Here is a 57671-nt window from a genome sequence, read left to right on the forward strand (position 1 = left end):
TTGGGGGTCAAATTATTGTTAACCAGTTATAGGTGTGCTTCAATAATTGGGCGATGCTTTTTTTACTTCCAACTTCCAAATGTAATATTGTAAAATCTAATTTATAGTAGATCCCCGTTCTATTAAGGTGGGCTCCAAAACCCTTGTGATGTAGGTTTCCTCCTCCAACTCACTTTCGACTTTTTCAATGAGCATTTCCGCCGCTATTTCTCCCATATGTTCGCCATGTTGGGCCACAGCTGTTAAACCGGGTGAGGCGTATTTGGACAAAAGGCCATCCGTAAAACCAATAAAGGAGATATCTTCAGGTATTTTCAAGCCTTTGCTTTGCACCAACCGCATACTGTGAATGGCAAAAATTTCATTCACACTCAATACGGCGTCTACTTTTTCGCGATTAAAAAAATCTTCGATCACATTTTCGTCAATCGTCATGGAAGGAAATTTCAGGATCAAATCTTCGTTATAGGCAATGCCATTATCGGACAAGGCCTCCCGATACCCTGCAGCTCTCTCCCTACTAACACTAAAATAGTCCTCTGTAGTGATCAAGGCTATTCTTTTTCTGCCGTCTTTTATAAATTTGGTTACTGCGTTGTAGGCGCCTTTTTTATCATTTATAATTACCTTGTCACATTTTATATCTTCCGTGACACGGTCAAATAAGACCAATGGAATTCCCTGTTCGGTAACTTCCTTTAAATGGTTATAGTCGTTCTTTAATTGTGTGCCTGCAGAGAGGGCCATTATAAATCCGTCTATGCTTCCATTGGCCAACAATTCCATATTGATGACTTCCCTGTCGAAAGATTCGTCGGAGACACATACAATGACATTATAACCTTTGGCATTGGCGTATTTTTCGATACCTCTAAACACCGTAGTAAAAAAGTGATGGACGATATCCGGAATAATTACCCCAATATTTTTGGTGCGCTTGTTCTTTAAGCTGATGGCAATATTGTTGGGCTTGTAATTATATAATTTTGCAAAAGCCTGGACTTTCTCCTTGGTGTCCGATCCAATTTCCTCACTATTTTTTAATGCTTTGGAAACCGTAGAAATGGAAACCCCTAATTCCCGTGCAATGTGTTTGAGGGTTATTTTCTTTTTCAAAGGTGAATTTTTTTCAAGGTGAATATACTACTAAAAATCCAAATGCATTTGGACCTTTTTGGCTCAAATATGAATTATTAAAATTAAAAGTGTAAAAATAATACAATGATTTTAGGAGTAAGGCCAAATACAGATAAAAGTTAAAATAGTATTGAATTTAGTCAAAATACCATTATATTTAAAAAAGATGTATATTCGTACAAAGTTTGGCAATTGCGATAATGAAAAAATTGAAAGCTACTAAAACGTTTTCGGTATTATTTCGGCGTTAAAAACAGGAATATAACAAAATATTGGAATTAGAACATTTATCTTCGAAACAGGAACTTTAAACTCAATTTATTAACTAACTCAATTAAATCTATTAATTTATGAAGCTTAAATTACTCAAAAGCCTTTTGCTTTTTGGAACATTTTTATGTTTTGGGATTGCATCGGCGCAAGAGGTGTCAGGTACGGTATCTGATGCTACTGGGCCCTTACCGGGAGCCAGTGTAGTGGTTAAAGGAACCACAAACGGAGCACAAACAGATTTTGATGGCAATTTCACTATTAGTGATGTGGCCGCAGGCTCAACCCTAGTATTTAGCTATATTGGCTATAAAACACAAGAGGTGGCGGTAAGTAACCAAACCACTCTTAATATTATAATGGAGGAAGATGCTCAGGCATTGGCCGAAGTTGTGATTATTGGTTATGGTACTACGACTATAAAGGATGCTACAGGTGCTGTTTCAGCAGTAACCTCAGAAGACTTTAACGGAGGCGTTATTTCCTCCCCCGAACAATTAATTCAAGGTAAAACGGCCGGTGTTCAGATTTCCCAAGGTAGTGGGGAACCAGGTTCAGGAGTTTCTATCAGGATTAGGGGTACATCCTCTGTTAGGTCCAACAACGATCCATTATTTGTGGTTGATGGAGTCCCACTTCCTTCGGGAGGTAGTTCCTCTGAAGGAACCGACATAGGCGTAGGTTCTAGTTCTGCTAGAAACCCACTTAGCTTTTTGAATCCAAATGATATAGAAAGCATGAGTATCCTAAAGGATGCTTCCTCAACGGCCATTTATGGTTCTAGAGGTGCCAATGGAGTAGTTATCATTACTACCAAGAGTGGTAAGGGTGGTGCTCAGGGAGGTACTTGGGAGTTTTCTTCAGATCTAAGTTTTTCATCACCGTCCAATGAATTTGATTTATTGAATAGGAGCGAATTCCTATCTGCTGTTTCTGCCTTTGGTGGATCTGCCACAGATTTAGGGAATGATACGGATTGGCAATCATTGGTCACCAGAAATTCATCTTCGACCAATAATAACCTTGCCTATTCCCAGAATTATGGTTCAGGTAACGTACGGGCAACTTTTAACTACGGTAAGCAGTTTGGGATAGTACCAAAATCCTCTCAGGAGAGGGTCACTGGTAGAATTAATCTTACCCAAAGATTGTTTGATGATAAGTTAAGGTTGGATTTGCAAAGTACCATTTCCCGTGTAAATGACGAGGCACCACCTTTAAGTGGTAGTGCAGGGTCTACTGGGGATATGTTGGGTTCTGCCTACTCCGCCAACCCTACTTGGCCAGCTAATAGCACATTCAACCCGGGAGATAGAATCAACCCTTTGAATTTGCTGCAAAACTGGCAAAGTTTAACTTACACCGATCGATTTCTGATCAATTTTTCGGCCTCCTACGATATTGTGGAAGACTTAACGGCTAAGGTTACCGTGGGGTATGATAAATCCGAATCAACACGTGAGGCTGAATTGGGGAGTAAATCCTTTAATGTGGGCCGTGGTGCTGGTGGTAATGGTAGAGGTGCACTTAACGATCTTAACCTAGAGAATAGGTTACTGGAACTAACCTTGAACTACAAAAAAGACTTTGGTAATTCAGTATTGGAGGCATTAGGTGGTTTTTCTTACCAAGATTTTAATACCCAAGGTAGAAATGTCGAAGGTTGGGGTTATGGAACTTCAAATTTGAACAATATGGCCAGGGACTTAACAAACGCGGCCAGTAAGTTGGAATCTATGATTACAGGCTCCTACCAGCAGTATGGGTATTCTTCTGGAGGTGATGCCGATCTTTTTGTAAACAGACTTTTCCCAACACCGGTTTCAGATCGTCTTGGAGAAGTAAGTATTCCAGTAAAATCTGTTTTCACCAATACTTTTGATAATACAGATGAACTGCAATCCTTTTTTGCCCGTGCCAATTACAGCATAGCAAGTAAGTATCTATTTACTGCAACAGTTAGGGCCGATGGTTCGTCCCGTTTTGGTGAAAATAACCGTTATGGTATTTTCCCTTCTGCAGCTTTTGCATGGAAAATCAATGAGGAAGATTTCATGGGCGATGCCATGTCTACCCTAAAGCTTAGGTTAAGCTACGGTATTACTGGTAACCAGGATGGTTTAGGTTATGGTAGGTTTGCGAGAAGGGAGCGATATTCCACAACTACAAATGGAGACCCAAACATTGGTGATGGTGGGGCAGTAAGTGTGCCTGGAATTACGACAGTGGAATTTGCGAATCCCGATTTAAAATGGGAAGAAACTACACAGTATAATGCAGGTCTGGATTTTGGATTTGGCAATGATCGCTTTAGTGGGTCAATTGATGTATACCGAAAGGAAACGCGGGATTTGTTGCTGAATATAGAAGCAGCACAACCTTCGCCACAGCCTACTTTTTTCCAAAATTTGGATGCAGTAGTATTAAACCAAGGAGCTGAATTTTCCCTTAACTATGATATTTTACAGGGTGATGATTTTGGTTGGAATGCTGGTTTTAATGTTTCCTACAACAAAAACGAAATCACCGATTTTGATGGGGAGATTGCCGCGGGAACTATTCGAGGTGCGGGATTGTCCAACGCCTTTGCGCAGCGCTTGGCTTCGGGACAACCTTTGTATTCCTTTTACTTAAGGAAGTTTACGGGCTTCGATGCTAACGGGAACCCTGTTCATGAAGGTGGTGTTGATAATCAACAGTTTGTGGGTAAGAGTGCCCTTCCGGATATCACAGGTGGTTTCTCTACTTCTGCCAATTATAAAAATTGGTCTGCATCAATGTACTTCAATGGTCAGTTTGGAAACTATATATACAACAATACTGCCAACGCCTTTTTTACTGGAGGTGCTATTGGTAGTGGAAATAACGTAACACAGAATGTTGTGGAATTGGCGGGACAGGAAGGTAGATTTGCTGAAGCCTCGGTTTCAACAAGATTCTTGGAAAAAGGAGATTTTGTAAGATTGCAGACTGCATCCATTTCCTATGACGTTCCATTAAAGGAAGGTTTGTTCAAGTCTATGAGACTAAGTCTTACAGGTCAGAACCTTTTCGTGATTACCGATTATAGTGGTCTTGACCCAGAAGTTAGTGTTGCGCCAGCAAGTGCAGCCCTGCTCAATGGTTTGCCTATTGCCGGGATCGACTATAGCGCATTTCCAAGACCAAGAACATATACATTAGGATTTAACGTAACTTTTTAATCATAGCATTATGAACATACAAAAATATATGAAACCCGTTTTCGGCTCCATATTTGTATTGGTAGGCCTTGTAGCCTGTACCAATTTGGAGATAGAAGAAACGGATTCGATCATAACTAAGGCAACCAGTGGTGGTTTTACACCAGTGGCCGATCCGGCATCTTCGCTGGGTGACCTTTATAACAAAGTTGGCAGCGATTTTCAAAACCAGGAAAATATGTACGCCATGTCTGAAGTAACTACGGATGAGTTATTAATTCCAACTCGGGGAACCGACTGGGGTGATAACGGAATTTGGCGGCAGTTGCATACCCATACCTGGACTCCTGCACATTTATTTATTAAGAATGCATGGAACAATTTAAATCAGAATGTTTTTCGCGCCTCGGAAATTATTGAAAGTAATCCTAGTGCAGCCGTATTGGCAGAGGCTAAATTTCTCAGAGCATTCAATATGTTTTTTCTAGTGGACTTTTTTGGTTCCGTACCTTTTAGGGAAGTCGATGAAGGACCTGAAATTAATCCAAAGGTATTGTCCAGAAGCGAGGCATTTAGTTTGGTAGAGAGCGATTTGTTGGCTGCATTACCAGGCCTACCGGACGGTAGTCCGGGAACGGCCAATACTGGAACAGCAACAAAGGCAGCCGTAAATTTTCTTTTGGCTAAATTATATCTAAACGCCCATATCTATAATGGTGGCACCGTGGATAACGCAAATATGCAAAAGGTTATCGATGCCGTAGATGCTATTGCAGCTCAAGGTTTTGCCATAGAAACGGGTTATTTTCAAATATTCGAATCCTCGGATGATAACGAGACCATTCTCTATTTAAAGAGTGAAGTTGCGGCCAGAATTTGGAATAGTCTGCATTACAATATGAACTCTCCCGATAACACCGGTGGAGGATGGAACGGATTTTCCACATTGGCCGAATTCTATGACTCTTTTGAGGGTGCCGCCAACTCCAATTATGTGGGAGATGGCCAAGAAGAGCGTAGAGGATGGGTTCCAGATGCGTCAAATGCCAACAATATTAATTTGGGACTTGGTTATGGTTTTTTAATTAACCAACAGTACAACGAAGATGGTACTAAATTGAAAAACAGACAGGGCGGTGACCTAATATTAACCAAGGAATTAACCTCTATGGTAGGTAATGGTGAAGCCGCTGGTATGCGAATTCTTAAATACCATCCAAATGACGGAGGAGAAATAAACTCCTTTAGAAAGCACCAGATTCTTTTTAGATATTCGGATGCCCATTTAATGAAGGCCGAGGCAATGATGCGTATGGGTGAAAACGTTACCACAATGGTGAATGAATTGCGCCAGGCTAGGACCAATACTCCAGATTTGCCCAGTGTAACCGAGGATGTATTACTGGCAGAAAGAGGAAGAGAGTTGTTTATAGAATTTTGGAGAAGGAACGATTTGGTAAGATTTGATAAATTCACCGCACCTTGGAGCTTAAAGGAGGTAAGTGGAGATCCGAATTTAAATCTTTTCCCAATTCCAGAAACTGCATTGCTTTCCAATCCCAATTTGGTTCAGAACCCAGGTTACTAAGAATTTTGGTTTAAGTATATTATATATTGTAAAAGAGGGCTGTTCATTTGAACAGCCCTCTTTTTATTGTGATCGGTTACCTAATGTTGTGTCGACTTCAATAAATAGTTTTCTTTATGTTAAAGTCGATACTAAAGGATAAGTAGGTATCAAAATTGTGCTATAACTACCTCGAATTGATTCCCAATCTTTTATTTCGCGAAATAGATATAGATTCCAATTACAATAACACATACGGCGATTCCAACTTGATTTACATATCTATAGGGTTCAATGGAAACTTGCTTGGTATATTCCAATTCAAATGCTTCTTTTCTAGGGTAAAACTTTCCAATGACAATCATGATCGCCGCATTTAATAAAAATAGAATGGCGTTTACATGTAAAAAGTGAGGGTAGGCATCTGCCTCTATTATTTTTAATGCGGCTGGGTCCGTAATCCCAGATGCTTTGGCTGCTTCCAAGGCCTTTTCCACAAACTGTCCCTTTAGAAAAAATTGACTTATAATATATAAAATAGAGCCGGAAAAAATGGCTATTTTGGCGGCAATGGCGGGCACCCTTTTTGTAAAATAACCTACTACTATAATGGTAAAAATAGGAATGCTGTATATGCCGTTTATTTCTTGTAAATAATTAAACAAACTTCCGGCATTTGCAATCATCGGTGCTATAAACATGGCGCCCAAGGCTAAACAAATGCCGAAAATCTTACCGTATTTAACCACTGTTTTTTCAGGGGCCTCTTTATTAATATGCTGCTTGTAGATATCTATACCGAATAAGGTCACCGAACTGTTTAGAACACTATTAAAGGAACTTAAAATAGCCCCAAAAAGTACAGCGGCAAAAAATCCGACCAAGGGTTTGGGTAAAACGGCCCGTACCAGTTCTGGGTAGGCAAGGTCGCTAGACGCCAGTCCGCCATCAAAATAATGATAGGCAATCATTCCTGGCAATACCAAAATTAAGGGTCCCAGAATCTTTAAAAAAGAGGCCAATAGCAAACCTTTTTGCCCCTCTGCCAAATTCTTGGCTCCCAAAGCCCTTTGAATGATCTGTTGGTTGGTACCCCAATAAAAAAGTTGAACCAGCATCATACCAGTAAAAATTGTGGAAAACGGCACTTCCTGTCCCGTTTCACCGGTTGAGTCGAATCTTGCGGCATCCGAGGTAATTAGATTATCAAGACCAGTAAACACATTCCCGTCCCCGATAGCCATCAATCCAAAAATAGGGATAAGGATTCCACCAACGATAAGACCAACAGCATTGATACTATCTGAAACAGCTACTGCTTTTAATCCTCCAAAAACCGCATAAATAGAACCTATGATTCCGATTCCCCAAATACAAAGTACCAAGGCCGTAGTTTCAGAAACACCCAAAAGTTCAGGAACATTGAACATGCCACTGATCGCCACGGATCCGGAATATAGGATTACCGGCAAAAGTACCACCACATATCCTGTAAGAAACAGCCCTGAGGTAATGGTTTTTGTGGTAACATCAAATCTCTTTGCTAGAAATTGGGGAATTGTGGTTAGTCCTCCTTTTAAATACCTGGGCAATAAAAAAACGGCAGTTACTACCATGGCAATTGCCGCCAATGTTTCCCATGCCATAACAGATAAACCATCGGTATAGGCACTTCCGTTAAGACCAACTATTTGTTCTGTGGAAAGGTTGGTAAGTAATAATGAACCCGCAATTACTCCTGCAGTGAGACTTCTGCCTCCCAAAAAATAACCGTCAGAGGAACTTTCATCAGTTTTTCGGGTAGCTAGATAGGCAATAAGGGCAACCAAAAGGGTAAAGCCCACAAAAGAAAAAATTCCTAACATTATGAGTAAAGTTTAATTGATTGGTCTAAATATATTGGATTATTTATAATATCCGGCAAGCTTAATAAATTTATCACAAAATCACCGATTCTAAAATATCAATTTAATATCAGTAAAACGCAAATAAATATCATTTATTAACAGTGCTTACAATGTAATTTATTGAACTTTAGTTATCTTGGTCTCAAATTTAAAAAGTTGATTTCCCACACTTTAAATACCAGTATGTTTAACCATTTTAAATCTTATAAATTGTGGTCAATAATGGAGATTTTTATGTAAAAACTTCTATCCATTGTTGGTAGTAGATAAAAATTGTAGGGAAATAAAATAATTCTTTAAAATGGTGAAAAGGCATGGAATACCGTTATGGTAAATTAAGGCTGTCTTAAAAAAAAATCACGAATATATCTATGGGAAAACTAAATATAAGGGTAAGCCTTATTTTATTGATATTGATAGTGCTTTCGTTGGGTTCTTGTTCCCCAAAAAAAGAAGTTGATAAATCGTCAGTGCTTCAAGAGGAAACCTTATTCTCCTTATTGGCTTCTGAAAATACGGGAATCGACTTTGTAAACAAGGTGGTAAATCAGAAAAATTTCAACATTTTTAAATACAGAAATTTCTACAATGGAGGTGGGGTTGCTATTGGAGATATCAATAACGATGGTCTGCCTGACATATATCTTACCGGAAATATGGTCCCCAATAAGTTGTACTTGAACAAAGGGGGATTAAAATTCGAGGATATTACGGAAGCAGCTGGAGTACAGGGTAATAAGCCTTGGTCTACCGGGGTGACCATGGTTGATATTAATAATGACGGTTTATTGGACCTATATGTAAGTAATGCCGGAAATATGGAGGGCAATAACCATGACAATGACCTATATATAAACAATGGGGATCTTACTTTTATCGAAAAGGCAGCCGAATACAATTTGGCAAAGACCGGATTTTCAACTCATGCCTCATTCTTTGATTACGATAAGGATGGCGACCTGGATGCCTATATATTAAATAACAGCAATGTGCCGGTCAGTAGTTTGGGCTATGCGGAACAACGCGAGGTAAGGGCTCAGGATTGGGCCGGGGTTCCCGATATATTTAAGGGTGTGGGGGATATGCTCCTAAGAAATGACGACGGCAAATTTGTGGATGTAAGCGAAAAAGCCGGTATTTTTGGCAGTTTAATTGGTTTTGGACTAGGGGTAATGGTGAGTGATATCAATGGAGATCTTTATCCGGACATCTATGTTTCAAATGATTTTTACGAAAGGGATTACCTCTACATTAATCAAAAAAATGGCACCTTCAAGGAAGAAATAGAACAATGGACCTCCCATTTAAGTTTATCGGCTATGGGAATAGATATGGCCGATATAAACAATGACGGCTTTGCCGATATCTTTATTACGGACATGCTTCCAGAGGGAGATCAAAGGGTAAAATCGGTTATGGAGTTTGAGGGGTACAATGTTTTCAAATTAAAGCAGAGTAAGGATTTTTACCAACAGTACATTCAAAATACATTGCAGTTGAACAATGGAAACAATTCATTTTCCGAAGTAGCCTATTACAGCGGGGTAGCCAAGACCGATTGGAGCTGGGCAGGTCTTTTGTTTGATATGGACAACGACGGATTAAAGGATATTTACATTACCAATGGCATAAATCACGATTTGACAGATTTGGATTTTGTGGACTTTTTTGCCAATGAAATTATCCAGAAAATGGCCCTTACCGGTGAGAAACAATCCATAGACTCCATCATTGCCAAAATGCCCATTGCGCCCCAACCCAACTACGCTTATAGGAACAATGGAGATATTACATTTTCCAATGAAACCAAAAAGTGGGGACTGGAATTGCCCAGTATGTCAAACGGTGCGGCATATGGAGATTTGGACAATGACGGGGATATGGATATTGTGGTCAATAATGTTAATATGGAAGCCTTTCTATATGAGAACCACAGCGATAAAAAATCGGAAAACAATTATCTTAAATTAAAATTCGAAGGTAGCGGTGCCAATAAATTTGCCATTGGAACCACTGTAAAACTATTTTTTGACAATCAAGTCATAGTCCAGGAATTGATGCCTTCCAGAGGGTTCCAGTCCTCAGTGGATTATGTTATGACCATTGGTTTGGGCAAGAATGCCACTATAGATTCCATGCAGGTAATTTGGCCGGATGATCGTACCCAAAAATTCAATAATATTAAGGCAAATCAATTCTTGACCCTTAAAAATTCTGAAGCCCAGGATATTTTTGTTCCCAATAAAAAAACAATTGCGAATCCACTTCTCAGAGAATTGGGAAACTCCAAACTCCTGGTGCATAAAGAGAATAATTACAACGACTTTGATTACGAGGGTCTTATCTCTAAAATGCTTTCCCAAGAAGGACCGGCTCTATCGGTGGCCGACGTAAATGGTGACGGTAATGAAGATGTTTTTATTGGAGGGGGAGCCAACCAGGCCGGCGTTCTCTATCTTCATGATGGCAAGGGGGCTTTAACGCCCACCAGACAAAAAGCTTTTGAAAAGGATGTGGCCATGGAGGATACCGCTGCAGCATTTTTGGACATAGATGGTGATGGGGATATGGATCTTATGGTAGGAAATGGAGGAAACCAGGTAGGCGATGAAAAACTGTACAAGGTTAGGCTTTATATTAATAATGGAAAGGGAATTTTTGAAGCTTCAAATGAAACTTTACCCAGTACCTATAAGAATATCGCTGTAATCGCTCCCCAGGATTTTGATAATGACGGCGACATGGACGTATTTGTCGGGTCCAGAAGTGTTGTAGGAAATTATGGCTTGGATCCGGACCATTTATTTCTGGAAAATAACGGTGACGGCACTTTTGGGGACGCCACAGAACGTTTGGCATACGACACCAAACAAGCAGGTATGATAACGGATGCGATTTGGGTAGATATCGATGGTGATGAAAAGAAGGATTTAATAACCGTTGCCGATTGGGGTAAGCCAATCATCTATAAAAATTCCGGAAAACGATTAACAAAAATAAACACCGCATTGGATAGCCTAAGTGGATGGTGGAATGCTATAAGTGCCGAGGATTTGGACAATGATGGTGATTATGATTTAATTCTGGGAAATCAGGGCAGCAATGTACCTTATTCCAGTTCCAAAGCCAATCCCATGAAATTGTGGGTAAATGATTTTGATAACAATGGAACCATTGAGCAGATTACCACTCGCAATTTTGAAGGAAAGGACTATCCCATTCATCAAAAGAAGGAACTAACTACACAAATGGTAGCTTTAAAGAAGCAGAACCTAAAATCCTCCGAATATGCCAAAAGAACTATTGATGAATTATTTTCAAATGACAACTTTAACAATACTATTGTCAAGGAAGGTTCCGTACAGGAATCCGTAATTGCGATAAATGAAGGGGATGGAAAATTCACAATAAAGAAATTGCCCGGGCGAGTACAATTGTCCTGTGTTTGTGGTATTACATGTGCCGATGTTAACAATGATGGCTATTTGGATCTAATAATGGGCGGTAATAATTTTGAGTTCAAACCTCAGTATTCACGCCTTGATGCCAATTTTGGAAGTATACTTTTAGGAAATGATAAGCTCGACTTTGAATGGCAAGATTACGATGAAAGTGGATTTTTTATAAAAGAGGAGGTGAAAAATATTGAACAGTTCAAGGATAAATATGGAAAACGATTCGTCATTGTTGCCATTAATGATAACAAACCAAAAGTATTTGCGCTGGATGAGTAGAGTTACATTAAACATTTTATGTGCAGTGCTTCTATATGGTTGCGGCTCTAAGGAAGGTGAGATTTTTAGGAATCCATTGCCAAATGAAACGGGAATCGACTTTCAAAATACCATAACAGAAACCGATGACCTGAACATTCTGGATTACCTATATTTCTACAATGGCGGAGGAGTGGCCACTGGTGATATTAATGGGGATGGGCTGCCCGATATTTTCCTATCCGGGAATCAGGTAAATAACAGATTATACCTAAATGAAGGGAACTTAAAATTTAAGGACATATCCGAAACTGCGGGTGTCTCTGGGAATAGTACTTGGAACACCGGGGCCATAATGGGCGATATAAATGGGGACGGACTATTGGATATCTACGTTTGCTCGGTGGTTGGTATAAATGGATTTAATGGGCAAAATGAGCTTTATATAAACAACGGTGATACTACTTTTACGGAAAGTGCAGCCGAATATGGTCTCGATTTTGACACTTACAGCAGTTCAGCCGCTTTGCTGGATTTTGATTTGGATGGGGATCTGGATATGTATCTACTGAACCATGCCGTACATACACAGCAATCCTATGGGAAGGCCGAACTAAGAGAAAAAAGAAATGCACAGTCCGGAGATAAGCTATTGCGCAATGATGTGGGAAAATTTGTGGATGTTAGTGAAGAGGCTGGGATTTACGGTGGCGCCAACGGATATGGATTGGGCATTGCCGTGGCGGATTTTAATCAGGATGGTTATCCGGATATCTATGTTGGGAACGATTTTCACGAGGATGACTATTACTATATCAACAATGGCAACGGTACATTTTCTGAACAATTGCGCAACTTTTTTGGACATACCACCAAGTTTTCCATGGGAAACGATGTTGCCGATATAAACCATGACGGATGGCCAGATCTTATTTCTTTGGACATGCTTCCTGAAGATGAAAGAGTTCTAAAATCTTCCGAAGGGGATGACCTTACCCAAACTCAAATATTAAGGGTAGACCGATTTGGTTATCACTACCAATATTCGAGGAACATGTTGTTTGTAAATCAACATAATACTCCATATACTGAAACGGCGATCCAAAGTGGCATTGCTGCGACCGACTGGAGTTGGAGTGCTCTCTTTGGGGATTACGACCAGGACGGGGAACAGGATATCTTTATTTCCAACGGAATTCCAAAAAGGCCCAACGATCTGGACTTTATAAAATTCGCCTCCGACGAGCAAATTAAAAATAAACTTAGCAACACCAAATTGGTAGATCAGCAGGCTCTGAACATGATGCCTTCCGGAGTCACCCATAATTATGTTTTTAAGGGAGGGGAAGATTTGAAATATAAGGATATGTCGGGGGTTTGGACAGTAAAGGATACGCTGATTTCAGGAGCTACTGCCATGGCCGATCTGGACAATGACGGCGATATGGACTTGATAATCAATACCCTTAACAGTCCTGCCGCGTTGTATATTAACAAAACGGACGACAAGGCCAACTATTTAAAATTGAGGTTTAATTATATCGCTAAGAATGAGTTTGGTATTGGTACCAAAGTCTATGCTTATCTGAATGGGGAATTACAGTACAAGGAATTATATACCGTTCGGGGATTCCAAGCCTCATCGGAACCAATGGTTCATTTTGGTTTTGGAAAGCAGGAGAAGATTGATTCCTTAAAAATAGTTTGGCCAAATAGGACCTATCAGGTTTTAAAAGAGGTTGCAGTAAACCAAACCTTGATTGTTTCCCCGGAAAACGCCCGGCCTTTCAATTATAATTCGCTAAGGCCATTTTCAAAAAGGATATTTAATAAAGTTGAAGGAAACTTGGGCATCAATTTCACACATGAAGAAGATAATTATTTGGATATCAATAGACAAAAACTAATTCCCTATCAAATATCTGACCGTGGTCCTGCCTTGGCTATAGGTGATATGAACGCTGATGGAAAAAATGATATATTTTTTGGAGGCTCCAAATACATTCCGTCAAGAATATTTCTACAGGGAGATTCCACCTATTTGGAAAAAAGGATTGCAAATATTGCAAACGACTCCATAAAGGAAGATGTTGTCGCCATTATAGCGGACCTGAATAATGATGGGAAGGACGACCTTTTTATAGGTAGTGGAGGGGCTGATTTTTACAATGAGATGGCTCCCTTAACGGATAGCTATTATCTTCAAAATAAATCGGGTTTTGAGGCAAGTGAATTACCTGAGTTTTTTGAAAATGCGGCAGTAATAAGGGAATGCGATTTTGACAATGATGGTGATCTGGATTTATTTGTTGGCAATAATGCCATAACCAACGATTTTGGCAATATCCCAAATTCCTATTTGCTGAGGAACGATCAAGGTAGGTTCTCCATCGTGGAAAATAGGGAACTGCAAAAGGCCGGAATGGTTACGGATGCGGTCTGGAGCGATTTTGATAATGACGGAATACTGGATTTAATAGTTGTGGGGGAGTGGATGTCGCCAAAATTCTATAAAAACAACAAGGGTCAGTTAACGGAGCAAATGCTATTGGATAATTCCTATAGTGGATTATGGGAATGCATAATACCCTTTGATATTGACAAGGACGGAGATCTGGATTATCTACTGGGAAACTGGGGGAACAACACCAAGTTCAAGGCCTCACATGATTATCCCATGAAAATGTTTTATTCGGACTTCGATCAGAACGGGAGTACCGAGACCATTGTGGCCACCGAAAAAAATGGCATGTATTATCCTTTGGAAGGTCTGGACGAACTTTCCGCCCAAATGGTAGGCCTGAGAAAGAAGTTTACCACCTATAAAGCCTTTGCAGGAAAACCCATAACCGGGATTTTAGATCAAAAGGCCTTTAAAGGTAGCACTGTCCTAGAAGTTAATACCCTACAATCCGGTTATTTACAGAATAATGGTGACAAATATTCCTTTGTTCCCTTTAAGGCGGAACTGCAGGTTGCTCCTATAAGAGCCTTTTTAGAGTATGACTTTGATAAGGACGGAAGTACAGAGATTTTGGCAGCAGGAAACTATTTTGGAATCAAACCCTATCACGGGAGGTTGGATTCTTTTTCAGGAGCCTTGATAAAAAATGAAAATGATGTAATTTTGGGCAACAAAATAGGCCTGGATCTGCAATTGAAGTCGGTAAGACATTTAAATATAATAGATTTGAACGGTAGACCCTATTTGTTGGTCACCTACAATAACGATCGGACCCAGGTATATGACATTGGCGAATAGGAGTCCTAATATGGCTATTCTATTCTAAAAGGGATATTTTGGAGTTAAAATGAGGTGAAGAATTATTTGAATAATAAATTTAAAATGAAATGGACCATTCCTATTCTTGATATCTACTAAGGGGTTTAAGAGTAAAATCCCAAATTCATGAACACGGTATAAAAACAATACAAAAGGTTATAATTAATTACATCTGCCTTTTATAAGCAAATAAGTATAAACTGATGAAACAATATTTAAGATTAATTCTATTATTTGCAATAATAGTCTCCTGTGATAAAAAGGAGGAGCCAATTGTTATTGCTCCCCAGGATCTGCACAATTCCATACACAAGGTTACCGAAGTTATGATCCATGATATTTTTTCGCCTCCAGTGGCAAGTAGAATTTTTGCATATCCCAATATTGCGGCTTATGAGATTATAGCGCTTAACAATGAGGAATACAAGTCTTTGGTTGGACAGGTAACGGATTTGACACCTATCCCGGCACCTGGGATGGACAAACCTATCAATTATCAAATGGCTGCCCTAATTGCGCATATGGAAATAAGCAAGCGTTTAATTTTTTCGGAAGACAAGATTGAGGTATATCGAGATAGTTTGTACGCTAATTGGCAGGATAAAAATTTGACCCTATTCAATAATTCCAAGGAATATGGTCTAGAGGTTGCAAAGCATATAGGGGACTGGTTGGATAAGGATAATTACAAACAGACGAGAACGATGCCCAAATTTACCATCAATACGGACGACACCTCGCGTTGGCAGCCAACACCGCCAGCTTATATGGATGGTATAGAACCACATTGGAGCAAAATTAGACCTTTCGTTATAGACTCGGCCAATCAATTTGTACCTGCTCCACCGCCAATATTTTCCATGGAATTGGGTTCCGATTTCTATAAAGAGGTAAAAGAGGTCTATGATATAAGCAACGAGATTACCTCAAAAGGGGATACTTCCGAAGAAATTGCCATTGCAAAGTTTTGGGATTGTAACCCTTATGTCTCCGTAACAAGGGGTCATTTAATGTTTGCAACCAAAAAAATTACTCCAGGGGCACACTGGATCGGGATTACCAAAATTGCTTGTGAAAAAACAAATTCCGATTTTGATCAAACGGTATTTGCCTATACCAAGACCTCAATGGCCATAGCCGATGCCTTTATAAGTTGTTGGGATGAAAAATACCGATCTAATCTTATACGTCCCGAAACGGTAATAAATCAGTATATAGATGAGAATTGGCAGCCAGTATTGCAAACACCGCCTTTTCCGGAATACACAAGTGGACATTCTGTGGTTTCCGGTGCTGCGGCCACTGCCTTGACCAGTATTTTTGGGGATAATTTTTCTTTTGATGATGATACGGAAATACCTTATGGCTTGCCAATAAGAAGTTTTACATCATTTAATCAGGCTGCAGATGAAGCGGCTATTAGCCGCATGTATGGTGGGATCCATTATAGGGCTGCTGTGGAAATTGGGGTAGGACAGGGTAGAAACTTGGGTAAATTTATTGTGGAGAAACTTGAAATGAAAGCAGAAAAATCCCTGGTATCCAAATAACACCAAGAATCAAATACATTAGTGCTCCTGTAATATTCAAGATTCATATAGCCGGATAAAATTATAATTCGTGAGAAACAAAACTATTTACTTTGTCGCTTTCCTTCTTCTGATATCCTTGGTTTGGTATCTTTTTTTAAAACCCTATGATTATTCGGTCTCCATTAGATCCAAGACATTCCCAGGAACCATAAATCAAAGTATAAAATTATGGGGCAATGCGAATAAAAATACGATGTTGTTGAAACAAAAGGATTTTTTGAATATTGACCAGCAGCTGTCATTTAATGATACCATTCTCCAATATCAGTGGAGAATCACTCCCATTAATGACTCTACCTCCAATATAAATGTATACATAAAGGATGTTAATCATAGTTTAATGAATAAATTGAGCATTCCTTTTTCCGACACCAATTTTGAAAAAAGGACCAAAAGGACCATTATTGACTTTAACAATTTGTTGAATGATCATATTGAAAAGTTCAGGGTTACCGTGTTGGATTCCATGCAACAATTGCCTGAAACCTATTGTGCCTATATCCCTTTAAAAGCTTCCCAGCTTTCCAAAGCACAGGGAATGATGCAAAATTATCCGATGCTCAGTACTGTCCTCGTTAATAATAATGTGGAATTAAATGGAAGACCATTTTTGGAAATCACCGATTGGAATAGGGAGGTGGACAGTATTTCCTTTAATTTTTGTTATCCAATAATAAAAAGTGATAGCCTGCCACAAAATGGAATCATAAAGTACAAAAAGGTTAATAGTTTTAGAGCCTTAAAAGCAATATACAATGGAAATTATATTACTTCTGACCGCGCCTGGTACGCTTTGTTGGACTATGCCCAGATGAACGGGATAAAAGTCTTGGAAACACCAGTTGAGGTGTTTTTTAATAACCCAAATATTGGGGGAAATGAAATAGAATGGATAGCAGAGATATATATGCCTTTAAAAGAATAAAATGAAAAAATACTTTTTTTTGCTGCTCTGGGTCATTGTTGTGGGGTGTACCCATAATTATGGACAATTGACATATGTCACCAAACTTCCCCATAAACTAACGGAGAATTCGGGAATGTTCCCAGCCAAGGATTCTACACTTTGGTTCGTTATGGATAGAGGTAATCCCAATAAAATTTATCAGGCAAATTATGAAGGTGATCTTTTAAAGGAACTAAGGGTAAAAAATGCCAAAAATCACGATTGGGAAGATTTGGCCAGCGATGGCAATAATGTATTTATAGGGGATTTTGGAAATAATAGTAACGACCGGAAAAATTTGGCCATCTATAAGATACCAAATCCCAATACTGCAAAAGGAGATGATATTGAGGCGATAAAGATTGAATTTAATTATCCTGAACAGAAGGATTTTCCTCCAAAAAAGAAAAAATTGCTTTTTGATGCCGAGGCCTTTTTTTATCATCAAAATAATTTCTACATAGTAACAAAAAATAGGACACAACCCTTTAATGGGGAAGCGTTGCTATATAAAGTTCCGGCCATAAAGGGGAAACACCAGGCCCAATATTTGGGTTCGTTTGTTCCGCCTAAAGGAAAGATAAATGGGCAAGTGACATCAGCAGATATTTCCCCTGATGGTAAAACCATAGTGCTCTTGGGTAATGGCACCTTATGGGTGTTCAGGGATTTTACCATGGATAATTTCCTTTCTACGGGAACCTTAAAAACCATAGACTTAGGGGTGTATACGCAATTGGAATCCGTTTGCTTTACCGATAACAATACCTTATTGCTTTCGGATGAGGAGTCCGCAAAAACGGGAAGAAATCTATATTCTTTTGTGTTGGGCAATTAAGGTACTGCAAAAAGTGTGCAGATTGATATCAGAATCCAAAACCTACACCGATGGAAAATCTTGGGCCATCAACACTATTGAACATGGCTACCCTCGCAGTCATCACATCCGCCCCGTTAAGGAAAAAACCTCCTCCATATGAGTTGTGCCACTGATCGGAATTTTCGTTGGGAGTCCAGACCCTTCCGTAATCAAAACCTCCATATATCCCAACTGTAACCGGCAATAATCCTGTTTTTAAGCTTTTTAGACTATACCTAAGGTCTGTATTCTGGTAATAACTGGTCTTTCCGGAAAATCGCTGATTTCTAAAGCCTCTAAGGCCATCTATCCCACCTATACTGGCTGCCTGGTAAAATTCGTAATCGTCCCCTATATTAAAATTGGCCTTCCATTTTGTAGCGAGGACCAACCTGCCATTGGACACCAATTTATAATCAAAGGAAAGACTCGGAACTATATAGGCATAGGCCTCTCCCTGGTTCTCCAAACTGGCCTTGTATCCTATGAGTAGTCCAGTTGTCATTCCCATGGTAGGGAAGGCGGCATTGTCCAAATTTTCGTAGGTGTATTCGGCGTCCAGCCCAATAAAACTGTTTCTGCTCTCTTCTCCGTTGGCCAGGTAGAAGGTATTCACGAACCTATCTTCGGTTTCTTCCACTTCCAAGCTTTCATAAGAAATTCCAGTTCTGAATTTTGCCCCCAGCTGTCCACGCCAAACCAAAGAGGGAGTAAAACTTAAGTTTTGAATTTTCACCCTATTGTAATCCATCTCCAATGTATCGTCAAAATTTTCGGTCTCATTCCCAATTCCAAAAAAGTTAATGCTAAAATTGGGGCTGGTAAAACGGGCAGTAAGCTCCAAGTTCCAGTTGTCCAGAATATGGGCAAACTCTCCTTTGTAGCCCAACTCAAAGCCATTAGTGGCAAAATAATAGGCGGCATTGTAATTGTGTTGGGTTGTATAAGGGTTTTGCCGTAGTCCATAAAAAGTATTTGTAGCATTAAATCCAAGCTTCATGCCGTCATCGGGATTGAATCCTATGGTCGGGATTATCTGGCGTGTACTGTTCCTGAGTTTAAGCGGTTGATAAGTGTTGGTTTCGTAATCGTTGGTAAGTCTTAACTTTGCTCCCTTTATTTTCTTGAACGTGTTTTTTTTGGACCTATGGTCATAAATCCAAGTATTGCTACCTTCGGATATATCATAAACATCGTTGTTCTGTCCGCCAATAAGTCTAATTTTTATTTTATTGCCCTTACCGCCTGCCACTTCGAAGATATCATCATCGTCCAAACCATAGACCCATATTTCTTGGGTGATATTACGGTTAAATTTCTTCTGAAAGAATAGCTTTTCCTTTTTTCCACCTATGTTTCTATAAGCTTTTATTTCTACTTCTTGGTCGGACAAATTGTTGATTTGAAACCAATCGTCCTTATCGGTTCCTTTTATGACAGCATATTTATTGATTGCCAAAAAGTAATCATCGGCAATTTTGGAAAGGTCTTTGATCCGGGATATAAGTATCGTCTTTAAGTTAAGGATATTTTCGTCCAAAATTTCTTGGGGGAAAGCCCTAAAGGCCTCGTCTATTACGGCTGGGGTTAGGTTTTGCTGTATATAATATACCTCCTTCTCCCAATCCTCCTTTGTAGTTTGGGCCAATAAGGTTACATCCAGGCCATAAGCACTCTTATTAAAGGCCGCCACATTTCTAATGTCATTATTAAATCCTTCCATCATTTGAAGGGCAGGAATTATTCTTGTTGCAATACCCATTAAGGCCCCATCTCCCCAAATGGAATACACCTGGTCCCGATCTCGAGGAATGGCCTCAAAAACAATCTTTCCGGTTTCCTTGTCCTTGACTTCGCCCCAGCGCCATTGATCGTCATGTCTATCCCAATCGCCTATGACCATGTCAAACAAGCGCGTCCTTAAGTATCTATCCGTATTGACAATATATTTTTCGTCCTGTTTTAATTTATCGATCATATCCCAGGTACTTTCAATCTTATTGGTATAGCCAAAACTGCCCAATTCCCCATGGCCGTCGCCCACCTGTTCTTCAAAAATGTAAAGCTCATCCCCAAATTCTCCATTAAATTCTGCCAAGGCTTGTTGTTTTGGGATATAATATAATTTTGGATTGGTATGGTAGAGGTCTATTGCGTCGGAGAGGGTTCCCACGGTTAGAAGGCCGTATGGCAGGGCCCCGGTATAAAAATCCATTAGAAGTTTCTCCGTATACGTATCCTCGAATTCTCCAATTACATATTTATCTTTAAAAGCCATGGCCTGTAGGTATACCTCCGCACTTTTTTTAACCGCTCTCATTACGTATTCCTTTCCATTCTTATCGGATAACCGCAAGGATTTGGATTGGTTGCCCCCTCCTTTACGGACGGGTTTTAAACCGCCATAAAGCGTATCCAGGCGAAGGGTGGGGGCTTTTACTTCCATGCCGTAGTATTTCCTATACCTTTCGCCCCAAATAGTTTTGAAAAAATTACTTTTTTCAATATCGTGCTTAGAGTAAACAGATGCTTTTACCTCTTTTGGGAAATCTTTGTAGTTATATGTGTAATTTTCGTTTCTATCCGGCGGCAGTACTTGTGTACAAAATAGAAGGTCAGAATCATTATTTTGCCCAACCCCATAATATCTTACTTGGGAGGAACCGTCATTGTACACCTTTAGTTCTGCAAAACCCATTCTTCCCGTAGAGAATTTAGTGCCGTTCAACAATCTAGTAGCTCCTTCCTTGGCCCCAGAGCCACTTACGATCTGGGGGATATTGTCCTCCACGATGTATTGTAGGGAATGTTCGTGTCCTGAGGTCAATATAACCTTCTCAGAATACTGCGCTATGGTTACCAGACGATTCCTTAATTCCGTATATCTTTTATTTTGGAGATCGGCGTAGGATGCGCCACTTGTTTTTCTTAAAAGATTTACAAAAGAACCTATAATAGGGAGGGGAAAATTGCCGCCAACAGGGTTTAAATGAAGTTTTGCCGAATACTGACCACCATGTGGCCCATAGCTGAACATGGGATGGTGTAAGGCCAATATGGTAGTTCTGTCACGGTTTTTTTTGATAAGGCTTTCAAGTTCCTCAAAAAAGGTTGCGCGATCTTTTATTTCGCATTTATCGTTCATGCTAGGGTGCTTGTCCCAATTGGTCAAGTACCATTCCGTATCAATGGCGATAAGTACCAATTCATCATTGATATCTATTTTCTCAATAGGGCAACCATCTTCAGGAAAAAAGACATCTTTGCTATTCAATTGTTTCTGGATGTATTTTTGTTGTCTTTCCAGCCCTTCCTGCCCTTCATTGTACCAATCATGGTTTCCAGGAATAAATATGGGATTGCCCTTAAACCGGGCGAGGGTCACAAGTTGCGCATCCAGATTGTTTTTAGCTTCCAGATAGGCCTGGGTGGAATCCTTTTTGTTTGGCATTCCGGCTGGGTAGATATTATCGCCCAAAAAGAGGGCAGTGCTATTCTTATCGGCTTTTTCCAAAGCCTTTTGGAAAGCTTTAAGCGCTTCACTTTGATCATTCATGGGGGATTTCCCCGCATCCCCTATCAAATAAAAAGTGTGCAGTAAATCACTATCGCTTGGCATGTCCACAACTGTAGTACCTTCTGCATATTTTGTTTTATTGGTGGCACAGCCTACCAAAAAAACAAGGATCAGTATAAGTTGGTAATGTTTCCTCATGTACATCAGTTTAGACATCAAAATTTTGTAATTTGTGGGTCATAATTAACTCTTATGTCGGAAATCCTCGAAAAAACTGAAAATTTTGTTGTCGATTTATTATCTAATAAACTAGATTCCAGTTATTTGTACCACAATTTAAGCCATACGCAGCGGGTTGTTAAAAGTACTAAAGAATTATTGAATTTTTATAATTTGGGAGAGGTGGAATATGAAATTGCCCTATTGGCAGCTTGGTTGCATGATACCGGATATACCGAAGGTTCGGAGAATCACGAGGAGACAAGTTGTGATATAACCCGGGAATTTTTAGGTAGGCAGGAATACGATGAACAAAAAATAGACCGTGTATGTGGTCTAATTATGGCCACAAAAAGGTTCTATGAGCCCCAAAACCTCGTGGAAGAAATTATTAGGGACGCGGATTGTTCCCATTTCGGAAAGAAGAGTTATATGGAAACTGCGGAGCTGCTTAGAGAGGAGTTGGATATTTTGGGATTGGCAACATATACCCAAAAGGAATGGCGAGAGGCCAACCTCAAGATGTTTCAAACGGAACAGCGTTTTTATACCGATTATGCCCTCCAAAATTGGCAAGAAGAAAAGGATAAAAATATAAGAAGGCTGATCAAGGGAAAAAAAGCGGAAGAAAAATTAGTAAAAAAGGAGAAATTGAAGGCCAAATATAAGAGTGAAAGCCCCGATCGCGGCATACAGACCTTATTTCGGGTAACTTTAAAAAATCATTTAATGCTCAGTGATATTGCTGATACCAAAGCGAATATACTACTCTCCGTAAATGCCATTATTATTTCTTTGGTCTTGTCCAATCTTATGACAAAATTGGACAATCCGTCCAACAATTACCTGGTCTACCCCACCTTATTATTTGTTATTTTTAGTGTGGTGTCAATGGTTTTGGCTGTTCTGGCAACAAGACCAAATGTTACCCAGGGCGAGTTTACCAAGGAGGATGTAAGACAACGAAAAGTAAACTTGTTGTTCTTTGGAAATTTTCATAAAATGAAATTGGAAGATTACCAATGGGCCATCAACGAGTTGGTGCAGGATAAAGATTATATCTATTCCTCCTTGACTAAGGATTTATATTATCTTGGTTTGGTATTGAACCGGAAATATAAAATATTACGGTGGACCTATACTATTTTTATTATTGGAATGGTAGTTTCCGTAATAGCTTTTGCTGTTGCCTTTAAGTATTTTGGCCCGGATCGGGGTATCTAAGTAAAAGTATAAACTTATTTCTTGAGTTCGTCCATTAAATCCTCATAGGAATAGGTCTTGCCCATTTCATTTTTGGGATTGTAGCTAACCGATGCCCTTATGGCCTTTAAACCGGACACCCCTTGGAGACCTTCCAATTCTACTATTTCAACCTTGCCATCAAAATAACCTTTGGATTTCAGGAATTTTATATACCTAAGGTACTCCAGTTCATCTTTCTTTTGTGAATAGACGATGGCAATCTTTCCAGGTTGGGTAAGACGTTGATTGGTGCCTTTAATGTATGATTTGTCTATGCGTTTTTTAATGATTTCATATCTGGCATTGTAGGTGCCGTCCACATCAAAACGTTTCTCATCCATTCTAAATCGGATAGATAAAGAACCATTATAGACAAGGATAAGGGAGGCTACATCTAGTTGAACCTGGAGCTTTGATTTCAGGGCGTAGTGTTTATTTTCCATTTCGCACATTACCTGTAATTGCCATAACCTAAGATTGCTTAGATAAAGGAGGTCAAATTCCCTCGCTCCCGTAATGGAGTCTCCAATATACATATTGTGTTCCACACCGTCTGTCTTATACCGTTCAAAGTAATGAGGGTACATATTCTGCGCTTCTTCCTGTTTTTTGTCGATGACAGATGCCAGTTTTTTGTTGATCAAGGTTACACTTTCGTCATAATTTTTCCTGTGATCATAGTAGGATCCAGTTCCCATATCAATTTTGGACTCATATGACAATAATAAGTCCTGATAGTATTTGGACGATTTTTTCAGATGTGCGAATACGGGATTAATTTCTTCATTTACAAAATCGAAAATAGCCTGTTCACTGTTGGTGTGCAACACCTCCTTTATATCGTCTATATGGTTGTTTACCCTAAAAATAAGTTCTTCATATATGGGTAATTTATTTTTCTCCAAAGCCTGGGAAAGCACATTGTTTATCTCGGACAATTGGATCATGAGGTCTCTTTGAATGGCAGTATTTCTTGCTTGGGAAGAATCTTTAATATCTGTTTGACCGTATAAGGGGTAAACTTCATCAAAAACAATTTCCCTAAAAGATGGCTGCAAACCTTCCTGGTCTTCCAAAATAAATCGTTTGGCTTCCTCTTTAAATTTCCAATACACGGATGAATGTACAGAGGTACATTCATTTTGGATGACGGCATCAATTAAATTCTCTTCCTCCTCCAAAGAACGCAAAACGGCGGAGACGATATAGGGTATTACATCTTCCAGTTTCTTGGCATTAACACTATTGAGGTCATTTGCTTTGTCCGACACCAGTTCCAGTACCCCTAATAATCGCCCATCTTTGGCAATGGGCGCCAAAAGTGCACTTTTTATTTTTTGGTCATGTAAACCCTTATAAGGGGGCAAACCACCTGAGAGTTTATAATATTTTTCTACATCGCTGATTACAAAGTAATTATTTTGATCGATTAATTTACTGTACGATGCTTGGCAAAGGGACTCATTGCAAGTTTCAATTTTCTTATCCTGTAAAATAAAGCTGTTTATGCCGTTGGCAGAAACCCTCTCAAATTGTTGGTCTTTGGAATTGTATACAGCGAACCCAATACGCATATTTGGCAACCCAAATAACGATTTAAAGGTATTCTCCACACCTTTAACGAAATTGCCTCCAGTCTTGTCATTAATGATTAAATTGGATTTTATTTCGGATATGGAATGTTCAGCCGTAACATCGAACATGTTCGATATTACAAAGCCTTTACTGATAAAACTATTGGGAGGGATCTTCTCTTTCCAGAGTTCCACATTGTCAATGTTTTCCAAAAGCTCGTCAACATCCTTTTGGGTGATTATCAATGGGTTGCCTTTGGGTAGGATTTCTATGAAATCCGCATTGTACAAAATGCGATAATGTCTCATAACCCCATTGGCATCGGGGATATCATAGAAAAAGGGCCTCTTAAAATCAAGATTAAATCCGTAGTAAAAGTTTAGGATAACCACACAGGCCATTATATAGCTTATTTCATCTTCCTGGTTCCTAATTTCGGGTTCGAAATTTGGTCCTGCCGCTTCCAAAATTCGCTCAAAGCGCTTGCTGGAGTTAAATGTTATGTTTGTATAAGGCGTTGATGCCGTTTTTATTTCATTGGTGGTAAGTACAGTGGAAAACAAATCCTGTAAGATGATTTGTATTACTTCTTTGTGTTCTTGCAGCAAGGCTATATCGGTGAATCCTTCACGGAGTTCGGGAAAGGGGGCTTGGGCATTTACAATATAACGTGCCTTGGAAGCCAAGAACGAATCCTCGCTCCCTGCCATTTCATCATATTGTCTTAATAATTTATTAAAGCTTATATGATGCTCCAAAGGTGATATTTTATCCGTGAATCCCTTCATTGACTGTATTAGTCTTATTTTGTACCGTAAAATTACAAAAGAAAATGCTTTCTTGCATTTTTGGGTCGATAATGGAACAACCTACTTTTTTCTAATATTAATTCCACTAAGGTCTTTTTGGGGTTTACCAAAACTATTTGTCCTTTATAAAAAAGGGGATATTAGTGCCAAACCAAAAAAAGTACTAACTTTTAACCTAAAACCAATGTCCTCATTTACCAGATTGACCAGGGCTTACAACAATGCCAAAACCCTGCCCTTTGATGATACCTCTAAAATTATCCTGTTCAGTGATTGCCATAGGGGGGATAGTAGTTTTGCGGACGAATTTGCCAACAATCGCAATATTTATTTCCATGCTTTGAGGCATTACCTTAATGAGGGATTTACTTATTGTGAATTGGGCGATGGAGATGAGCTATGGGAAAATCATTCCTTCGATTCCATTTTTACCGCCCATAAAAACGTTTACAAACTTTTGAAGCAGTTCCATTTGGAAAAAAGACTTCATATGATCTGGGGGAATCATGACATGGTTTATAAAGACCCGGAATATGTAAGGAATAATTTATCGCACTATTTTGAACCTATCGATGATTGCAATAAGGAATTATTTGAGGACATTAACTATCACGAGGCCATAATTTTAAAGCACAAACTAAGTGGGCAGGAATTATTTTTGACCCATGGACACCAAGCGGATTGGTGGAACTATACCTTTTGGCGTTGGGGTCGATTCCTGGTGCGTGTTCTTTGGAAACCATTACAGGTATGGGGCATTGCAGATCCTACGAGTCCTGCCAAAAATTACAAGGAGCTTATTAAAATTGAAAGGCGTATTAAAAAATGGATCATGGCCAATAATGAATTGTTGACCATTGTGGGCCATACCCACAGACCACGCTTTCCAGTACCTGGGGAAATACCTTTTTTTAATGATGGTAGTTGCGTGCATCCACGCAGTATTACTGGAATTGAAATTCAAAAAGGGACCATAGCCCTAATTAAATGGGAAATAGCCACAAAGGACGATGGCACCCTGCAGATTGTTAGAATTTTGTTGGAGGGGCCACAGCAACTAATAAGTTATAAGAAAGCTAAATCTTAGGTCTGCAATCCAAAGAAGATTGAATGTACAACAATAAAGTGGGCTATTATAGTTTAGTTATTGCAGCCTAAAAGTTATAGGAATGGTATAGGGAACCTTTACGGCCCTTCCACGTTGTTTGCCCGGCGTCATTTGGGGTAAAGCCGCTATAATGCGGTTGGCTTCCTTTTCCAATAATTTGTCAGGACCCCTAGTTCTTATATTGGTAATATAGCCGGTATTATCTATAATAAATTGCACATATACTTTGCCTTCAATACCCAATTCAACCGCTACATCGGGATAGGTAAACTGTTTCATGATATGTTCCTGGATTTTTTTCTGAAAGCAGGCTTTCTGGGCCTCGTTGCTGGTTTCCTCGCAACCGGGAAAAACAGGTACGTTTTCTATTACGGCAAAGGGGACCTCAATATCTTCCTCTTCCTCCTCTGTAACGGATATATCTTCTACTTTAAGCGTAGCCTCTTCCACTACTGTTTCCTGGTTGATTTCAGTACTTTGAATCACCGTTTCTTCAATTTCGGCAACATCTTCAACAATTTCTATAATTTCTGGGGCTGCTGGCGGGGGAGGCGGGGGAGGTACGTTTAAAGCCTCCGTAACAGGTACCTTTTCCTCCAAATAATCTGTTACTGTCAATTGTTCAATAGCCACATTTTCTTTAGGGTACGTTTTTAGCTCCAACGCCCCCCAAACCAGGAAGAGTACTATTGTTAGGCCTATTACAAAGAAAAGTCCGCTTTTTTTGTTTAAATCTGCCCTTGGATATTTTTTTGGTTCCATGATACAGCATTTTAAACTTTAAATTAGGAAGTATTTAAACCAATTCATATGACTTAAATCAGTTTTTGAACTTTTCTTTCAGTAAATTAGACACTTATTTAATCGATTAAACAAGCAATGAAACCAAATTTTTGGGAAAATATAATGGGCATTATTCCTTAAAGTTTTAAGCATAAGGGCCATTCCAATTTAAATGTCCAGAGTTTTAAATGTTGGTCATATACCCTCAACGCCTTTTTTTGCAAAGTGGGGGCAATTGGATGAAGACCCCTGTAATGTGGTGGATATGGATTTTTGTTATATTGAGGTGCAATGGCTTTTGTTGTACATCCTTTTATAAACAGAGACTTTTTTTAGAGGTTTAATTTGCGTTTTAATTAGTTATACGGCACAACGGACGAGCCTTATTATAAGTTGATGATGATTTGGTTTTGGGCCATTAGTCTTAAAACCTTACATCCAAGGTTTTAAACGGGGTATATTTTTCCTATTTTTAATAAAAACTAAGACTTTGAAAAAATACAATGTAAAAATATTAGGGATAGTTCTTTGCATGATACTTTTGTCATGTAAAGACGGGGTAAAGGTTAAACCAATAAATACCGTTGGTGAAAAGCAGAACCTTTATCAAGAGGCATACCGCCCACAGTTTCATTTTTCACCTCCTGAAAAATGGATGAACGACCCTAATGGTCTGGTCTATAACCAAGGGGTGTACCATCTTTTTTATCAATATTATCCTGAAGATATTGTTTGGGGGCCCATGCATTGGGGTCATGCTATAAGTAAGGATATGGTGCATTGGGAAAATAAGCCCATTGCCTTATTTCCTGACGAACATGGCTATATTTTTTCGGGAAGTGCGGTTCTCGATACCGATAATTCCTCAGGTTTCGGGAGTGTTGATAACCCTCCTCTGGTGGCTATATTTACCTATCACAAGGCAGAAGGGGCAGAAGAAGGTAGAAACGACTTCCAAACTCAAGGAATTGCCTATAGTTTGGATAATGGGGATACTTGGGTTAAATATGAAGACAATCCCGTCATAAAAAATGAAGGAATAAAGGATTTTAGAGATCCCAAAGTTTTTTGGAACGATAAGGCCAATAATTGGACTATGTTATTGGTGGCAGGAGACCACCTTCAAATTTGGCAATCCCAGGACTTGAAGGATTGGGATAAGGTCAGCGAGTTTGGAAAGGACCAAGGGGCACATGGAGGTGTTTGGGAATGTCCGGATCTTTTTCCATTAAAGGTGGAAGGTACCGATTTGGAAAGGTGGGTGCTCTTGATAAGTATTAATCCAGGCGCTCCTAACGGAGGCAGTGGAACTCAATATTTTATCGGTGATTTCGATGGTAAGACATTTACGAGCGACCAAAAGGAGCATAAATGGATAGATTGGGGAACAGATAATTATGCAGGGGTAACCTATAACAATGTTCCCAATAACGACCGAATTTTTATCGGTTGGATGAGCAATTGGGCCTATGCCCAGGAGACTCCAACGGAAAAATGGCGTAGTGCCATGACATTGCCAACAAAATTGACATTACGCCAGGTAAACAACAATCTTGAATTGTTCAATTATCCCTTGGATAGTGTTGATAAAATTCGGAATTCAGGCGCTCAAGAAGATATATCTATAGATCCACAATCGGTTAAGTCGTTAACTTTTGATCATTTTAATAGCTCCGAAGTTAAATTCAAGACGAGCTCTCGGGCATTCAGTCTTGACTTTCATAATAGTTTGGGCGAGATTTTGAATTTAAATTTGGATGCTGAAAATCAACAATTTGTTTTGGATAGGTCACGATCGGGAAAAGTTTCCTTTGATGATGACTTCATTAAAAATGTGCAGACCATGCCCGTGCCCAACTTGCCCAGTGGGGAATATGAAGTGCGCATCTTTATGGATTGGTCCTCGGTGGAGATTTTTATCAATGGTGGGCAATATGTAATGACCGCCCAGATTTTCCCCAACGAGTATTACAAGACCTTGGTAATTACTAATCCAGAGGATGATAAATTGGAAATGGAAAAATTTTCAATTAGTCCTATCAAATCCATTTGGTAATTCTCATAATCATTTTTAACCCCATTAAGACAGAAAAACTAATAAATGAAACGCCGATTATTTTTTAAAAATGCCGCTTCAGCATCACTAGGGCTTGGACTAACCAAGTTTTCAACAAATAAAATCGCTTCAAATCGCTCCCAAACGGACATTCAGTTCTGTGTTACGGTAGAGGAAAACAAGCTTCAATTTTATTCGGATGTCATTAAAGAGCCTATAAAGATTGTTCATATCGCCGATACCCATCTGTTCAGGGACGATGAGCGCGGTATTCCATATAAAAAATACAGTGGGCGTATGGCCAAGGCCTACAATCAGACCAAACACTTTAAAACGGATGAATCAACCAATCCTGAATTGGCATTTGAAGCTGCTTTAAATTTTGCAAAGGAGTCCCAGGCCGATTTAATTACCCTGATCGGTGATATTTTTAGTTTTCCATCCGAAGCTGCCATCGAGTGGGTACAAGCCAAATTGGAAGAAGTGAAAATCCCCTATATTTATGTTGCCGGCAATCATGATTGGCATTATGAGGGTATGGAAGGGTCGCTCGAAGATCTTAGGGACAAATGGATCAATAATAGACTACTACCTTTATATCAAGGCAATCATCCATTAATGGCGGCTTATGATGTGAAGGGAATCCGATTCTTGGCCATCGACAACTCCACCTATCAAATAAATGAAGATCAATTGGCCTTCTTTAAAAAACATGTTAAAAGCAACGTTCCTATAGTTCTTTTGGTACATATACCCATGTATGTCCCAGGGAAATCCATTGGTTTTGGATGTGGAAATCCGGATTGGGGGGCAACTACCGATAAAAATTTTGAATTGGAAGGACGCTTAAGATGGCCAGAAACTGGGCATACGCCAGCGACCATTAATTTTCATAAGGCGGCGTTTTCTGCACCAAATCTTATGGGTGTATTTGCGGGTCATATACATCGTTTTTCAATAGAATCAATAAAGGGAAAACCGCAAATAGTAACGGATGATAATGCTAGTGGAGGATACTTGGATGTTAATTTTATGCCATTGGAACCCAAGGACCAATCCCTTATTTTTTAGGTAGTTGAGTATTAAAAAGGAAGTTGTGTTGTGTAATCTATAAAAGTTAAAAATTGAAAATATTTAGAGTTGATCGTTTAGGAAATGTAAAATGTTATTTTATAAAATTGATCGGGTGTTTGTCGTTAGGCTTATTGACCCTCGGAGCATACGGTCAGACCAAGAAGTACGATATTGTTATATACGGTGGAACTTCCGCCGGGGTTGCGGCTGCGCTGCAAAGTAGTAGGATGGGCAAGTCCGTGGTGCTCATAGAGCCAACAAACCGAATAGGGGGATTGACCACCGGAGGGCTGGGCCAGACCGATATAGGCAACAAGCAGGCCATTGGGGGGATTTCCAGGGAGTTCTACGAAAACATCAAAAAATATTACGATGACCCCAATAATTGGAAATGGGAGAAAAAATCGGAATATATGGATAGTGGCCAGACCCGCACGGAGGAAGGGGAGGCTACCATGTGGACCTTTGAGCCTTCCGCTGCCCTTGCTGTCTATAAGTCCATGATGGACAAGGAGAAAATTAAAATGGTCTACAACGAAAAGTTGAACAGAGAATCTGGGGTGAAAAAAGTAGATGGAAAAATAGAGTCGATCACCATGGAAAGTGGCAAGACCTACAAGGGAAAGGTATTTCTGGACGCCACTTATGAGGGCGATCTAATGGCCTCGGCCGGAGTTTCCTATGCCGTGGGCAGGGAAAGTAATGAGGAATATGGGGAAACCTTGAACGGGGTGCAGGCCAATAGCATAAATAGGGCCTTGACGGGATTTGTTTCCAAAAATGCATTTAACCATAATTTTATCCCAGGGGTGGATCCCTATGTTAAAAAGGGCGATCCATCATCTGGACTGTTGCCAAATGTTAATGAAAAACCGGGACTTGAAGGGGAAGGGGATAAAAAAATACAGGCCTATTGTTTTAGGATGTGCCTAACGGATCATCCGGAAAACCGTATTCCCTTTCAGAAACCCTCAAACTATGATGAGATCAACTATGAACTGTTGTTCCGGAACTATGAGGCAAGAAAAGGGACTATAAGTGATATGTACAGTTATAGCAATACACTGATGCCCTGGATCAATTCCAGCATGCCCAATAGAAAGACGGATACGAACAACAAGTTTGGTTTTTCAACCGACTATATCGGCAGGAACTATGACTACCCCGAGGCCAGCTATGCGGAACGTGAAAGGATCATAGAGGATCATAGGAACTACCAAATGGGATTGATGTGGTCCTTGGCCAATCATCCGAGGATTCCCGCTGAGGTCCGCGAGGAAGCTTCCAGATGGGGCACTTCCAAGGATGAATTTGAAAGGGCCGATGGTTGGCAGCAACAGCTTTATATCCGCGAGGCCAGGAGAATGATCAGTGATTATGTTATGACCCAAAAAAATTGTGAGGCATTGATAGTGGCCGAGGATGCCATTGGTATGGCGGCCTATGGTATGGATTCCCATAACGTGCAGCGTTATGTCGATGCCAATGGATATGTCCAAAATGAGGGCAATGTAGAGGCCCATGGCTTTAAGCCCTATCCCATTAGCTACAGGTCCTTGGTGCCCAAAAAGGAGGAATGCAACAATCTTATTGTCCCTATCTGTGTAAGTTCAACCCATATCGCCTTTGGTTCCATAAGGATGGAGCCGGTGTTTATGGTTTTGGGACAATCTGCGGCCACGGCAGCAGTACTCGCTATAGATGGTGATACCAATGTTCAGGATGTGCCTTACGCCAATTTAAAGGAGCAACTTTTAAAAGATAGTCAAAGGCTAAAATAAATTACAATTTTCTTAGAGATCAATTTCAACCACCAAACTAAATGAAGCAAAAAAGAAAGGCAATTGAATTAACCCTAATCCTGGTTATAGCTGGAATGATGGGACTAACAGGCTACAAGGAGTCCAAGGAAAAAAGTAACTTGGCAGCTACTGCCGACATCATTATTTATGGAGGTACCTCCGCGGCTATTTCAGCCGCAGTAGAAGCAAAGCGTTCGGGAAAATCTGTAATAGTAGTATCCCCTGACATCCATTTGGGGGGGTTATCATCAGGAGGTTTGGGGTTTACGGATACGGGGGATAAGAGTGTTATTGGCGGGCTGGCCAGAGAATTTTATCATAGGGTTTGGCAACATTACAATACGGAAGAGGCCTGGATTTGGCAAAAAAAAGAGGAATACGGTAACAAAGGACAGGGTACCCCTGCTATGGATGGTGAAAATAGGACCATGTGGATCTTTGAGCCACATGTTGCGGAAAAGGTGTTCGAGGATTTGGTTAAGGAAGAGCAGATCCGTGTAGAACGCGATGAATGGTTGGATAGGGAAAATGGGGTAGAGATGAAGGATGGGAAAATAGTTTCCATTACCACCTTGTCAGGAAGGACGTATTCTGGGAAAATGTTTTTGGACGCGACTTATGAAGGGGACCTTATGGCTTCGGCGGGCGTAAGATATCATGTGGGGAGAGAGGGCAAGGAAGTATACGGTGAAGAATGGAATGGGGTACAGACAGGGGTCTTGCATCATAAACATTGGTTTCAATCGGATATTTCCCCATATGTAGTGCCTGGAGATGCCTCCAGTGGTCTTTTGCCTAAGATATCGGAAGAAGATCCCGGGGAAAGGCACAGCGGTGACGATAAGATCCAAGCCTATTGCTTTAGGTTGTGTATGAGCAATTTTCCAGAAAATAGAATTCCTTTTCCAAAACCTGAGGATTATGACCCCATGAACTACGAATTATTGGCAAGGTCCTTGGAAACAGGAAGGAAGGATTGGTTCGAAAAGTTCGATCCCATACCAAACCATAAAACCGATACTAACAACCACGGTCCACTGAGTAGTGATAATATTGGGATGAATTACGATTATCCGGAGGCCACATATGATAGAAGAAAAGAGATTATTAAGGAACACGAGAATTATCAAAAGGGACTGCTATGGTTCGTAGCCAACGACCCTAGGGTTCCTGAAGATATACAGGCGGAAATGCAAAAATGGGGCCTGGCCAAGGATGAATTTACGGACAATGGAAACTGGCCGCATCAAATCTATGTCAGGGAGGCCCGGAGAATGATAGGAGAATTCGTTATGACCGAAAATGAACTTTTAAAGAAAAGTCCAACTCCTGATCCAATTGGATTGGGATCGTACACCATGGATTCCCATAATGTTCAACGCTATGTGAAACCAGATGGATTTGTGCAAAATGAAGGGGATATAGGGGTTAGTACCAAGGGTCCCTACACCATTTCCTATGGGTCTTTGGTACCCAAAAAGAAAGAGTGCAAAAACCTGTTGGTGCCAGTTTGTGTTTCTTCAAGTCATATTGCCTTTGGTTCCATTAGAATGGAACCCGTATTTATGATTTTGGGACAATCAGCGGCTGCGGCGGCTGTTTTGGCAATCGATGAAAAAACTGCCGTACAGGAAGTGGATTACAATAAGTTAAAGAATGTTTTGTTGTCCAAAGGGCAAATTGTAGAATGATGATGATTCTTATTTTTATTAATGATCCCAAATTTTAGTGGTAAATTCTCCAATCCAAAGAATTAATAAATGGTTGAATACAAAATATTTTTGAAGCGAATTTTCGTTTTTGTCATTTTTGCCTTGCTGGCAGTTCCACTTGTGTCCCAAACCCTAAAAGGGGAAAAGGAGCAGGAAAGAATATTGAATTATATTTTTGAGGGAGGAAAAGAGGGTTATCAATGTTTTCGTATTCCGGCCGTGGTTGCAACAAAGAAAGGTGCTTTACTGGCATTTGCCGAAGGAAGGAAAAATGGCTGTAGCGATACTGGAAGTATCGACTTGGTGATGAAGAAGTCAACAGATGGTGGTAAAACATGGGGGCAATTGGAATTGCTCTGGCACGATGAGGGAAATACCTGTGGAAATCCTTCTCCAGTGGTAGACCGTACAACGGGAGATATTTTTTTATTGTCCACCTGGAATTTAGGAACGGACCATGAGTCAGATATTATTGCACAGAAGAGTAAGGACACCCGAAGGGTATTTGTAATAAAATCGGAAAATGATGGTGATAGTTGGAGTTCGCCAAAAGAAATCACATCAGAAGTAAAATTGCCCAATTGGACTTGGTATGCCACAGGACCTGGGTCGGGGATCCAAATTCTTGGTGGGAAATATAAGGATAGGTTGGTTATAGCCAGCGATCATATTGAGGCGGTAACCAAAAAGTATTATTCACATACCATTTATTCCGATGATCACGGTGCCACTTGGGAGTTGGGGGGAAGCACTCCTTTTGATCAGGTAAATGAATGTGAGGTTGTGGAGCTTTCCAACCATAGACTTATGCTGAACATGCGCAATTATGATCGGCAGATGAGCAGCAGGCAACTTGCCTATAGCGATGATGGGGGTGAATCGTGGAGAGATATGCATCATAATGAAACCTTGATCGAACCCATTTGTCAGGCCAGTACCTTGCGATTGGATTTTGAAGATCAGGTATATGTTCTTTTTGCAAATCCGGCAGATACTAAAGAAAGGGTAAATATGACGATCAGGGGAAGCTCGGATGACGGTAAGTCTTGGCCAATGGTAAAACAAATCTTTGCTGGGCCTTCTGCCTATTCAGATTTAACCCCTATAGACGGGAAAAATATTGGTATATTATATGAAGGTGGATATAAAAGTGCATACCAAGGAATTATTTGGGAGTCGGTAGGCATAATAGAACTCCTAGGAATGTAAAAAATATTAGGTCAAGATTTATTTTATTTTAAAATGGACCCTTGGAGGGGCGGCCGCTTACTATTTTAGAGACATTAAAAAGTGGGTAAAAATAAAAAAGCCCTTGAAAAACAAGGGCTTTTGAGGTGGTGCCTCCAGGAATCGAACCAGGGACACATGGATTTTCAGTCCATTGCTCTACCAACTGAGCTAAGGCACCAAACGCTGTAAGCGGGTGCAAATATAAATTCAAATTTATGATATACAAACAAAAATGAAAAAAAAGGCCTTTGTTTTTTTATGTTTTTTGATCTTTGTAGTATGAACTTGATCATAGATGTGGGAAATACCCTAGTAAAAATGGCGGTTTTCGATAATGAAAAAATAATTTCTTATCGAAAGATTTCCAAGGCAGATTTTGCAAAAAGCGTGAAATCTATCTTTGCAGAGTATGTTCGCATTCAAAACGCCATTGTTTCCAACGTGGGAGGAATTAGTCATGAGGAAATTACCATGTTATGTGTATTTTGCAAAGTTCATGTGTTAAGTCACGCCTCCAAAACCCCTTTTAAAAATTCCTATGCAACGCCCCAGACCCTGGGAGTAGATCGTATTGCCCTGGCAACAGCGGCCTTTTATCATAATCCAAAAGGAAATACCTTGGTCATAGACGCCGGCACCTGTGTTACCTATGATGCCATTAACGATTATGGGGAGTATTTGGGCGGTGCCATTTCACCTGGAATTGCCATGAGATATAGGGCCATGCACGAACATACTTCCAAATTGCCTTTATTGAAAAAGAAACCAATTATCGATTTTATTGGAAACACTACTGAAACTAGTATGCACAGCGGTGTAGTGAACGGCATTTGTAATGAAATAGACGGCATTATTGGGCAATATAAAAGTAGATTTGTCGATTTAACAGTTATTTTAACAGGAGGTGATGCTCAATTTTTGTCAAAACGATTAAAAAATACCATATTTGCGCATTCTAAATTTCTCCTGTTGGGGTTATATCATTTGTTAGAATACAACAAGCGCTAGATGATCAAAAATTTTATTATTGCAATATTATGCGTAACTTCGGTAGGCATATATGCTCAGAATAGTACTGCTTCTCCATATTCATATTTTGGTATTGGCGATTTAAAGGCTGTCAGTACCGTGGAGAATCAAATGATGGGTGGGTTAAGTGTATATGCCGACAGTATACACATTAATCTTAGTAATCCCGCAGCTTATAGCAAGTTAGGTTTAACAACCTACTCGGCTGGGTTATCACGTAAAGAGTACCGGTTTGAAAGTAATGTTGCCAAAGAAAGCGCATCAATTTCAAATTTGGACTATTTATCGTTAGGATTTAACTTGGGCAAAGGATTTGGTTTGGGATTTGGAATTATGCCCTATTCTTCAATAGGCTACAATTTTCAATCAGAAAGAACTTCTTCTAGCCAGGGTACAATATTGGAATCCTTTAATGGTGAAGGGGGATTAAACCGTGTGTATTTTTCTGTAGGCTATGAACTTTTTAAAGACTTTAGTCTAGGAGTTACCAGTAATTTTAATTTTGGAAACCAAAAGACCAATAGTTTTCAGACCATTGAAGATGTACAATTGGGTTCATTCAATAGGATAGAATCCAGGATCAAAGGCTTTGATTTTAATTTTGGAGCCAGTTTTACACCAACCCTCAACGAAAAACACACTCTTTTTACCAGCATAGTGGTTAATACACAGGCCAATTTGGTATCCGAAAACACAAGGACCATAGGTTCTTTTTCAACTGACAGTGGTAGGGATATAGAGGTGCTGGAAGTAGATTTGGAAGCTCAGGGTTTGGCGCGGACCGGAGTGCAGATTCCGACTACGGCCACTTTAGGAGTTGGCTATGGAATTGACAAAAAATGGTTTTTAGGGGCGGAGTACAGTTTTCAGGGGTTAAGCAGTTTTGAAAACGAACTTACTCCATCAAGCAATTTGGAATATCAGAATGCCGAGACATTTAGGCTTGGTGGATATTTTATCCCCGAGTATACTTCTTTTACAAGTTATATGAAAAGGGTTACCTATAGGGCCGGAGCAAAGGTTTCCAAATCGGGAATAGTGGTAGATAATAAGGAGATAAACGATTTTGGCATAACTTTTGGATTAGGTTTACCACTGGGACGTAATCTTTCTAATATTAACCTTGGTTTTGAACTTGGAAAAAGAGGAACAAAATATGGAGATCTAGTGGAGGAAAGTTATTTCAAAGTTAATGTGGGCCTATCTTTAAACGATAAATGGTTCATACCAAGAAAAATTAATTAAAAATTATTACTTTAACCACCTTAAAATAAACAGACAGATGAAAAAGAAACTCTACATCACAGCGATAGCCGCCATGGGATTTGTGGGTTTAGGGTATTCCCAAGCTCAAAATCCGGAGTGTATGACCAATCTTTCCATTTACACAGAACATGTGAAAGTTAAGAATTACGAGGCTGCCTATACACCTTGGAAAATGGTTTATGAAAATTGTCCAACATTAAATTGGGCCAATATTTTATATGGGGAGCGAATTTTAAAGGATAGGTTGGAGAAAGCTACAGGTGCAGATAAGACCGCCAATATAAATGCCCTAATGGAATTGTATGATAATAGGGCAAAATACTTCCCTGCCAAGACAGATGTAGCTGAGACCATTATTGATAAGGTGTTGTTGAAGTATGATGAGAAGATGATAAACGATGAGGAAATCTACACTCAACTTGACAAAGCTTTTACAGAGGATAAGGCAAATTTTAAAAATCCTAAGGCATTGTATTTGTATTTTTCCAGTTTGGTGGATCTAAATAGTGCTGGTAAAAGGGATTTGGAGGAAGTATTTGAAAAATATGACAACGTTACCGAAAAGATTGATGAAGAAAACGATAAGCTTACAGAAGTAATCAATAAACTTCTTCCCAAGGAAGATGCCGGTACCTTGACATCAAAGGAGAAAAAACAGTTGAGTTCTTATAATAGTTATTCTGAAAGCTATGGTAAGATAGCTGAAAGTATAGACAGTAAATTGGGTGCCTTGGCGAATTGTGAAAACTTAATTCCCTTGTACCAAAAGAATTTTGACTCCAAAAAGGGAGATATAACTTGGATCAAGAGAGCTGTAGGAAGAATGTATAGTAAAGAATGTACTGAAGATCCCATGTTCAAAAAACTTTTTGAAGTACAGTTGGCTATGGAGCCTTCAGCCAGTGCTTATATGTATGGTGGTGCCCTTAAGAACAATGCTGGGGATACCAAAGGAGCACTTGAAGATTTCAACAAGGCATTGGATTTGGAAACTGATTCTAAGAAGAAATCCAATATTGCCTATAAGATAGCTACAAGTTATAGAAGAGGTAGTAAGTCTACCGCTAGGAGCTATGCCCAAAAGGCAATAGATGCAAATTCTTCCAATGGTAAGGCTTATTTATTGATTGCAAGCTTGTATGCAGGTAGCGCCAATGAATGCGGTAGTACCCCTTTCGAGAAGAGGGCTATTTATTGGAAAGCCGCAGAAATGGCTCGCCAAGCTGGACGTGTGGATCCTGCATTAAGTGGCAGGGCAGGGCAGGCAGCTGCAAGTTACAGCGCCAAGGCTCCGTCCAAAACGGATATATTTAATTCCGGTATGGCAGGTAAAACAGTAAGTTTCTCATGTTGGGTAGGTGGTAGTGTAAAAGTGCCTAACCTATAGGATGATAAAAAAATCTTTATATAATTTAAGGAGCATTGCCATAGTTTTTTCTATGGCAATGCTTTTTTATTCCTGTGCCGATAATTACGAAAGAGTAGGGGATGAAGCTATAAAAAAGATTTTTCCAGGTGCTGTTGCGGAGGATTTTACCTTAACGTATACTGAGACCGATGAGCTCGAAAAAAATGAAGGTGTAGTTTCTGCCCATGTAGTAGCCGTATTAACAGGTCCCGTTTGCAATGATTTTACCACCTTGGATTTTCCTCATTACACCTTTCCTGATGGACTTATGGTAGAGTTTTTTGATGAAAAGGGAGAAAAAAGTACGGTTACCGCAGATTATGGGATTATTTATTCCAGTACTAATTTAATAGATTTGCAAGGCAATGTGGTTATAGAAACCAGCGATGGTAAAATGTTGGAGGCTCCCCAATTATATTGGGATAGAAACAATGATTGGATTTTTACACAACAGAAGTTTAAATATACCAATCCAGAGGAAGGAACTATAATGGATGGTGAAGGAATGGACTTTAATAGGGATTTTAGCTTTTTTAATGCTAATAAGACCTATGGCTATATGAGTATAAAAGAAAAGAAGATAGAAGAATGATTAAGATTTTAAGATATACGGAATACCTATATTTGGCAGTGGCCGTAGTGTCCGCCTTTGAAATATATGAGCAATGGAACATAGACAGACAGCGAGCCTACTTGTTTGTCTTCTTTGGAATAGTTGCTATAGGGATGTTCATTTTTAAAAAAACCTACAGAAAGAGGTTCGAAGAACGTCAGAAAAATAATAAACAATAATCTTGGAGGCATATATTGTCATTATCATTGTTATTTCATTACTATTTTCGGCTTTTTTTTCAGGAATGGAAATAGCCTTTATTTCTGCGAATAAAATTCACATAGAAATAGAGAAAAAGCAGGATGGTTTTATGCCTAAAGTATTGGCCCTCCTAACCAAAAAACCTTCCAAGTTCATTGCTACCATGCTAATTGGGAACAATATAGCCTTGGTGGTTTACGGTCTTTTTATGGGCGACCTTCTAATGGGGCTCTTTGCCGGTGTGGAGTCGTCCCCAGGTAGCGTTTTAACCTTATTGATAACTGACTTCAGTCTGGTGACCCAAACTATTATCTCTACTTTGATAATACTTTTGACCGCAGAATTTTTGCCTAAAGTATTATTTCAGATTTATAGCAATACCTTATTAAGATTGTTGGCCATACCTGCTTATGTTTTTTACGTATTGTTTTCGGTGATTTCAGATTTTATTATTTGGATATCCGATATCATTCTTAAAGTGCTCTTTAAAACAGATGGGGATGAGGTGCAATTGGCCTTTAGTAAAATAGAATTGGGAGATTACATTACAGAACAGATGGAAGCTGTAGAGAAGGAAGATGAGGTGGATTCGGAAATACAAATTTTCCAAAATGCACTCGAGTTTTCTGGTGTTAAGGCCAGGGAGGTAATGGTGCCTAGAACCGAGATTGCAGCGGTAGAACTTCACGAAACCCCTAAAAATCTGGCTAAGCTTTTTACGGAGACTGGGTACTCAAAAATTTTGGTATTCAAGGACACCATAGACAATATAATAGGATACGTACATTCCTATGAGCTTTTTAAGAAACCTAAGACGATAAAAAGTATCCTGCTTCCGGTAGAATTTGTCCCTGAAACAATGCTCATTAACGATATATTAAATATTTTGACCAAGAAGAGGAAAAGTATTGCCGTTGTGCTGGATGAGTATGGGGGCACCTCTGGCGTTATGACGGTAGAGGATATTGTGGAGGTGCTTTTTGGCGATATAGAGGATGAACATGATTCCACGGATTTGCATGAGGAGCAGATAAATCAGAATAATTTTAAGTTTTCTGGTAGATTGGAAGTGGATTATGTTAACGAACAATATAAATTGGAACTTCCTGAGAGTGATGAATACGAAACATTGGGGGGATTGATCATTAACGTAACAGGGGAAATCCCAGAAAAGGACTCGGAAATTAAGATTGATAACTTCCTTTTTGTGGTGTTGGAGGTTTCCAGTAATAAAATAGATATGGTGTCCTTGGTTGTCCTTGATGATGAGTAGGGAATTTGATGTTTTTTTTTGATGTTTTTTAGTTTTTATTATTTCAAAAGAAAGTAGTAATTTGGCCTCCCGATAGTAACGGGATAAATTTAAACAGTTTACATAATGGCAATTTTAGAGAATATAAGGAAACGAACTACCGTTTTAATTTTAATCATTGGTTTGGCTTTGTTCGCATTCGTAATTTCAGGTGTGTTCAGCAGCAATGATTTGGGCGGTGGAAAAGTTGGTTCTTCCGTGGCAGAGATTAATGGGGATGAGATTTCCATAGATCAGTTTAGAAGAGAGGTGGAGGCTTATTCCAGAATGGCCGGTCCTACTGCTTCTTCAATGCAATTGGTTAATCAGGTATGGGATAGGGAAGTTAGAAATACGATTCTAAATCAGCAGTTTGAGGAGTTAGGGATAGAAATAGAACAGGATCAGATAATAAACTACATAAAAACGATTCCTTCCTATGTCCAAAATCCTGAATTTCACAATGCTAGTGGTGTTTTTGATGATAATAAGTTTAGGGAAGCTGTAGCTGATTGGAAAGCGAATAATCCCAGTCGATATGCATTGTGGCTGCAAGATGAGCAGGCCATTATTCAGAATGCAAAGGAGCAAACCTATTTTAACCTTATCAGGGCAGGTGTTGGTTCTACCTTGAAGGAGGGTGAATTGGATTATAAATTGGCCAATGACAAAGTGGATATTAAATATGTTCGTTTGCCTTTTTCTTCAATACCGGATTCTACCATAGCAGTTTCAAAGAAGGAAATTGAGACATATATAAATAACCATAAAAAAGATTATAAGCAGGACAGGTCTAGAGATATTCAATTTGTCTATTTCGAGGAAAAGGCGTCTTTGGAAGACGAGAACGCTGTAAAGGAAGAGATTGCAAAACTTTTGGAGGACCGTGTGGAGTATAATGCCCAGAATGATACCAATGACACCATTAAGGGTTTTGGTCATACCAATGATATGGCTGCATTTTTGGATAGAAATTCAGATATAAAATTCGATACTATTTATAAGGCTAAAAAGGATCTGCCCGCGAAATTTGCAGATACCCTTATGACCTTGGAAAATGGTGGTTTGTTCGGTCCATATCGTGACGGTGATTATTTTAAGGTTTCCAAAATGATGGATAGAAAAGCAAATGGTACCGTAAAATCCAGTCACATCCTAATTCAGTATGAAGGGGCTCAGCGTGCCAATCCGGAGGTTACCCGTACCAAGGAGGAAGCCGAGAAGAAAGCTAAGGAATTGTTGGTTGAGGCGAAGCAGACGAATACTGTTTTTGCTGAATTGGCCAGAGACAATTCAGATGGTCCTTCTGCACCTAAAGGTGGTGACCTTGGTTATAATCAAGAAGGGGTAATGGTAGCGCCATTTAACGACTTTACTTTTAGCAATCCTGTTGGGGCCATCGGATTGGTCGAGACTGATTTTGGTTTTCATATTGTTAAGATAGATGACAAGCAGGATATTGTTCAATTGGCCACATTGGCAAGAGAAATCGAGCCTTCTGAGGAAACTGTCAACACGTTGTTTACCGAAGCTACCAAATTTGAAATGGAAACTACTTCGGATAAAGATTTTACGGCAGCAGCTAAAGAAAGTAATTTTGTGGTTAGACCCGTAAACAAAATTAAGGAGATGGATGAAAACCTTCCCGGTCTTTCTGCCCAGCGTTCCATTGTTCAATGGGCCTTTAACGGCGAAACCAAATTGGGAGAGGTTAAAAGGTTTAATATAAACAATGGCTATGCTGTAGTACAATTGACTGCAAAGTATGCTGAAGGACTTATGAGTGTTGAAGATGCATCGGCCATAGTGCTTCCAAAATTAAGAAAGGAAAAAAAGGCAGCTAAAATTATAGAGGCCAATAAAGGTAAATCCATGGATAGTTTTGCCAAGGATAATAATGTTATGGCCTCAACGGCTTCTGCTTTGACCATGAAATCGCCAATCATCCCGGGTGCCGGGTCGGAAGCCTTTGTAGTTGGTACTGCATTTGCCATGGAGCAAGGAGCTACCTCAGAATTGTTAACCGGTGATAGCGGTGTGTATATGGTAAGCGTGACCAAAAAAGAAGAGGCTCCAAAATTGGATAACTATAGTACGTATGCCAGTAGCTTACAGGCTTCGGCAGCAGGTATGGTAAACTTCGCTGTTTACAATGCCTTAAAGGAATCTTCCACTATTGAGGACAAAAGAGCAACATTCTATTAGTATCAAAGAAGTTCATTAAAACAATAAAGCCTCCCAATTGGGAGGTTTTATTGTTTTTGGTAAAAATTGTTACACTTTAATGGTGACAATCCAATGTTGGTGGTGTATGGTTACCTAACCATTTTTGAAAAGGGAACTACAGTTTTATACCCTTTATTCTTAAAGTAATCGGGAGTGGTTTTGTTACCAGTGGCAAGGATAAAATCGCCTCCCCAGGCCCCTAGGCTCTTAATGGCTCCCTTGTAGTCCGGAAATAAACGTTCTGTTACCGTTGGTACTTCAAGGATATCGGATAGGATTGCTTCGTGTTTTTTGATCAGCTTTTCAAATTGGGACAAGCGTGTACAAGTCAATACTCGTTGGGTAATACTACCAATTTGGGATAGCGGGGTAAAAGTGTTATAATTTTTTTCGCGATAATGGGCAATGCCTTCCCCGCTGTTTTGTTTTTGATTTAGATACACAAAGTACAGATCATTTTTAAAGTTTGGATTAAAGGCAACCGGTATGGCAATTGGTATTGAGTTTTTTAATTGATAGGTAATTGGGCCATTATGTTGCGCACAGGCTATATCGTACCCACTTCCTGATAAGGTGTTCCACAGTAGGTTGTAGGCATCTATATTTGCCCATTGGGCAATGTTGTTGACTAGGGTGGATGAGGATCCCAAGCCCCAAGTCCTAGGAAAGTTTAATGCCGTAGAAATTTCCATACCTTGATTGGATGACAAAAAATTTGGATTTAACCTCTTCGCCTCCAAAAGCAGTTTTATGAGCCTGTCCGAAACGGATTTTGATTCGGGTGAAAATGTGTTTTCTGAAACTTCTGTAAGTGTGTCGAGGTCATAAACACCTTCAAACCAAATCTTTCCCTTGTCGTCCAAACTTTTCCAAACTAGACGAATACCCTTGGTCTCTTTTACCGTCAAAGATTGCCCATATAAAGTAGGAACGGCCAAACTTAGGGCGCCATCCAGGACTAGATACTCGCCTGTTATCAAGAGTTTCCCGTTGCTATAATATTGTTTTGTCATTTCTTGTTTCTCAATTCTTCAAAGGCAACCACCACAGCGCTGTGTGATGCTGTATGTTTTTTGAAATAATCCACCAAGCTTAGTTTTTCAGCTTCTGTTGCCCCCAATTGGTTTAAAATATTTAATAGATGCATCTTCATGTGTCCTTGTTGAATGCCAGTGGTTACTAGCGAACGTACGGCACCAAAGTTTTGTGCCAGCCCGGCCACTGCAACTATTTGCATTAATTCTTTTGCTGTAGGATTTTGCAAAATTTCCAAAGCAATTTTTACCAAAGGATGTAATGTTGTTAACCCGCCAACCGTTCCTAAGGCCAATGGAATCTCTATCCAAAATTTAAAAACCCCCTTTTCAACACAGGCGTGTGTAAGACTGGTGTATTTCCCGTTTTTGGATGCATAGGCATGCGCTCCCGCCTCTATTGCCCTAAAATCATTGCCAGTTGCCAAGACGACTGCATCTATTCCATTCATGATTCCTTTGTTATGGGTAACGGCCCTATAGGGTTCCACTTTTGCAATATTTACGGCGCGTACCATCTTTTTAGCAAAATCTTCGGCCGTAATACCATGGTGGGCCTTCAAATCGGATACCGGGCAACTAACCTCGGCCTTTACCACACAATTGGGGATGTAATTGGAGAGAATACTCATGACTATTTCGATATCTTTCTCCTGGTCTGTAAATGGATCGTATACCTGAGCCTCATCCTTAAGTGCCTGAGCGAACCCTTCTAAACAGGAGTTTATGAAATTGGCCCCCATGGCATCTATTGTTTCAAAAGTACAATGCAATTGGAAATAACCTTCCAAATCCAAGGTTTTATCCCTTAATTCGATATTCTTGATACCTCCTCCGCGTTTCTCCATATTTTTAACAATGGGAGCAACACTGTCTGTCAATTTTGGCTTTACAATATTGAAAAATTTCGTTAGTTTTTCCGAATCGCCCTGGTATATAAAATGTACCTGCCCTACTTTTTCGGTGCCTAAGACAGTGGTCTTAAATCCGCCTCGAGTCTGCCAAAATTTTGCGGCTTTACTGGCTGCGGCCACTACCGAGCTTTCTTCAATGGCCATTGGTATGGCATAAAGTTTGTCGTTAATTAAGAAATTGGGGGCAATGCCCAATGGCAAATAGAAGTTGGTAATCGTATTTTCAATAAACTCATCATGTAAACTTTGCAGTTTTGCATCATTGTTCCAATACTGTTTTAAGATGGCAACGGTTTCCTCCCTATTTTTGGTATAATGTTGGGCGATCCAGTTAATTTTGTCCTCTTTGGTCAGTTTGGAAAATCCTTCTATCGGAGTGGTCATTGAGCTTTTGGTTTCTTGGGGTAAAGATAGTAATAAGGTGTCAAAACATTTAATATCTTAAAACTGGTTTACTGGCACGACTGATTGTTATTTTTTTAGCATAAAACACCTGTTTTTGTTATTTTTTTAGTAAACTTGGAGATTTGAATCAATTTTGATAATCCTGAAATTCCTTTAATAGTTTTTCAGTAATAATATGACTTTTAAATTTTTGTTCTCGTGAGAAATTCCCCCTTCCTATTGTTATTACTGTTTTTTATATGCCATTTTTCAATTCTAATAGCCCAAAACAAACAAATCTCCTTAGAAGAAATTTACCAAGATGACTTCAGGGTCGAGGGTTTGGATAAGTTGCATTCCATGAAAAATGGAAAACAATATTCTATTTTAAATATTGATCCCGTTACAGGAATATCGTCTATTGAGAAGTATGATTATAAGACCTTGAACAAGGTAGAAACCATCCTAACTTCTTCAAATTTTGATTCGATACCTTTTTTTACTTCTTACGAATTTAGTAAGGACGAATCCAAGATATTATTGGCAACGGAAATCCAATCCATTTTCAGAAGGTCTACTTTAGGCGTTTTCTATGTGTACGACCTTAATTCTAAATCAATTTTAAAAGTTTCGGATTCCAAGATTCAAGAGCCAAGCCTATCACCAGACGGGAGCAAGGTTGCATATGTGCAAAACAATAATATTTATGTTTTTGATATTACCAGCAAACTTACGGATCAACTTACCTTTGATGGGGAGAAGAATAGGATAATCAACGGGATAACGGACTGGGTCTACGAAGAGGAATTTGCTTTCGTAAGGGCTTTTGAGTGGAATTCGGATGGTTCTAAATTGGCTTTTATACGTTTTGATGAAATCGAAGTTCCTGAATTTTCCATGGATGTTTACGGTTCCAGTCTTTACCAGACCCAATCTGCTTTTAAATATCCTAAGGCCGGAGAAAATAATTCAGAGGTTTCCCTGCATATTGTGGATGTTGGTACCAACGGGATATCGGAGGTGGATCTGAACAACCCCTACTATATCCCTAGAATCCAATGGATGCACCATTCCAATTTTCTTAGTGTTCAGACCCTGAACCGTCACCAGAACAAATTAAATTTATTTAAGGTAAACGCTACTGAACATAATACCCGCGTTTTATTGGAAGAAACTGATGATGCTTATGTGAATGTTAAGGATGACCTTACCTTTTTAGAGGATGATAGCTTTATTTGGACAAGTGAGAAAGATGGATTTAACCATATTTACCTGTACAATGCGGAGGGGAAATTAATGAATCAAGTGACCAAAGGTCCTTGGGAGATAACCAAATATTACGGGTACGACCAAAAGAAAGATCTTATTTATTATCAATCCACCGAAAGCGGATCAATAAATCGCGATGTTTACAGCGTGCGGAGTAATGGGAAGAATAAAAAAAGGATGACAGCCAAGGAGGGGACTAATGCTGCCGATTTTAGTGCTGATTTTACCTATTTCATAAATACCTTTTCCAGCGCAACCACTCCTCCGGAATACACCCTTCATAATTCCTTGAGTGGAAAAAAAGTAAAGGACATTTTAAATAACCGGGAAGTATTGTCTAAATTGGGCAATTACAGGATAAGTCCTAAGGAATTTTCCACAATCGCGATTAATGGAAATGAATTGAATATGTGGATGATAAAACCAAAGGATTTTGACCCAACTAAAAAATATCCCCTTTTTATGAACCAATACAGTGGTCCAGGTTCACAATCCGTTTCCAACTCTTGGATGGGCACCAACGATTATTGGTTTCAAATGTTGGCAAATGAAGGTTACATTGTTGCTTGTGTAGACGGTAGGGGAACCGGATACATGGGAGCGGAATTTAAAAAGGTGACCTATAGGGAATTGGGAAAATATGAAGTAGAGGATCAGATAGCTGCGGCCAAAAAATTAAGCGAATTGCCATTTGTTGACCAATCAAGGACAGGAATTTGGGGATGGAGTTATGGCGGGTTTATGTCTACCAATTGCTTGTTAAAAGGGAATGATACCTTTGAAATGGCCATTGCGGTGGCACCGGTAACTTCATGGCGATTTTACGACTCCATTTATACAGAGCGGTTTATGCGGACACCGCAGGAAAATCCAAGTGGTTACGATGAAAACTCTCCATTTAATTATCCAGAACTTTTGAAGGGAAAGTATTTATTGGTACATGGTTCTGCCGATGATAATGTGCACTTACAAAATACGATGCGCATGGTAGAAGCTTTGGTACAAGCCAATAAACAATTCGATTGGGCCGTATATCCCGATAAAAATCACAGTATCCGGGGAGGAAATACCCGCCTACACCTTTTCACAAAAATGACCAATTTTATAAAAGAAAATCTATAATACATAAATCATACTTATGCAGACTACTGTTAAAGCAGCACATCAAAAGGAATTATTAGGTCATCCGGTAGGATTATATATCCTCTTTTTTACGGAAATGTGGGAACGATTTTCCTATTATGGGATGCGAGCTATTTTGGTTTTATATTTAATTACCGAAACTACGGATAGAAATCCAGGCTTGGGCTGGACCAATATTGAGGCTCTGGGATTATATGGTTGGTATACCATGTTGGTTTATGTGGCGTCTATTCCCGGTGGGATTATTGCAGATAGGCTTCTTGGACAGAAAAAGGCAGTCATAGTTGGAGCGGTTCTCTTGGTTATAGGCCACAGTATATTGGCTATAGAACAGATGTGGGCATTTTACACTGGTCTCGGCTTTATAATTTCCGGGGTTGGTATGTTAAAGCCCAATATATCTACCATGGTCGGCGGGCTTTATCCTAAAGGAGATATTAGAAGGGATAAGGGATTTACCATATTTTATATCGGTATTAATATTGGGGCATTTCTTTCCAGTTTAATTGTAGGGTATGTAGGTGAGGTTTACGGCTGGCATTATGGATTTGGCTTGGCCGGTATCTGTATGCTTTTGGGACTTGTGCAATTTATTCTTGGTCAAAAATATCTGGTTGGTGTGGGCGACTTTCTAGGGAAATCTGAGAATAAGGAAGATCAGGAAGCTTTAAAGAGACCACTTAATAAAATTGAAAAGGATAGGGTAATTGTTTTAATTCTATCTTTTCTAATGGTAATCGTTTTCTTTGGTGCCTTTGAACAAGCAGGTGGATTAATGAATATTTACGCTTCCGAAAAGACCAATAGAATGTTGATGGGTTGGGAGGTTCCAGCTTCTTGGTTCCAATCCTTGAATGCCTTTTTTATTATTGTTCTAGGGGCTGTGGTAGCCAACTTTTGGGCCAGTCGAAAACTTAGAGGAAAGGAAGCTTCCTCCCTTTTTAAAATGATAGTGGGACTGATTATCATGGGTACGGGATTTTTATTTATGACGGCTGCGACCGCTCAATTTGAAAGCTCGGGATCATCTGCCATGTATTGGTTGGTGTTGGCATATATGTTCCATACTGTGGGAGAGTTGAGTCTTTCTCCGGTGTCCTTATCATTTGTTACCAAATTGGCGCCGGCCAAATACGCCTCCTTAATGATGGGCCTATATTTTGCAACAACAGGTTTGGGTAATAAAGTAGCAGGATTATTGGGGGAATCCGCTTCCCATTTAGGGGAGTATACGGTATTTACCGGGATAGCCATTTTCTGTATTCTTTTTGGATTGCTCATTGGAGTTTTCTTGAAAAAATTAAAAACATTGACGCATGGCGCGGAAGATAATGAGCACAAAATTACACACTAAAGCTTTTGGCGGGCAATTTGTATTATGACCAAATGAATTTTTGTACCACCCATGATGATCGTTAAGTTCAGTGCCGGAGGCAGTAGGCTTCTGGTTATTCTGAAATAAATAATAAGTAAACTGTCTTGATATGAATACCGATATTGAAAACCTTTTTAAGGACAAGGTCCTTGGTCATCCTGCGGGACTTTTTGTTTTATTTTTCACAGAAATGTGGGAACGATTCTCATTTTATGGGATGCGTATTTTATTGGTATTGTTCCTAACGGCGCCCATTATTAGCGACAACCCTGGTTGGGATTGGCCTAGGGAAAATGCATTGGCTCTAATAGGAACCTATGCCTCTCTTTTGTATTTAACCCCAATAGTTGGGGGGTGGATTGCCGATAAAATAACTGGGTATAGAGTGGCGGTGGTTATAGGGTGTTTGATAATGACCTTGGGCCATGCCGCCATGGCCTTGGAAACCACAGCCACTTTTTATCTTGGACTGGCCCTGTTGGTAATCGGCACCGGTTTCTTTAAGCCCAATATAACGTCTATAATTTCAGAGATGTATCACGGTAAGGAATCCAAAAAAGATGGTGCCTACACCATATTTTACATGGGCGTAAATGCCGGGGCCTTTTTTGGAATGATGCTTTGTGGATATTTGGCCGAAAATTATGGTTGGTCTTGGGGATTTGGCTTGGCTGGAATCTTCATGCTTTTCGGGATGCTCCAGTTTTGGCTGGCAAAGGACTTGTTTGGGAATATTGGAGGTAAGCCCTTGAAGCAAGGGGAAGTCAAAGTCGATATAGGAGAAGATCTAGAAGTTGAGACCAAATTGAACCCTTTTAGCCTTTTCGATAAGATTTTGATTGTTTTATCCTCCGTTGGAGGGCTAATATATCTCTTTAATGATCCTTTGGAAAAAATTCAGGGTACCAGTTTGGCTCCCTTTAGCCTCGGAGATCTCAGCGGTACCAATGTAGTTATCTTATGTTCCTTGGTCTTGTTTTTAATTTTATTGGTTACCAGAATTGCCAGATACCTACCTGTGGTAAGGGACCGAATTATAGCTGTATCGATCTTCGGGTTTTTTACGGTCTTCTTTTTCGCCTTTTTTGAACAGTCTCTCGGTTCTATGACAATTTTCGCAAGGGATTATACCAATAGGGATCTCGTTGGGCAATCGGCGACCATCTTTAAGGTAATAGATGCATTGTTAACAACAGTTCCGCTGGCCATTATAAGTTGGGTCTTGGTGCTATTGGCTAAAAAGACTTATAAGCGTATAGGTTTTTCCAATATCACTTTGGCGATCGCTTTTGTCGGTCTTTGGATTTTAGTGATCTTTAGATTAATGGATAAGTTTTCCCAAGAGGGTAATCAGGTAGATGCAACCTGGTTCGGCATTCTTAATTCATTTTTTATCATTACACTAGCACCATTTTTTTCCAGATGGTGGGAAAGCAAATATAACCCAAGTGCCGCCATGAAGTACGGTATTGGCCTTATTTTATTGGGATTGGGATTCGCAGTACTGTCCTTTGGTGCATCGGGAATACCCTCTGGGGCGCAGACCGCTTCGGTAAGTATGATATTTTTAATTTTGGCCTATTTGTTACATACCATGGGAGAGTTGTGCATCTCTCCAGTTGGACTTTCTTATCTGAGTAAACTTGTTCCAGCGCGCATGATCGGTTTTATGTTTGGGGTATGGTACTTGGCCATAGCCATTGGTCAAAAGGCAGCAGGAACTATGGGAGGAATGATCGATAAAATTTCCGAGCAATATTCTATGGGGACCTTTTTTCTAATTTTCACCCTAGTGCCCGTGGGTGTTGGAATTATATCCATTGTTTTAAATCCACTGCTTAAAAAACTTATGCATGGGGTTAGGTAATTATTGTAAATTATAAATCAAAGCTCCTTTTTCGCCTGTGGAATGGAAAGGGAGCTTTTTCTTTCTGCAAGTGGCCTTCCATCGCTCTATATAACTTGTGTAATTGCTACCATCGGCAATAACAATTTTTGGTTTTACGGAATCCAAAAACCTTTCCAAATTAATCTTTGGGGATTGAGTTAGTAATAGGGTTGAGATAGCACTTTCCTTAGGAAGTTGAACAATGGTACTGTCCAGGATCAATAGTCTGTCATCGCCTATTAGAAAACTATTGTTTAAAGGTCGATGCTCCACTTTTGTGATGTTTTGGGCAATGGCATAATCGTTGGCCATTCTTTCCGACACCGCTGGATTGTTGGTAAATACAGTAGCTTTTTGCCCTGTTTGATGGATCAATGTCGTATTTTTAGTAAGATGCCCTATTACCAGGGTCTCCTTCTGTTTTGTAAGCTGCCTATTCCCCAAGATATACGCTTGAAAGCATAAAATCAATACTAGGAATGCCATGACCCTTTTATAGGATGCTTTTGTAAAGGCCATTACCATGGAAATGATAATGCCATAACTGAGAATTAATTGAATGGCGTCAAAAGAAATATTCCGGAAAAGAAAATTTTCCTGCTTGGCTACGGTCCCAATAATGGTATTCATCCAACGGATTATAGTGTCGTAGATTGTAGCTAGTAATGGAGGCAAACTATTTGCCAAGGAAAGTGCAATAACGAGAATTCCAAATCCTAAAATAAAGGTTAAAGAAGGTAGAATCAGCAAACTTGAAACCAAAAACAACCCTGGGAATTGATGAAAATAATAAAGACTTATTGGCAGAACGCCCAATTGTGCGGCTATACTCACCGAAACCAACTCCCAGGCTTTCCTAAGGAACCAATATGGTGGAACCCAGAGTTGTTGCAATAGAGGGAAAATCCAAACAATAGCAAAAACTGCGGCGTAACTTAGTTGAAACCCAACTTGAAAAAGTAATAGGGGATCTAGTAGCAATAGAATAAAAAACAGGGACAATGCCAGTATATTAAAATTGCTTGTTGGCCGGTTTAGGTAGAGTGCATAAGCTACGAAACTAAACATGGCCACTGCCCTAAGGATAGAGGCAGAAAGACCGGCCAGGAGGGCAAAACCCCACAATAACAATACAATTACAACCAGTTTTATGGTTCTCCCTTTTGGAAGTAGCTCCAATGGCTTCAACAAAAAATGGAGTAGTCCCAAAAGAATTCCAATATGTAAGCCGGACAATGCCAATATATGATAGGCACCGGCATTTTTGTAATCTGAATCTATTTCCGTTGTAATTTCATTTCGTTGGCCAAGTAGGAGGGCTTGGATTACTCCCAATTCTTCAGTGCCAAAATGCTCTTTTCTTAATTTTTCGATGATGTGGTTCCTTATATTGGACGCCAAACCCAATATGGTCTTTTTGGGGAAGGGATGTACAATGTAATTGTCCTGGGCAAGCCGAACCTGATGCTCTATTCCTAGATTCTCAAGGTATTTTCTATAGTTGAATTGATGTGGGTTTAAGGGAGGTTTAATGGGTTGGAGTGTAGTGAGGGCCACTATTTCATCATCCACCAGCAGGGTTCCCTTGGTTGAATCTACGCCTATATTAAGAAGTACTTTTCCAGAAACCCTTATACAATCCATATATTTAACATGCGCCACATACCTATCTGAAAAATCGTTGGATTTTAATACTTCGCGGATTTTTAAAGTATAGGCCCTTTTCCCGTCCAGGGAATGATGGGTGTAATGTGACCCAATATTTTTGGATTCACTTAGGGTAAGGCTGAGTATGCCAATGGCCACCGTCAAAAATCCGGTCAGAAGGCCGAAAAGTGATGGGGGTGCTTTGTGGTTATATGCAAATACACCGTCAAGGGCGATTAATAAAATTAGGGTTAAGCTAAAGGATAAGGCAAGTGATGGTTGTAAAAAATATCCAATTAAAATTCCACAAATAAGAAATAGGGTAAGTTTTATAGTTGTAAACCTTAGCAACTGCATGCTACAGGATCCGTGTAGCCTTTATAAAGGCATAATTCCAATAACCCTCCCGCAGTGAGGAAACTATTACTCCCCTGGATGAGGTGGAGTGAATGAATTTTATTTCATCGCCGTCAACCTGGACCACTAAACCTACGTGGTTTATATTGTTTTTTCTTCTAGAGGTTCCAAAGAATAGGAGGTCGCCCTTACTAATGTTTTTTAAATTTATCTTTTCACCTTCCTCCGCCATTTGATAAGAGGATCTCGGGAGTTGAATGTCGTGTTCACCAAAGGCTACAAAGAGCAAGCCAGAGCAATCCATACCCCGATCGGTGGTACCTCCAAATTTATAACGCACACCTGAAAATGTTAGGGCGGTATTTACGATTTGTTCGGTTATTCTTGTGACAGGTCTATTAATGGACTCATTGCCACGGGGCGCTTCTACGTTGGTCTCAGTTGGTATTTCGGAGGCTTCAACAGTTATTTTTCTATCTTCGCGATGGACTGTTTTTTTCTTGGCCGCACCGCAGCCGACTAGTGAAATAATTAAGAATAAAGAAAAAATTCTTTGAATCATCCAAGTAAAAGTTAGTGCTCTTGGATATCAAATTTAAATAATTAATTTAAAATCCGTTATTTTTTTGGGAAAACCCCTATGAATGTTTCAGGATAAATCGCCAAAATGTGTTCATTCCAACAACGTATTACTGTTGTAGTTATTGTTCCAACGGGAGCCTAAATGTAATTCAACCAATGGATTTCTGTGTAGAATTAAAAACAAAAGTTAAGCGATACTTGCCAAGATTGGGGTTCATGAAATTTTTATTGGGCAATTTTGGCACTCTCCACAATTAGTGAGGCAGCTTTTTCACTGGCGCCCTTGCCTCCTAGTTTTTTTTCCAATTCGTAGTAGGCTTCAAACTGGTTTTTTCTCTCGGGTCCGTCCAATATCTTGGTGAGTTCTGTGGTAATGTTTTTGGTATTTAAATCGTTTTGGATCAATTCTTTTACAACCTCCTTGTCCATTATTAAATTTACCAGGGAGATAAATTTAAGGGTTATGATCCGCTTTGCAATTTGAAAGGATATCCAGTTGGCACGGTAGCAGACCACTTGCGGAATCTTAAAAAGTGCCGTCTCCAAAGTGGCTGTTCCGCTGGTTACCAAGGCGGCATAGGACAGACTTAATAGATCATAGGTTTTGTTGGAAATTAAGCTTACTTGGGAAGATTTTAAAAAAGGCTGGTAGAACTCCAAGTCCAAACTGGGTGCCCCGGCAATCACAAATTGATATTTTGGAAAGGATGTTGTTACCGATAGCATTAAGGTAAGCATTTTTTGAACCTCTTGTTTCCTACTCCCTGGTAACAGGGCAATAATGGGCTTTTTTAAATCCAAATTATTCTCTTCCCTAAATTTTTTATCGGAGGTCCTGGGAATGTCCCCAATAGCATCAATAAGGGGATGGCCAACGAAATTTACAGGATAGTGGTGTTTTTTTTCATAAAATTCCTTTTCAAAAGGAAGAATTACGTGCATAGCATCAACATCTCTTTTTATTTTATGGATCCGTCCTTCCCTAGAGGCCCATATTTGGGGAGAAATATAATAATTGGTCTTAAAATGGTTCTTTTTGGCCCAGGAGGCAATTCTAAGATTAAAGCCGGAATAATCGATAAAGACAATTACGTCAGGATTAAAATTAGCGATATCCGCTTTACAGAGGGCAATGTTTTTAAAGATCTGGTTAATGTTCGTGATAACTTCAAGGAAACCCATAAACGCCATTTCCTTGTAATGTTTCACCAAGGTGCCACCTGCAGCCTTCATTAAATCGCCCCCCCAACAACGAACGTCGGCTTCAAAATCCTTTATTTTAAGGGCTTTTATCAAGTTTGAGCCGTGAAGGTCGCCAGAGGCCTCACCAGCGATGATGTAATATTTCATCCGTTTAGTTTGTGTGGTTTATTACCAGTTCTCCCGTTCAATATATTTAATTATCCGTGTTCCGAGTCTAAAAAACCTTGTAGTAAAGTATTAACATAGCCGTTACCAGGGTGGCAATCATTACACCCCTTGCCCTATAATCCCTACGTATTTTTAAAAAACCAAAAAAGGCAAACAAGTTTAGAATGGCTCCAAGCGCCAATAAACTACCTATATGCCCTTGTTGAACTGCTACATTATATGTTTCTACAATACCAAAGTCCGAGAAGATAAGAATATACAATAATGTTCCGACCGTGTTGGCAATGAGACCTACTATAAATCCTATGAGTATTTCTTTTTTAATCATTTAATTTCCAGTTATTAATGTGTTGAATGGAATGGTGTGCGGTTAAATCAAATTGGGTCGGGACTACGGAGACATAGTCTTGGGACAGGGCATATTCATCCGTATCCTCTCCTTTGTCCAGCAGTTCAAACTCTCCCGTTAGCCAGTAGTATTCCTTGCCATTTGGACTGGTTCTTTTATCAAATTTTTCTTTCCAATTGGCCCTTGCCTGTCTACAAATTTTTATGCCTTTGGGAGGTTTGTTATCAGTTTTGGGAATATTTACGTTGAGTACAACACCATTTGGGATGCCATTTTTTAATGCCTCTTTGACTATTTTTTGAATGGCCTCCTTGGAAGCCTCAAAATTGGCATTCCAGGAATAATCACAAAGCGAAAATCCAATGGCCGGAATGCCTTCAATTCCTGCTTCTATTGCCGCACTCATGGTTCCCGAGTAAATTACATTGATAGACGAATTGGACCCATGGTTTATTCCACTTACACAAAGGTCTGGCCTTCTGTCCAATAGTTCCTGTAGACCAAGCTTTACACAGTCTGCCGGCGTTCCACTGCAGCTGTATTCTTCTTTTGCACCATTTTCCAAATCTATGCTTAGCTTTTTTATATACAGGGTATTGTCTATGGTAATGGCATGGCCCATTCCCGATTGCGGACTGTCCGGAGCCACTACAACGACTTCCCCTATATCCTTTAAAAATCGTATCAATGCTCTTAGGCCGGGAGCTGTAATGCCGTCGTCGTTCGTGACTAGGATCAAAGGTTTTGCCATGGTATATAATTTATGCTGCAAAAATACGTTTTTAATCTATTATCCGATTTGCCTATATGAAGCGTAAACAATGAAATTTTGTCCTGAATTTAGAGAATTCCCTAACCGGTCCAACCTTTGTCAGTGTCCAATTCAATTGAGATATTAACAAAAGATTAATGTCGTATTGGTATAATATGGCACGATTTTTTCGTTATCTTAGAGTAATTGCCACTAAAGGTTACAAATAAATGGCAAAACTTGGATTGCAGTCATCGTTTGATTAATTTTAGATGTTTGCTTTAATACCTTCAGGGAGGGGTTGATTTATACTTTAGAATTTACTCCAAATGTGGATTAATAAAATAAAATAGATGAAAAGAAATTTAGCCTACGCCTTAATAGTAATGCTTGTTGCGGTAGCTTCATGCAGTTTTACGAACAAATCTTTTGAAACTGATGATAAGGATAAGTTGTTGTTGGACCTTATTACTTATGTATTGGAACGTGGTCATTATCAGCCGAAGGCTATTAACGATGACTTTTCCGTTAATGTTTTCGAAGGTTTTTTGGATATCTTAGATCCTACAAAGCGATATTTTCTGGAAAGTGATATCCAGGAATTCGAGAAATACAAGTTTCAGATAGATGATCAGATCAAGAATACGGATATTTCTTTTTTTGATATCGTATATCAGCGTTTATTGAAGCGAATGGAGGATGCCAAAGTGATTTATAAAGAGGTTTTAGAGGAACCTTTTGATTACAACGTAGATGAAACCATTGAAATAAATTATGATGGGCAAGGCTATGTAGACTCTCGTAAAGAATTAAAAGAGCGCTGGAGAAAGCAGTTAAAGTATGCTACATTGGGCACTTATGATTCCAAATTGGAATTCAATAAAGAATCCAACACAGGTAATATTGATGGATCCAAAAGCGAAGATGGGACTAAAGCCTTTGCTGACGAAAAGGCTTCCTCCAAGCCATTAACCCCAACTGAAGCCG

37 protein-coding genes and 1 tRNA gene (1 of these 38 running past the window's edge) are annotated in these 57671 nt (G+C 39.5%); 25 read left to right on the plus strand and 13 right to left on the minus strand.

Going from position 1 to position 57671, the window contains the following annotated elements:
* Positions 1–96: 96 nt before the first annotated feature.
* Positions 97–1116: a LacI family DNA-binding transcriptional regulator gene (locus CWD91_RS04030; RefSeq protein ID WP_103439631.1), complete on the minus strand. Its 1020-nt coding sequence runs from the start codon at positions 1114–1116 to the stop codon at positions 97–99.
* A 371-nt stretch (positions 1117–1487) separates the two neighbouring features.
* Here CWD91_RS04030 and CWD91_RS04035 point away from each other — a divergent pair, with 371 nt between their 5' ends.
* Entirely contained in the window at positions 1488–4610 is a 3123-nt protein-coding gene (locus CWD91_RS04035) for a SusC/RagA family TonB-linked outer membrane protein (RefSeq protein WP_103439632.1), read from the plus strand.
* A 10-nt stretch (positions 4611–4620) separates the two neighbouring features.
* Positions 4621–6177 carry a RagB/SusD family nutrient uptake outer membrane protein gene (locus tag CWD91_RS04040; RefSeq protein ID WP_103439633.1) on the plus strand — a complete coding sequence of 519 codons (1557 nt, stop codon included), beginning with the start codon at positions 4621–4623 and terminating at the stop codon, positions 6175–6177.
* Between the two features lie 191 nt (positions 6178–6368).
* On the opposite strand, the gene CWD91_RS04045 is transcribed toward CWD91_RS04040, so the two are convergent.
* Positions 6369–8021 (minus strand): solute:sodium symporter family transporter, encoded by a 1653-nt coding sequence (locus CWD91_RS04045; protein ID WP_103439634.1) that lies wholly within the window; start codon positions 8019–8021, stop codon positions 6369–6371.
* A gap of 413 nt (positions 8022–8434) precedes the next feature.
* On the opposite strand from CWD91_RS04045, the gene CWD91_RS04050 reads away from it, so the two are divergent.
* The 5 genes from CWD91_RS04050 (at position 8435) to CWD91_RS04070 (ending at position 18435) form a co-directional block, all read left to right on the plus strand.
* On the plus strand, positions 8435–11797 hold the full coding sequence (locus CWD91_RS04050) for a VCBS repeat-containing protein (protein WP_103439635.1): 3363 nt from the start codon (positions 8435–8437) through the stop codon (positions 11795–11797).
* Entirely contained in the window at positions 11790–15038 is a 3249-nt protein-coding gene (locus CWD91_RS04055; RefSeq protein WP_103439636.1) for a VCBS repeat-containing protein, read from the plus strand. Before CWD91_RS04050 ends, CWD91_RS04055 begins: the two co-directional genes overlap by 8 nt.
* Before the next feature lie 224 nt (positions 15039–15262).
* Positions 15263–16609 (plus strand): vanadium-dependent haloperoxidase, encoded by a 1347-nt coding sequence (locus tag CWD91_RS04060; RefSeq protein WP_103439637.1) that lies wholly within the window; start codon positions 15263–15265, stop codon positions 16607–16609.
* 70 nt (positions 16610–16679) lie between these two features.
* Positions 16680–17576 carry a transcriptional regulator gene (locus CWD91_RS04065; protein WP_103439638.1) on the plus strand — a complete coding sequence of 299 codons (897 nt, stop codon included), beginning with the start codon at positions 16680–16682 and terminating at the stop codon, positions 17574–17576.
* Between the two features lies 1 nt (position 17577).
* Positions 17578–18435 (plus strand): hypothetical protein, encoded by an 858-nt coding sequence (locus CWD91_RS04070; RefSeq protein ID WP_103439639.1) that lies wholly within the window; start codon positions 17578–17580, stop codon positions 18433–18435.
* A 28-nt stretch (positions 18436–18463) separates the two neighbouring features.
* Here the strand turns inward: CWD91_RS04070 and CWD91_RS04075 are convergent, their stop codons facing one another.
* A complete protein-coding gene (locus CWD91_RS04075; RefSeq protein WP_103439640.1) occupies positions 18464–22171 on the minus strand; it encodes a metallophosphoesterase in 3708 nt (1235 codons plus the stop codon).
* 54 nt (positions 22172–22225) lie between these two features.
* Here CWD91_RS04075 and CWD91_RS04080 point away from each other — a divergent pair, with 54 nt between their 5' ends.
* The gene (locus tag CWD91_RS04080) at positions 22226–23416 is read left to right on the plus strand and encodes a Pycsar system effector family protein (protein ID WP_103439641.1); all 1191 of its coding nucleotides are present in this window, start codon (positions 22226–22228) and stop codon (positions 23414–23416) included.
* A gap of 14 nt (positions 23417–23430) precedes the next feature.
* On the opposite strand, the gene CWD91_RS04085 is transcribed toward CWD91_RS04080, so the two are convergent.
* Positions 23431–25800, minus strand: coding sequence for a GAF domain-containing protein (locus CWD91_RS04085; protein WP_103439642.1), 2370 nt, complete (start codon positions 25798–25800; stop codon positions 23431–23433).
* 205 nt (positions 25801–26005) lie between these two features.
* On the opposite strand from CWD91_RS04085, the gene CWD91_RS04090 reads away from it, so the two are divergent.
* A complete protein-coding gene (locus tag CWD91_RS04090) occupies positions 26006–26908 on the plus strand; it encodes a metallophosphoesterase family protein (protein WP_103439894.1) in 903 nt (300 codons plus the stop codon).
* 57 nt (positions 26909–26965) lie between these two features.
* Here the strand turns inward: CWD91_RS04090 and CWD91_RS04095 are convergent, their stop codons facing one another.
* Complete coding sequence (locus CWD91_RS04095) at positions 26966–27691, minus strand: energy transducer TonB (protein ID WP_103439643.1); 726 nt, start codon at positions 27689–27691, stop codon at positions 26966–26968.
* A 511-nt stretch (positions 27692–28202) separates the two neighbouring features.
* On the opposite strand from CWD91_RS04095, the gene CWD91_RS04100 reads away from it, so the two are divergent.
* The 5 genes from CWD91_RS04100 (at position 28203) to CWD91_RS04120 (ending at position 35565) form a co-directional block, all read left to right on the plus strand.
* Positions 28203–29768, plus strand: coding sequence for a glycoside hydrolase family 32 protein (locus tag CWD91_RS04100; protein ID WP_239985644.1), 1566 nt, complete (start codon positions 28203–28205; stop codon positions 29766–29768).
* Between the two features lie 45 nt (positions 29769–29813).
* Positions 29814–30839, plus strand: coding sequence for a metallophosphoesterase family protein (locus CWD91_RS04105; RefSeq protein ID WP_103439645.1), 1026 nt, complete (start codon positions 29814–29816; stop codon positions 30837–30839).
* Between the two features lie 53 nt (positions 30840–30892).
* A complete protein-coding gene (locus CWD91_RS04110) occupies positions 30893–32623 on the plus strand; it encodes an FAD-dependent oxidoreductase (RefSeq protein WP_239985645.1) in 1731 nt (576 codons plus the stop codon).
* 41 nt (positions 32624–32664) lie between these two features.
* Positions 32665–34335: an FAD-dependent oxidoreductase gene (locus CWD91_RS04115; protein ID WP_205164594.1), complete on the plus strand. Its 1671-nt coding sequence runs from the start codon at positions 32665–32667 to the stop codon at positions 34333–34335.
* A 69-nt stretch (positions 34336–34404) separates the two neighbouring features.
* Entirely contained in the window at positions 34405–35565 is a 1161-nt protein-coding gene (locus CWD91_RS04120; RefSeq protein WP_103439646.1) for a sialidase family protein, read from the plus strand.
* Between the two features lie 126 nt (positions 35566–35691).
* Here the strand turns inward: CWD91_RS04120 and CWD91_RS04125 are convergent.
* Positions 35692–35764, minus strand: a tRNA-Phe gene (locus tag CWD91_RS04125).
* Positions 35765–35865: 101 nt separating this feature from the next.
* Between CWD91_RS04125 and CWD91_RS04130 the strand changes: the two genes are divergently transcribed.
* The 7 genes from CWD91_RS04130 (at position 35866) to CWD91_RS04160 (ending at position 43599) form a co-directional block, all read left to right on the plus strand.
* Positions 35866–36594 carry a type III pantothenate kinase gene (locus tag CWD91_RS04130; RefSeq protein ID WP_103439647.1) on the plus strand — a complete coding sequence of 243 codons (729 nt, stop codon included), beginning with the start codon at positions 35866–35868 and terminating at the stop codon, positions 36592–36594.
* Positions 36595–37860 carry a porin family protein gene (locus tag CWD91_RS04135; RefSeq protein ID WP_103439648.1) on the plus strand — a complete coding sequence of 422 codons (1266 nt, stop codon included), beginning with the start codon at positions 36595–36597 and terminating at the stop codon, positions 37858–37860.
* Between the two features lie 37 nt (positions 37861–37897).
* Positions 37898–39268, plus strand: a complete 1371-nt coding sequence (locus tag CWD91_RS04140) for a hypothetical protein (protein WP_103439649.1) — start codon at positions 37898–37900, stop codon at positions 39266–39268.
* A gap of 1 nt (position 39269) precedes the next feature.
* Positions 39270–39881, plus strand: coding sequence for an LPS export ABC transporter periplasmic protein LptC (gene lptC, locus CWD91_RS04145; RefSeq protein WP_103439650.1), 612 nt, complete (start codon positions 39270–39272; stop codon positions 39879–39881).
* The gene (locus tag CWD91_RS04150; protein WP_103439651.1) at positions 39878–40081 is read left to right on the plus strand and encodes a hypothetical protein; all 204 of its coding nucleotides are present in this window, start codon (positions 39878–39880) and stop codon (positions 40079–40081) included. Before lptC ends, CWD91_RS04150 begins: the two co-directional genes overlap by 4 nt.
* Positions 40081–41376 carry a hemolysin family protein gene (locus CWD91_RS04155; protein WP_103439652.1) on the plus strand — a complete coding sequence of 432 codons (1296 nt, stop codon included), beginning with the start codon at positions 40081–40083 and terminating at the stop codon, positions 41374–41376. Before CWD91_RS04150 ends, CWD91_RS04155 begins: the two co-directional genes overlap by 1 nt.
* A gap of 105 nt (positions 41377–41481) precedes the next feature.
* Positions 41482–43599, plus strand: coding sequence for a peptidylprolyl isomerase (locus tag CWD91_RS04160; RefSeq protein WP_103439653.1), 2118 nt, complete (start codon positions 41482–41484; stop codon positions 43597–43599).
* A gap of 110 nt (positions 43600–43709) precedes the next feature.
* Here CWD91_RS04160 and CWD91_RS04165 read toward each other — a convergent pair whose 3' ends face one another.
* Together CWD91_RS04165 and CWD91_RS04170 are read right to left on the minus strand one after the other, a co-directional pair.
* A complete protein-coding gene (locus CWD91_RS04165; protein ID WP_103439654.1) occupies positions 43710–44633 on the minus strand; it encodes a GYDIA family GHMP kinase in 924 nt (307 codons plus the stop codon).
* Positions 44630–45952: a hydroxymethylglutaryl-CoA reductase, degradative gene (locus tag CWD91_RS04170; protein ID WP_103439655.1), complete on the minus strand. Its 1323-nt coding sequence runs from the start codon at positions 45950–45952 to the stop codon at positions 44630–44632. Before CWD91_RS04170 ends, CWD91_RS04165 begins: the two co-directional genes overlap by 4 nt.
* Before the next feature lie 360 nt (positions 45953–46312).
* On the opposite strand from CWD91_RS04170, the gene CWD91_RS04175 reads away from it, so the two are divergent.
* From CWD91_RS04175 to CWD91_RS04185, 3 genes are all read left to right on the plus strand, one after another.
* The gene (locus CWD91_RS04175) at positions 46313–48343 is read left to right on the plus strand and encodes a S9 family peptidase (protein ID WP_239985646.1); all 2031 of its coding nucleotides are present in this window, start codon (positions 46313–46315) and stop codon (positions 48341–48343) included.
* A gap of 16 nt (positions 48344–48359) precedes the next feature.
* A complete protein-coding gene (locus tag CWD91_RS04180) occupies positions 48360–49718 on the plus strand; it encodes a peptide MFS transporter (protein WP_103439657.1) in 1359 nt (452 codons plus the stop codon).
* A 130-nt stretch (positions 49719–49848) separates the two neighbouring features.
* Entirely contained in the window at positions 49849–51606 is a 1758-nt protein-coding gene (locus CWD91_RS04185; protein WP_103439658.1) for a peptide MFS transporter, read from the plus strand.
* Here CWD91_RS04185 and CWD91_RS04190 read toward each other — a convergent pair whose 3' ends face one another.
* The 5 genes from CWD91_RS04190 to surE all read right to left on the minus strand — a co-directional run bounded on the left by CWD91_RS04190 (position 51607) and on the right by surE (position 56684).
* Entirely contained in the window at positions 51607–53631 is a 2025-nt protein-coding gene (locus CWD91_RS04190) for a ComEC/Rec2 family competence protein (protein WP_103439659.1), read from the minus strand.
* Position 53632: 1 nt separating this feature from the next.
* On the minus strand, positions 53633–54193 hold the full coding sequence (locus tag CWD91_RS04195) for a C40 family peptidase (protein WP_103439660.1): 561 nt from the start codon (positions 54191–54193) through the stop codon (positions 53633–53635).
* A 245-nt stretch (positions 54194–54438) separates the two neighbouring features.
* Entirely contained in the window at positions 54439–55563 is a 1125-nt protein-coding gene (gene lpxB, locus CWD91_RS04200) for a lipid-A-disaccharide synthase (protein WP_103439661.1), read from the minus strand.
* Between the two features lie 67 nt (positions 55564–55630).
* Positions 55631–55912, minus strand: coding sequence for a hypothetical protein (locus CWD91_RS04205; RefSeq protein WP_103439662.1), 282 nt, complete (start codon positions 55910–55912; stop codon positions 55631–55633).
* On the minus strand, positions 55905–56684 hold the full coding sequence (gene surE / locus CWD91_RS04210; protein WP_103439663.1) for a 5'/3'-nucleotidase SurE: 780 nt from the start codon (positions 56682–56684) through the stop codon (positions 55905–55907). The genes CWD91_RS04205 and surE overlap by 8 nt, the downstream gene beginning before the upstream one ends.
* 353 nt (positions 56685–57037) lie before the next feature.
* Here surE and CWD91_RS04215 point away from each other — a divergent pair, with 353 nt between their 5' ends.
* Positions 57038–57671: the 5' end (the start) of a carboxy terminal-processing peptidase gene (locus tag CWD91_RS04215; RefSeq protein ID WP_103439664.1), read on the plus strand. Its footprint extends 1547 nt past the window's final position; the window shows 634 of its 2181 coding nt (coding positions 1–634); it begins with the start codon at positions 57038–57040; its stop codon lies off the right edge, out of view.

Origin of the sequence: Arenibacter hampyeongensis (assembly GCF_002909255.1) — a bacterium.
Classification (GTDB): domain Bacteria; phylum Bacteroidota; class Bacteroidia; order Flavobacteriales; family Flavobacteriaceae; genus Arenibacter; species Arenibacter hampyeongensis.

Coding starts and splice junctions, on each gene's coding strand:
- CWD91_RS04035 (WP_103439632.1), top strand. CDS start 1,488: ATGAAGCTTAAATTACTCAAAAGCCTTTTGCTTTTTGGAACATTTTTA.
- CWD91_RS04040 (WP_103439633.1), top strand. CDS start 4,621: ATGAACATACAAAAATATATGAAACCCGTTTTCGGCTCCATATTTGTA.
- CWD91_RS04045 (WP_103439634.1), bottom strand. CDS start 8,021: ATGTTAGGAATTTTTTCTTTTGTGGGCTTTACCCTTTTGGTTGCCCTT.
- CWD91_RS04050 (WP_103439635.1), top strand. CDS start 8,435: ATGGGAAAACTAAATATAAGGGTAAGCCTTATTTTATTGATATTGATA.
- CWD91_RS04055 (WP_103439636.1), top strand. CDS start 11,790: ATGAGTAGAGTTACATTAAACATTTTATGTGCAGTGCTTCTATATGGT.
- CWD91_RS04060 (WP_103439637.1), top strand. CDS start 15,263: ATGAAACAATATTTAAGATTAATTCTATTATTTGCAATAATAGTCTCC.
- CWD91_RS04070 (WP_103439639.1), top strand. CDS start 17,578: ATGAAAAAATACTTTTTTTTGCTGCTCTGGGTCATTGTTGTGGGGTGT.
- CWD91_RS04075 (WP_103439640.1), bottom strand. CDS start 22,171: ATGAGGAAACATTACCAACTTATACTGATCCTTGTTTTTTTGGTAGGC.
- CWD91_RS04080 (WP_103439641.1), top strand. CDS start 22,226: ATGTCGGAAATCCTCGAAAAAACTGAAAATTTTGTTGTCGATTTATTA.
- CWD91_RS04085 (WP_103439642.1), bottom strand. CDS start 25,800: ATGAAGGGATTCACGGATAAAATATCACCTTTGGAGCATCATATAAGC.
- CWD91_RS04090 (WP_103439894.1), top strand. CDS start 26,006: ATGTCCTCATTTACCAGATTGACCAGGGCTTACAACAATGCCAAAACC.
- CWD91_RS04095 (WP_103439643.1), bottom strand. CDS start 27,691: ATGGAACCAAAAAAATATCCAAGGGCAGATTTAAACAAAAAAAGCGGA.
- CWD91_RS04105 (WP_103439645.1), top strand. CDS start 29,814: ATGAAACGCCGATTATTTTTTAAAAATGCCGCTTCAGCATCACTAGGG.
- CWD91_RS04115 (WP_205164594.1), top strand. CDS start 32,665: ATGAAGCAAAAAAGAAAGGCAATTGAATTAACCCTAATCCTGGTTATA.
- CWD91_RS04120 (WP_103439646.1), top strand. CDS start 34,405: ATGGTTGAATACAAAATATTTTTGAAGCGAATTTTCGTTTTTGTCATT.
- CWD91_RS04130 (WP_103439647.1), top strand. CDS start 35,866: ATGAACTTGATCATAGATGTGGGAAATACCCTAGTAAAAATGGCGGTT.
- CWD91_RS04135 (WP_103439648.1), top strand. CDS start 36,595: ATGATCAAAAATTTTATTATTGCAATATTATGCGTAACTTCGGTAGGC.
- CWD91_RS04140 (WP_103439649.1), top strand. CDS start 37,898: ATGAAAAAGAAACTCTACATCACAGCGATAGCCGCCATGGGATTTGTG.
- lptC (WP_103439650.1), top strand. CDS start 39,270: ATGATAAAAAAATCTTTATATAATTTAAGGAGCATTGCCATAGTTTTT.
- CWD91_RS04150 (WP_103439651.1), top strand. CDS start 39,878: ATGATTAAGATTTTAAGATATACGGAATACCTATATTTGGCAGTGGCC.
- CWD91_RS04160 (WP_103439653.1), top strand. CDS start 41,482: ATGGCAATTTTAGAGAATATAAGGAAACGAACTACCGTTTTAATTTTA.
- CWD91_RS04165 (WP_103439654.1), bottom strand. CDS start 44,633: ATGACAAAACAATATTATAGCAACGGGAAACTCTTGATAACAGGCGAG.
- CWD91_RS04170 (WP_103439655.1), bottom strand. CDS start 45,952: ATGACCACTCCGATAGAAGGATTTTCCAAACTGACCAAAGAGGACAAA.
- CWD91_RS04175 (WP_239985646.1), top strand. CDS start 46,313: ATGAAAAATGGAAAACAATATTCTATTTTAAATATTGATCCCGTTACA.
- CWD91_RS04180 (WP_103439657.1), top strand. CDS start 48,360: ATGCAGACTACTGTTAAAGCAGCACATCAAAAGGAATTATTAGGTCAT.
- CWD91_RS04185 (WP_103439658.1), top strand. CDS start 49,849: ATGAATACCGATATTGAAAACCTTTTTAAGGACAAGGTCCTTGGTCAT.
- CWD91_RS04190 (WP_103439659.1), bottom strand. CDS start 53,631: ATGCAGTTGCTAAGGTTTACAACTATAAAACTTACCCTATTTCTTATT.
- CWD91_RS04195 (WP_103439660.1), bottom strand. CDS start 54,193: ATGATTCAAAGAATTTTTTCTTTATTCTTAATTATTTCACTAGTCGGC.
- lpxB (WP_103439661.1), bottom strand. CDS start 55,563: ATGAAATATTACATCATCGCTGGTGAGGCCTCTGGCGACCTTCACGGC.
- CWD91_RS04205 (WP_103439662.1), bottom strand. CDS start 55,912: ATGATTAAAAAAGAAATACTCATAGGATTTATAGTAGGTCTCATTGCC.
- surE (WP_103439663.1), bottom strand. CDS start 56,684: ATGGCAAAACCTTTGATCCTAGTCACGAACGACGACGGCATTACAGCT.